The organism is Ferrimonas sp. YIN67, from assembly GCF_057219095.1.
Genome location: NZ_JBXVVJ010000002.1, coordinates 288,357 through 345,153, shown reverse-complemented (window position 1 = coordinate 345,153; position 56,797 = coordinate 288,357). Strand labels below are relative to the sequence as shown.

The window sequence follows — 56,797 nt, the reverse complement described above, 5'->3', positions numbered from 1 at the left end:
CGTTGCCGGTGAGCACGTCTGGGAGCACCCCTTCCTCTGGGGCTCTAAGCGGACCGGGCCAGATCTGGCACGGGTCGGTGGGCGTTACTCCGACGAGTGGCACCGGGTACACCTGATTGATCCCCGCGCCGTGGTGCCGGAGTCCAACATGCCCGGTTTTCCCTGGCTGGCAAAAAATGAGCTGACCGGCAAACACACCCTTAAGAAATTAAAGGTGTTCCGTGACCAGTTTGGTGTGCCGTACAGCAGTGACGACCAGGTGTTGATCAAGGACGTCGAGAGCATCAAGGGTAAGACAGAGATGGATGCCCTTATTGCTTATCTTCAGGTGCTGGGCACCGCCCTCAAATAAGGACAAGGATATGGATTACGGTACCTTTCACGGCATTTATACCTCGGTCCTGATGATCTGCATGATCGGGATCATTGCCTGGGCGTACTCAAAGAGACGAACCCAATCCTTTGATGAGGCAGCCAACCTGGTCTTCGCCGACGAAGAGCAGAGCCAAGGCACCGTAAAGGAGTAAACACGGATGAGTAATTTTCTAAGTATTGTCGTCATCTTCTGTGTGGTCGCGGTGTTGGTGGGCTCCTGGGCCTGCCTCATCTGGTGCCAGAAGGATAAGATGGGCAAAGAAGAGGGTGAGTCCATGGGGCACACCTTCGATGGGATTGAAGAGATCAATAACCCTCTGCCGAAGTGGTGGAGCTACATGTTCGTGATCACCATTCTCTTCGCTGTAGGCTATCTGGTGCTCTATCCTGGCATGGGTAATTTCCAGGGGATCCTCAACTGGAGCTCAGCCAACAAGCAGGTATTGAACCTGGAACAGTCCCGTGAGCAGGCAGAGCTGGCCCGCGCCGGCAAATCCGTGGTGCAGTACGATCGGGAAGTGGCCCATGCCGATGCTCGCTTTGGACCCATCTTCGAAGCCTATGCCGCTCGTACCATCGAAGATCTGGCCAGCGACGAAGATGCCCGCAAGATCGGACAGCGCCTGTTCCTGCAAAACTGTGCCCAGTGCCATGGCTCCGACGCACGCGGTAGCACAGGTTTTCCCAACCTGGCCGATGGATCCTGGCTCTATGGCGGTGAACCGGCGACCATCAAGCTGTCGATCCTAAACGGTCGAAATGGCTTTATGCCACCCAAAGGCGGGCTACCCATCGACGATGCCGAGATCCCGGATCTGACAGAGTATGTGATCAGCCTGTCTGGACGTGAGCACGACGTCGAGGCTGCAACCCGTGGCCAGGCCAGCTTTATGAAGGGATGCTTCGCCTGTCATGGCATGGCCGGTGAAGGTAACCCCATGCTGGGGGCTCCCAACCTGACGGATGACAATTGGCTTTACGGTGGCAGCCGTGGTGCCGTCAAGGACTCCATCAAGAACGGCCGTGCCGGCCAGATGCCTGCATGGAAAGAGGTATTGGGTGAGGATAAGGTTCACCTGATCAGCTCCTACGTTTACAGTCTCAACCTGTAAACGAGACAAACAAAACCCCGCCGAATTTGGCGGGGTTTTTTTATGGATCTCATTACCCTTACGGCCTCGACTGGATCTTGTACAAGCCTTGAGCAAAAAGACGCCGAGGCACGCGTTTTTCCTCGATCGGCTTCCCATGGCCAGTTAGGATGAGATCCTGCTCACAATGGAAGGTATAAGAATAATGTTGCAACAACCTTGGTATAAGCAGTTCTGGCCTTGGTTCCTGATCGTCTTGCCACTGTGCGCCGTCCTTGCCTCGGTGTATACCTTTTACGTGGCCGCCTCCTCCCCCTTTGCCATGGTGTCCGAGGACTATTATAAAAAAGGCAAAGGGATCAATCAGGATCTCTCCCGGATCCGCGCCGCTCAAAACCTGGGGATCAGCTTCTCCCTCGATGTGATCGACAAGGAGATCCTTATCACCCAACATGGTGGAGCGCCGATCCAGGGCGCCATCGAGCTGGAGTTCCATCACGCCACCCTGGCAGACCGTGACTTCGTTACCATGCTCACCCGGGATGGCAATGGGGTCTACCGATTGCGCCAAGAGACACCCCTAGATGGTACCTGGCTGGTGCAGATCGATGCCTTCGACCAAAGCTGGCGCCTGCAAACACGGCTCACCCTTCCTTCCGACACCACCAGCTGGTTGAAGTAAGCCGCCATGAGCGAACGCCTTTGCTACCACTGCGCCGAGCCGGTTGCGACCAGTGCGGCCTATGTCAGTGTGATCGATTCCGTCGAACAGATCATGTGCTGTCCAGGCTGTGCCGCCGTCGCCGACGCCATTGTTGCCGCTGGTCTGTCCGACTACTACCAGTACCGGACACAGACAGGTAAACAGCAGGATCTGCCTCCCCAGTTGGCCTCCCTGGTCGCCTACGATCTGGATGAAGTCCAACAGGAGTTCGTGGCCCAAAGTGGTGACTTGAAAGAGGTGCTGCTGTCGGTCGAAGGGATCAGTTGTGCCGCCTGTGCCTGGTTGATTGAGAAACACCTGGCCGGTCTCAAGGGCATTGCCCGGATCAACGTCAATACCACCACTCAGCGCGCCGTATTGATCTGGGATGGTCGCCAACAAAAGCTCTCAGATATCCTCGCCAGCATGGCCGCCATCGGCTACAACGCCGCGCCTTTTCAGGTGGATGCCCAAGAGGAGAAAAACGCGCGGGATAGTCAGAACTTTCTGCTGCGGGTTGGCCTGGCCGGACTGGCCACCATGCAGGTGATGATGCTGGCCGTCGCCCTCTACACAGGCTATTGGTACGAACTGGAAGCCGAGTACCGTGACTACTTTCGCTGGATCAGCATGATTTTCGCGACCCCTGTGGTGCTCTATTCGGCTCAGCCCTTCTACTTCAGTGCCCTGCGTGCCCTGTTTGCCCTGAGGGTGAATATGGATGTGCCGGTTTCCATCGCCATACTGCTGGCTTATATAGCCAGTTGTGTGGCGACGGTACAGGGCACAGGCACCGTCTATTTCGAATCCATCTCCATGTTCACCTTCTTCCTTCTGGTGGGCCGCCTGTTTGAACAGCGGGCTCGGCGTAAGGCCTCCGAAAGCGCCAGTAACCTGCAAAAGCTGGTTCCGGCCACTGCACTGTTACTGGAAGAGGGGCAGGAACGTCAGGTCGCGGCCCGCAGCTTAAAGCCCGGACAGCACTGTCGGGTCCTCCCCGGCGATCGTGTGCCCGTGGATGGCCTGCTGCTCAAGGGCAGCAGTCAATTCAACGAGGCCATGTTGACCGGAGAACAAGAACCGGTATTCAAGGACGCCGGAGACGAGCTGTTTGCCGGAACCATTAACCTGGATCAACCAATTGAGCTTGAGGTGCTGCGTACCGGCGCCGAGCAACGGCTCAATACCCTGATCAGGCTTCAGGAGGAGGCTGTGGCAAACAAACCCGCCATTGCCCAATTTGCCGACCGTGTTGCCAGCTATTTTGTACCAGCCATCCTGTTGATCGCAGCCGCGACCTACCTGGCCTGGACGCAGATCCAGCCAGAAGATGCGTTTTGGATCACCCTGTCGGTGCTTGTCGCCACCTGCCCCTGCGCCCTGGCCCTGGCAACCCCCGCGGCCCTGACCTGTGGCACCAACCGGATGATGCAGCAAGGGTTGCTGGTGAAAAGTGCTCGGGTGCTGGAAGCGCTTCCCAAGATCACCACTTTGCTGTTTGACAAAACCGGGACCCTGACCGAGGGGCGTTTTAGCCTGGAGTCCACCCAGGTGATGGCCGCACATTGGAGCGAGGCCCGGGCCCTGGCGACAGCAGCGGCCCTGGAGTCTCACTCATCCCATCCCTATGCCCGTGCCTTTCGGCCATTTCGTGATCGTCAAGTCCGGGTGGTCAAGGCGCACTATCACACGGGCCAGGGCATGGCGGGTGAGATCGAGGGGGAAACCTACCGTATCGGTAAACCCGAGTTTGTCGGTGTCCCCCAGTTACCCGCCGACCATCTCTACCTGGCCAACGGCACCCAGGTGATCGCCGCATTCCGCCTGCGGGATAGAGTCCGCCAGGATGCCCACTCCACCATAGCCAAACTCAGGCTAACCGGACTGAGATGTGAAATGCTCTCCGGCGATCCCAATCCTCAGGCACTGGCACTGGCCGAGAGTCTGCAGATGGACCGGGCCCATCATGATCACTCCCCGGAGCAGAAACTGGCCTACCAGGCCCAGTGCCAATCCCGTGGGGAAAAGGTGGCGATGTTCGGTGATGGGATCAATGACGGGCCGGTTTTAGCCGGCGCGGATGTTTCCGTAGCCATGGGCAGTGGGACGGATCTGGCCAAGTGTCATGCGGATCTGGTCTTGCTTGGCGATACCTTATCGCCAATTCTGGCCGGAATTGATACTGCGGTGCGCACCAATCGTATCATCCGCCAAAACCTGGCGATCTCCTTATGCTACAACCTGGCCATCCTGCCACTGGCTGTGACCGGGCACGTCCCCACCTACTTGGCGGCCGCCGGCATGTCGCTGAGCTCTCTGGTGGTGGTCGCCAACAGCCTACGACTATTGAGGTCCTCTGCATGAGCATTATCTACGTGCTGATCCCCATTGCCATCCTGTTTGTCTGCCTTGCCGTTGGCCTTTTCTTCTGGTCGGTTAAAAGCCGGCAATACGAGGACCTCGACCGTGAGGGCTATAATATCCTGTTCGACCACCAGACTCCGGATCACAAGGATAATGGGCAGCGAAAATGACGGAGTATGATTTTTACGCTGCCACGCTGGTGGGCCTGCTTGGCGGGGCCCACTGCCTGGGAATGTGCGGAGGCGTTGTCGGAGCCTTCAGTCGGGCACTACCGAGCCACGGCCAGATCAGCCTGAAACAGCGCCTGACGTTTGTTCTGGCCTATAATGGCGGCCGGATCAGCAGCTATGTGCTGGCCGGGATCGCCGTCGGTGCGACGACCGGTGCGATGGTCACACTCTTTCAACTCGATCCCCTGGTGGCGGGCCTGCAGATCCTCGCTGGCGGGATGTTGATCCTGATGGGGTTATATATCAGCCAGATCTGGCCTGCGCTCGCCCGGGTTGAGCAACTGGGGCGGCCTCTGTGGCGGCGACTCGCGCCGCTGGCCCAGGGCCTAATGCCGCTGCACACGCCCGGCAAGGCCTACCTGGCCGGGATCCTTTGGGGCTGGATCCCCTGTGGCCTGGTCTACTCTACCCTGACCTGGGCCTTGGCGGCGGCCGATCCCGTTCAAGGCGGTCTAATCATGGTGGGCTTTGGCCTGGGCACCCTTCCTGCCCTGCTGGTGATGGGGGCCGCAGCTGACCTGCTGGCCCGTTTGCTCAATAGTAAAAAATTCCGCTTAATGAGTGGTTTAGTGTTAATTGCTTATGGCACTCAAATGTCATATATTGCGCTAAATCAATTTTTGTAAAGACGGGACCGGGACGGTCCGCCATACACTGGTTTTATCCACCGGAGCGAACCAGTCACATTGACCAAGGATTACTGGGGAAATTGTTATGACTCAAGGCTGCGCCATCCACTGTCAGAATTGCAGTATGTCGGAGCTGTGCATCCCTTTTTCACTCAATAACAATGAGTTGGATAAGCTCGATGCCATCATAGAGCGTAAGAGGCCAATCCATAAGGGCGATCTCCTGTTCCAGTCGGGTCAACCGCTCAAGGCGCTATTTGCCATTCGCTCGGGCTCCATCAAATCTTATACCATCACCGAATCCGGCGAGGAGCAGATCACGGCATTTCATCTGGCCGGCGATGTCGTCGGGTTCGATGGCCTCCATGGCCACAAACATCAGAGTTTTGCTCAAGCCCTGGAAACCTCCATGGTCTGTGAGATCCCGTTTGATATGTTGGATAAGCTGTCCGCCTCCATGCCGGCACTGCGCCACCAAATCTTCCGGCTGATGAGCAACGAGATCATGACCGATCAGGAGATGATCCTGCTTCTGTCCAAGAAGACCGCTGAACAACGACTCGCCGCATTCCTCAGCAACCTGGCCATCCGCTTTGGTAATCGTGGCTTCTCCTCGAAAGAGTACCGCCTCACCATGACGCGAGGTGATATCGGTAACTACCTGGGTTTGACGGTGGAAACCATTAGCCGCCTGCTGGGTAGATTTCAGAAATCAGAGATGATAGATGTCAAAGGAAAATATATCACTATCAAAGATATAGACTCCTTAGTTGAACTCGCAGGCGTCGCCCGTATCGGACGCTGATCCCAAAAACGCCCGGCTTGCCCGGGCGCTTTTGCCTTTGCTGATCTGAAACAAGGAAATTTGGTGAAACCCTGCCACGATTAGAGTGGCAGACATGCCGATTAGGAGAAGAGTATGAGTGACTATAAGAGCATCCTCGTGGCGATCGATCCCAACCACGATGCACAACCGGCCATCGAGCGCGCCGCCCACCTGGCGAAGAAGTGCCACGGCGGCCTGACCATGACGCTCAGTATCTTCGATTTTTCTTACGAAATGACTTCCATGCTCTCCGCCGAAGACCGGGAAAGCCTACGCAACAGCCTGGTAAAACAGAGACAGGAGTGGCTCGAGCAACTGGCAGCCCCCATCCGCCAACAAGGCCTGACGGTGGACTGCAGCGTAAGCTGGCATAACCGCCCGTTTGAAAGCATTATCGAACAAGCCTTGAAGGTCGAAGCCGATCTCATCGTCAAAAGCACTCATCTACACGATAAGCTCAAGTCCGTGATCTTCACCCCGACGGATTGGCACCTGTTGCGTAAGTCCCCCATTCCGGTATTGCTGGTTAAAGAACACGACTGGCCACAGGATGGCACCATCCTGGTTGCCGTGAATGTTGCGGCCGAAGATGAAGCCCACCTTCAACTCAACCGGAAGATCATCGAGAAAGCCAAAGCTCTGGCAACTCTGATAGACGCCAAAGTCCACCTGGTCAATGGCTATCCTGGCACCCCGGTGAACATCGCCATCGAACTCCCCGATTTTGATGCCCACGCCTATAACCGCTCCCTGAAAGAACACCATGAAAAACGCTTGGTGGAACTGGCTGCTGAGTTCAATTTGCCAACGTCGCAATGTCATGTGCTCGAAGGTTTACCGGAAGATGTGATCCCGGAGCTGGCTAAAGAACTGGATGCTGAACTGGTGGTGATTGGCACTATCGGCCGTACCGGTCTGTCGGCGGCCTTGATCGGCAACACCGCCGAACACATCATCGATCAACTCCAATGCGATCTGCTGGCAGACAAACCGGACGAGTTCGAATCCCCCATCAAGGTATAGCCGTCCCTATCGACTGCTCAGGCCCGCCAAGTGCGGGCCTATTTCGTCGTCACCTCCTCAGCAATCCAAACCACCTGCGACGACACATAACCCGCATTTTTGGACCCTGGCCTTTACCCTAAGATAGCTTACTGGAATAATGCCGCCCCTGATCCAAATCTGTCGTTGAGGACCCCTTGGTGGAAGAGCTGAGCCAAAAGCAAAAAACACGCCTGAACAAACTGCAAAAACGCCTGCGCCGCGAAATGGGCAGTGCCATCGAAGACTATAAAATGATCGAAGATGGTGACGTAGTCATGGTGTGCCTGTCCGGCGGTAAAGACAGTTACACCATGCTGGATATCCTGATGAACCTGCAGCATCGTGCTCCGGTAGACTTCAAGCTGGTCGCGGTGAACCTGGATCAAAAACAACCAGGATTCCCCGAGGATATCCTCCCCGAGTACCTCAAGTCTCTCGGTGTGACCTACCATATTTTGGAGAAGGACACCTACTCCGTGGTCAAAGAGAAGATCCCGGAGGGCAAAACCACCTGCTCCCTATGCTCTCGCCTGCGCCGTGGCACCCTGTATGGTTTTGCCCAAAAGATTGGCGCCACCAAGATCGCTCTGGGCCACCATAGAGACGATATCATCGAAACGATGTTTTTGAACATGTTCTACGGTGGCAAGATGAAGGCGATGCCACCCAAGCTGCTCTCCGATGATGGCGCCAACCTGGTGATCCGCCCAATGGCTTACTCTCGGGAAAAGGACATCGCCGAGTACGCCGAGTTGAAAGCCTTTCCCATTATTCCCTGTAACCTGTGCGGCTCTCAGGAAAACCTTAAGCGTAAAGCGGTTAAGCAGATGCTGGTCGATTGGGATAAGCAACACCCAGGCCGGATCGAAACCATCTTTACCGCCATGCAGAACGTGGCGCCATCCCAGATGGTTGACCGGGAGCAATTCGACTTTGTCAGCCTTAAGCGCGACCCCAATGCCAAATTCGAAGGCTCGGTAGCTGAAGCGGACCTACCAGCGTTCGACTTCCTCGATGCCGGCAACTCCGGTCACCTGGACCTAGACAAAAAACTGGATAAAAAACCCGATAACGCCCTGGACGTTGTCAACATCTTCGAGCCCTAAAAACCAATTTGGGGTCAGAGTAAAAACTCCTAGAGAGTTTTTACTCTGACCCCAAACTCGGGGGCTCTAGCGTGCGATGTAGGGGCCAATCCAACGTGGGGGCCGATCGAACTCCAAGCTTTCCAGCTCATTGAGCACACCGTCATCCAGGGTAAGACGCAATTGTTGATCCGGTGAGAGGCTAATACCGGAGACCTTGGTGGCTTCATCCAGCTGGATCACGACGCCTGTGACATCGGGCTGAAGAAAACGGAAGGGGAAGCCGGCAAATCGCTTGATGACCCCATCGAACTGTTCAACCAGTTCGCTCAGTGTCTCTGGACTTAATTGGTGCTGCAGGGGATCAGAAAACCGTAACTGCATGGCAAAGTCACACTGACGTTCATCAACCACCCTCAGCTCTACCACGGCCTTATCACTCTTGAGAGCGGCGTCAAACGGCAACAGCAGTTCCTGCCTGGCATTCACTCCTACGGGCAACACCTGGTCCTTATGACGCAATGAAGCTTGCTCTATGACACAGGGCTCCGCTCGAGTTCGGTGATTAAGATAGAAGGCGATAGAAACCAGAGGAAAGTCGCTCTTGTTGACCACTTTCATGCGGTCATAGAAACCCGCGTAATCCAACATCAAGGCTTGCGCCGGCAAGGCCAGAAACAGTCCGGTAAGAAAGGCGACGACCAGAGGGCCCGGTCGCCGAAGAAGTCCTTTTCGCATGGTGATCCTTATCTGAGTATTTTCGCTATACGACTTGGTCAAAGGTAAGCTTGATTGTTATCCAGCATCATAAGCAGCTCGGCTACGTATTCCTCTTTGCGCTCTGAGTATCGGATCAGGCTTGGGATCAGATCTTCGGCAGTCACAGGCTGTTCTGCCTCCCTCAACCAACGCCGAACCGTTCGCAACTCCGCATAGGCCGCATTGGTGTTGAGATTCTTCAGGTAGGATGCCACAGAGCTGCGGGCGTTTTCGAACTTTGCAACCTCGTGGTTTAGGCCACTGCTTCGTGCATTGGGGATCAAGCCGCAGCCTTTGCTGAAACACCATTGACCGAAGTAATTGTTCCCCTCAATGGCAAATCTGGATACACCCCAACCGGACTCATTGGCAGCCTGAACAAGGACCATGGCTTCTGGGACCTCATCGATCCGCTCAAGCAGGTCGCTCAAGGTCTGGTTCGATACACTGCGAAGCTCCATCCGATACTCCTGGGCCAGGCTAGACAGATAATTGAGCTCGGTCTGGTCCAGGGGTTTCTCGAGATACAACAAGGTCAGCATCGCCTCGACCCACTCTCTCTGCTCTCGGATCTTATCGTTCTCCTCCTGCACCAGCGGACGCAAAAAATCAAAAAACGCTTGTTTCTTCTCCCCCACATCGAGGATCGCCGCAAAATCCGGTGCCTGGTGGATGAGTGGATTCTTCTGCAGCGGCAAGGGCTGAGCGTCGGGCTCGGGCGGCACCACTTGGGTCTGGATCAGGATCACCATGGTGGCAACCGTCGCTAAACCCAGAGTAAAACGTCCTACGCGTCCTGTCTTCATATCAGCTCAGGCCTCAAAACTGCCGGAACCGTTGCCCGGCTCTGTCTTGGCCGGCTCTGTCTTGGCCGGCTCATCTTTACTCCGAGTCGACTCGGTTATCGGACTCAGCTCCGGGAACAACACCCGAAACAGGACGCCCTTACCATAGAAGTAAAATGGCACGGTAAGCACCAGCCCAACAAACATCGCCATCGTGGAGATCAGCAGCAGAGTGCCCATGACGATATAGAAGGGAACGACCAGCAGCAGATTTTTATGCACCACCTTGGCGGAGGCTAGCATCGCCTTGATGGGGGATCCCCGATGAAACAGGTAATAGAGATTCGCCTGGCTGAGTACGGCCATCAGGTAAAGACCTGGCAAGACAAACATATAAGTCCCTAAGCTGGTCAGCACCTCGGTGAGCAAGGCGATCACGACCAGGGGAAACGCCAGAGACCAGGCGTTGAAAACCATGGCCATGGTGGCATGCTGTCCCGTCGCTCGGCGCCAGCCCAGATAAGCCAGCCCCGCTCCAAACGGAGCCCACACGGCGAGAGAGAGCATCTGTAGTGGCAAGGTCTGGTTCATCAAGTCGGCCAGTGCCTCTGCATCATCCATCTCCACAGGCATTGCCACACCCAGTAGATCCAGGCCAACAAAGACCAGAGTCATCATGATGACAAACACCAGTACGGCAGCGCCCAATACGGGCTGGAGTCCCTGTCGCGTCAGTTGCCAGGACTCTTTAAGAATGGATACCAGATCGGTGTTCTGCATGAACTTTGTACTACCTATCGAAAACTGTGCAAAGGCGCATTATAGCGTGACCGCAAGCAATGGAAAAACGCTGTGTCACAGCAAAGGGTTAGCAGTCGTAAACCGGTCAAAAAAGCCACCGTTTCGGTTCATCTATCGCTAAACTTGATTCACGAAAAGCCATCCGATTACCGGGGGCGCCAAAGACGTTAACCTTGAGCCAACTCAGAAGGACCTAAATCTCCTCGCCGACAGAAAGAAAACACTTTGTCCGGCAGCAGATTATCAGTACCATCCGCTTCCAATTTCAGTTGTTTTATATAGAGGCGGCCGCCAGGTCGCATGATAGGGCCAATGACAACAGATCCTAAGCCGGCGGTGATCCGCCTCGATGCCGTGGACAAGGCATTTGATAATAAGACCATTCTGTCTCAGTTCAATCTTACTATCTATGATGGTGAATTTGTGACTCTACTGGGCCCGTCAGGCTGCGGGAAAACCACTGTATTAAGGATCATTGCTGGCCTGGAGTCCCTGGATAACGGCAGCATCATACTGGGGCAGCAGGAGATCACTCGAGTCCCGGCAGAGCAGCGCAACATCAACACTGTGTTCCAAAGTTATGCCCTGTTCCCTCATATGACGGTGTACGACAACATCGCTTTCGGCTTGCGCACACAAAAGTTGCCAGAGTCCGAAATTGGAATAAGGATCAACGAGATCCTGGCTATGGTACAACTGGCCGGATATGAGCAGCGTAAACCTGCCGAGCTCTCTGGTGGCCAACAACAACGGGTGGCCATCGCCCGGGCCGTGGTGAACAAGCCCAAGGTTCTACTGCTGGATGAAAGCCTCAGTGCCCTGGATTACAAGCTGCGCAAGCAGATGCAGAACGAACTCAAACGGCTCCAGCGTCAGCTGGGGATCACCTTTATCTTCGTGACCCATGATCAGGAAGAGGCCCTCTCCATGTCCGATCGCATCGTGGTCATGAACGAAGGCAAGATCCAGCAGCAGGGGACGCCTCGGGAGATCTACGAAACCCCAGCTAACCTGTTTGTCGCCCGTTTCATCGGCGAGTCCAATATTTTCGAGGCCCGCATCGAGGCAAAAATCTCCGAACGTGCCTATCGAGCCCAGATCGAAGGAACCAGTTTCACCATCCATAGCGATTTAACCCTGATGGATGGAGATAGTGTTCATGTCCTGATGCGTCCGGAAGATCTGCGCCTGACCGAACTGGGCAACGGCAAAAATGGCGAACCGGAAGGACTCATTGGCACCGTACTGGAGCGTAACTACAAGGGGATGACCCTGGATTCCACCATCGAACTCGATAGTGGCAAACAGCTGCAGATCTCTGAGTTTTTCGATGAAGACGATCCCGATTTTGACCACAGCCTGGGCCAGCGTGTCGCCATCACCTGGGTCCCTAGCTGGGAAGTGGTTCTTCCCCACGAACCCACGTCCCATGAGTAACGCTCGATGAGAAGTTTTTCCCTTAGCAAAGATAGCTTTAAGTGGTTAAGCATCGGCCTGCTCACCACCTGGCTGGTGATCTTTGTCCTGTTTCCCAACCTGATGGTCGTTGCGGTTTCTTTGATGACCCCCGATCTGCGTGAGCTGATACGACCCGAGCTGAGCTTCGACGGGTACCTGCGCCTGCTCGATCCCCTGTATGCCGATGTGCTGCTGCACTCCCTCTACCTGGCCGGGATCGCCACGCTGCTGTGCCTGGTGTTTGGATATCCGGCGGCCTGGATCATCGCCCATACCAGCAAGCGGATGCAGGCCTTCCTGCTGTTTCTGATCATCGTCCCCTTCTGGACCAACTCCTTGATCCGGACCTATGCCATGAAGGTGATCCTGGGCAACCGGGGGATTGTGAACAAGTTTCTACTGGAACTGGGGGTGATCGACAGCCCCATTCGTATGCTCTATACGGAAACCGCCGTGATCCTGGCCCTGGTCTATATCCTCCTGCCCTTTATGATCCTGCCACTTTACTCAAGCATCGAGAAACTGCCTCACAGCTACCTGGAGGCGGCACGGGATCTGGGCAGCAGCAAGCTGCGTACCTTCCGCACCATTGTCTGGCCCCTCACCCTGCCGGGCGTGATCTCCGGCTGCCTGCTGGTGTTCCTGCCCGCCCTCGGCATGTTCTACATCGCCGATCTCCTTGGCGGTGCCGGCAACCTGTTGATCGGCAATATCATCCGGGACCAGATCCTGGTGGCACGAAACTGGCCGTTCGGTGCCGCCCTGTCGGTTACCCTGATCGCCATGATGGCGCTGTTGCTGTGGGCCTACCAGAGGGCCATTAAGGCGATGCAGGGAGGAAAAGCCTGATGAATCAACCCCTTTCCAAACCCCTGCTGCGCGTGGGCAAATGGGCCTTTATGGCCGGGCTGTTTTTCTACCTCTATTTGCCCATCGTTGTGCTGGTGGCCAACTCTTTTAACAGCACCAAAAGCGGGATCCGCTGGGGTGGCTTTACCACCAAATGGTATGACGCCATGTGGGCCAACTCCGGCCTGATGCAGGCGGCAATCCACTCCCTGACTATCGCCACCCTGGCGGCCACCATCGCGACCGTGATCGGCACCCTCGCCGCCGTCGCCCTCTACCGCTACCGCTTCCGTGGCAAGGTGGCGCTCAACGGCATGCTGTTTGTCGTGATGACCTCCCCGGACATCGTCATGGCCGTCTCGTTGCTCGCCCTCTTTGTGGCGGTGGGCGCCACCCTCGGCTTTTGGTCCCTACTCGCCGCCCACATCACGTTCTGCCTGCCCTTCGTGGTGGTCAGTGTGTACGCCCGCCTGTCCGGCTTTGACCGTGCCGTACTGGAAGCGGCCCGAGATCTGGGTGCCAGCGAGTTTCGTATCTTCCGCCAAATCATCCTGCCCATGGCGTTTCCAGCCGTCGCGGCAGGCTGGCTGCTCAGCTTCACCCTGAGCCTGGATGACGTGATCATCAGCTCCTTTGTCACAGGTCCGGGCTATGAGGTCCTGCCGATCAAGGTGTTCTCCATGGTCAAGGTGGGTGTTTCGCCAGCGGTAAACGCCCTGGCCACTCTGATGCTGCTACTCTCCTTGGTATTCGTGGCGATCTCTCAGTTCCTTTTGAAGCAAAAACACAGCGCCTGAGTCCCTGTCCGGCGTGATGAATCAACAAATAGGGTAATAAAATGAACAAGGTAAAACGTTTTCTTTTGGCTAGCATGTTGACCGCCGTCAGCACCGCGAGCCTGGCCAACAACGATGTGGTCTACTTCTACAACTGGTCCGAATACATTCCGGAAGGCCTGATGCAGGAGTTTGAGGAGGAGACGGGGATCAAGGTGATCTACACCACCTACGACTCCAACGAGGCCATGTACGCCAAGCTAAAGCTTACCGGCAGCGAAGGTTACGATATCGTCGTGCCCAGCACCTACTACATCGCCAAGATGGCCGAAGAGGGGATGCTGCGTCCGCTGGACAACACCCAGCTGAGCAACCTCAAACACCTGGATCCGGCCCTGATGGACAAGGAGTACGACCCAGGCAACCGCTATTCCCTGCCCTACATCTGGGGTGCCACCGGGATCGGGATCAATACCGATGAGGTCGACCCGACTGAGATCACCGGCTGGGCGGATCTCTGGGATGAGCAGTGGCGGGGCGAGCTGATGCTGATGAACGATCCCCGCGAAGTGTTCCATATGGCCCTTAAGATCCTGGGATACTCCACCAACAGCCGGGATCCTAACGAGATTGAAGAGGCCTACGAACTGCTGACCAAGCTGATGCCCAACGCCCTGACCTTCAACTCCGATAACCCGGGAGCGCCCTTCTCTGCCGGGGACACCGTATTGGGAATGATCTGGAACGGTTCGGCATTTGAAGCGCAAAAAGAAGATCCCGCCATCAGCATGATCTACCCCAAAGAGGGCGCCATCTTCTGGATGGACAACCTGGCGATCCCCGCCGGTGCCAAGAACATCGAAGCCGCCCATAAGCTGATCGACTTCCTGCTGCGTCCAGAGGTGGCTGCCAAGGTGTGTGAAGAGATCGGTTACCCTACGCCCAATAAAAGCGCCAAGGCGCTGCTGGACCCAGAGTTTGCCCTGAACCCCATGGTGTTCCCACCAGCAGAGGTGATCGAAGCTGGCGAGTTCCAATCCGACGTAGGCGAAGCCGTCGAGCTGTACGACCGCTACTGGCAACGACTGCGTACCGGACGCTAAACCAAGATCTTGCATTGAAAAGGGCTGTCCTCGGACAGCCCTTTTTGTTTGTCCAGGCCGTACCACCACAGGGGTTCAAGGCCCCCGTTCGGATCGCACGGGGAGCTTGTTCGATTTGCGCCACGGCAAAACACAAAAAGCCCGCACTGAGTGCGGGCTTTTTGTCAAGAATATGGAGGCGCGTCCCGGAGTCGAACCGAGGTCCACGGATTTGCAATCCGCTGCATAGCCACTCTGCCAACGCGCCAAACTGTCTGTCTTTCGATGGTCCCGAAGCCTTGTTGGCCTGCCCCGAAAGCGGGAGCAATTAAACCAGAAGAGAGCGAACTTGGCAAGCTCCCTTCGGCCCCCAATAGAGTAATAATTTGAACAACCTCAAAGATTTAATGCTATTTTACTTGGGTTCGATGAAACATTGCACATGGAGATACGATGGAGCTAAGCAATACCTCCTACAAGGCGGTGGTCTTTGGCGGTGGTCATGGCCTGTCACGCACACTACGCGCATTAGCGCCCATGGGGGATCGCCTGACCGCAGTCGTCGCGACCACGGACAACGGCGGCTCCACGGGGCGACTGAAACAGGAGTATGGGGGGATCGCCTGGGGCGATCTGCGCCACTGCCTGGAGCACCTGGCAGGGGACGACTCCGTTGGCCGCTTGCTGCTAAGCCATCGCTTCAGTGGCAGCGGTCCTCTGGCCGGCCACAGCCTGGGAAACCTGATGCTACTGGGGCTCAATGAACTGTGCGTGCAACCCGAAGACGCCATTGAGGTACTCTGCGGCCTATTGGGTGTGGAGACCTGTGTCTTACCCATGACCAGCCAGGAAACCGAACTGGGGGCAAGACTCGCCGATGGCAGTGAGGTGTTGGGAGAGGTACAGATCGATGCCCTGCCCCAGCCACCCAAAGAGCTGTTCCTCACGCCTCAGGTCTCCCCGCCCCCCGAGCTAACCCAAAAGATCCTGGATGCCGACTGGCTATTGCTGGGGCCGGGCAGCGTGATGACCAGCATCATGCCGCCCCTGCTGGTGCCCGAGATCCGCCAGGCGATCCGCGACAGTCCGGCGCATCTGGCCCTGATCAGCAACCTGCATGCCGAAGCTGGCGCCTTGAATCAGCAGCCCCACCAGGCGATCCATCGATGGCTGGCCCAGTCGCTGGGCAGGGAGCCCGATCTGATCTTATGCCATGGGGAGCGTCACCAAGAGGGGCGGCATCACTACCACCCCCTGTGCCAGGAGGGCCAGCGCACCCATGACAGCCAGTTGCTGCGCCAGGTGTTGCTGCACCTCTTTATGAATTGGCGCTGAACTCCCGGCGGTACGCAGCGACCGTCTGCTTGGCCAGATCAAGCACCTTCTGGCGAAATGGCTCCGGCGAGCCCGGGCTTTGCCCCCGGGCTCGCGCTTCCAGCTCGGCGCAGGCATCCCCCAGCGCCGCCGCGCCAAACGTTACGGCCGAGCCTTTGATCTTATGGGCCAGGTTGGCCAGTTCGCCAGAGCGCGCATCGGCCAGCTCTGCATGACTCAACTCAAGCTCCTCCAAAAACACCTGCACCAGCATAGGCACCAGATCGTCGCCCGCATCCCTGCTTAGCTGGCTGATCTTGTCAAAATCGATGATCCTCTCCATGCCCCTTCCCGTTTGGTCCCAAAATTGCACCTCTCAAGCCTAGCAACTTCATCGGCACAGGGCAGTAGAGTTTACTCCACTGCCCGTTTCACAACTTCCGTTGCATGGTTTGAAAGGAGCCCATATGCCAGACACTCCAGTTACTCTGCTGTTTGTGGACGCACGCAGTATCGGTGGGATCGAAAGCCATCTGATCCAACTCCATCGCCACCTGACACAGTTGGACCATGGTGTAGAGCTTTGGCTATGGCGTCACTACCCCAATTCGCCTTTCGTTGCGCAACTCAAACTGCAAGGGATCCCCTTCGTCTCTCTGGAGGGCAGCCTATTGCGCCTCTATCGGCGGCTCAAGAGCGGCCACGGCACCGTCCTTCACACTCATGGCTACAAGGCCGGGATCATCGGTCGCCTTATGGCCAAGGCCCTGAAGATCCCATGCTGCTCAACCCATCACGCTGGAGAATCCGGCAGCGGATCTCTGGCACTTTACCAGTGGCTCGATAGACTCACTGCCCCCTTGGGCACCAATTTTGCGGTCTCAAAAGCGATCGCCTCCCGCCTAGCCTGCCCGGCTCAAGTGTTGGATAACTTCGTAACCCTGCCTCCCAGGCCTGCCATCGAGGATCACGCCACGGCCTTGCGCATCGGGTTTGTCGGACGCTACTGCCAGGTAAAGGGATTTGATCGCTTCATCACCCTGGCAAGCCAGTTTGAACAGGCAACCCGCTTTGAGTGGCACAGCTTTGGCGAGGGTCCCGTGGCGGCCACTTCGCCGGTTAGGGATCATGGCCGTCAACTGGAAATGAGCCGCTTCTGGCCCGCGCTGGATCTGCTGCTGATCCCTTCAAGAGCAGAGGGCTTGCCCCTGGCGGCATTGGAAGCCATGGCCTGGGGGATCCCGGTGATGGCGTTTGAGGTTGGCGATCTCAACCGCCTGATCAAGCCCGGAACCGGCTACCTGCTGCCTGACGGCGATCTGTCGGCCATGGCGCAGGCTCTATGGGTCTTTGCCGCACTCAGGCCGTTACAGCGCCGGGCTATGGGCCTGGCAGCGCGCAGGGAGATCCAGCAAGGCTGGACCGCCGAACAGACCTGTGGCCCGCTGTTGTCATTCTACGCAGCGCCCTTCGGCTCACAATGATGCGCTCAGCTCGCGCAGATCGAACAGGGTCGAGATCACTGGAGTACAGTGATCGGCGCTGTTTAGATCCCCTGCGGACGCCGATGCCATCGCGCCCTCCATCAGGACACAGACGGCATTGAGCAAAGCGGAGTTGGTTTGATGGGGCCCGAGGTTAGCCTGGATCAACTCACGAACCTGTCGCTTATGAGCCTGGCAAAACTGCGCTGCGGCTCCTCCGGCGACCGCAGTCTGGAGAAAATAGCATCCGAAAAATGGTCCTAACGGCGTCACTGGCTGGCGAAACCAGGTGCTCAAGCCGTCGAACAAAGCAAGCATGGCGGGCTTACCCGCCTGAGCCGGTTGCAACAGCCCCTCAAGCCAGGTGAGCATCCGATGATGCTGGAGCGCCAGAGTTTCCATCACCAGATCCTCTTTGCCGGGGAAATGGTGATAGAGGGTTTTCTTGGCGATGCCGCTGACCTGCAGGACTTCATTGATCCCGACGGAAGCGGCGCCCCGCCGATAGAAGAGTGACAGCGCGGTTTCCGTCAGTTGCTTTTTTTTATCTCGCATTCCATGCCTCCCTGGTCCACCCCAAGCTTGCCACGAGTAGACAGACCTGTCTACCCCGAAAGAGACAAGGCTGTCTACCTGTTGGCAGACCGGCTCAGCCAAGGGGAAGGGGCAAGAGGCCGATGACAGGGTTCACCCCACAAATAGCCAAACGCGCACCGGGCACTCATTGCCAGGATTGCAACTTACGGTAGATGGTGGAAGGACTGACATCCAGCAAGCTGGCCGCCTTGGTAATGTTGCCGCCACAGCGCTCGATGGCACTCTCTATCCAGTTACGCTCCATCTGTGCCAGGGACATCGAATCCTGATCGGATGGTGCAACGTCCAGGGATTGTGGTGGTGCCTCATGGCTGTCGGACTGGCTGGCCATAACAGCTTTGGCTTCAAATTGGGGCTCTGGATCCATCGTGGGGCCGGGAGCCGGTCGGCGGGCCGGCAGCCTTGGCAGCTGCTCCTTGGCGATCTTACCCCCGGGATGCATCACGCTGATCTGTCGCACCACGTTCTGAAGCTGGCGAACATTGCCCGGCCAGGGGTATTGCTTTAACATCCGCTCCGCTTCCGCACTAAAACCGGAAAAGGCCTTGCCCTCTTCCCGACCAAACTGCTTGAGGAAGCGCCTGGCCAGCAGCAAGATGTCATCGCCACGATGACGCAGAGGGGGCAGACTCACGGGGATCACATGCAGCCGATAGTAGAGATCTTCGCGGAAATTCCCCATCTCCACTTCATCCCAGGGGTCCCGGTTGGTGGCACAGACAATGCGGACGTCCACCGCCTCCTCCTGATCACTGCCCACCGGACTGACTATCCCGGTTTGCAAGAATCTGAGCAGCTTGGTTTGCAGCTCCAGAGGCATCTCGCAGATCTCATCGAGAAACAGGGTGCCGGTATTGGCGCTGCGCACCGCGCCCAGCCGCTCCTTATTTGCCCCGGTAAAGGCGCCCTTTAAGTGACCAAAGAGCTCACTTTCAAACAGATCTTTTGGAATCGCAGCACAGTTGACCGCCACAAAGGGACCTTCTGCCCGATCCGACAGGGTATGCAGAGCCTCGGCAGCCAGCTCCTTACCCGTACCACTTTCCCCCACAACAAAGACCGACGCCTGACTGGAAGCGGCTTGCTCCAGGGTGTGATAGACCCCCTGCATGATTGGGCTGGAGCCGATAAAGCGCCCTATCCCCTCCTTGCCTTTACCACGCTGGAACGCCTTGAGCTCGCTACGCAAGGCATAAAAACTTTGGGCATTGCGCACCGTGGTCAACAGCCGCTCTCGATCCACCGGCTTGATCAGGAAGTCATAAGCGCCAAGGCGCATCGCCTCGACCGCCACTTCGACCGAACCGTCTCCGGTGATCACCACCACAGGCACCGTCAGTCCCTGATCGTGGATCTGCCTCAGCACCTGGCCACCGGAATCGTCGGGCAGGTTGAGATCCAGCAGGATCAAGGAGGGAATACTTTGGCTCAGACGATGCAGCGCTTCATCGACCCGAGTGACATGGATGAGTCTGACGTCCAGTGCCTGCAGATAGGTTTTAAACAAGGCGCCAACTGAGGCGCTGTCTTCCACTAATAGTATCTCTCTCACTGGGTGAATCACTCCATCCGATGGCGATACATTCACTCTAAACCAAAAATGGCTTTTCCGTTAGCCTAGAGTTGCTTAGCTCAACAAGGCGCCGTTCCAGAAACGGCTTGATGCCAAGCGCTTCGCCAACCATTTGGGCAGATAGGGGGCCAGCAGCGCGGCCATCGAGGGCACCGAACTGTCATCCACCACCAGGCCCGCCAACCGCGCCCCTGAGCTCGCTAACAAAGCACAGGCCTGTTGCAGCTGGCTCTGGGTATCCTTACCCGCCTGGATCACCAGGATGCACTGTTCGCAGCTGGCGGCGATCTGCTCGGGTCGTCCTTGAGTACTTGGGGAGAACATCGGCTCGGTGAGCACCAGGATCCGCTCATAGGCCTGTTGCCAACGCAGCAGCGCCTCTCCCAGCGCTGCGGCATCATGGCCCGCCTGCTCCAAGCAGGAGCCGGATAAAAGATCATAGTTGGACGCCGACTCGATGCACAGATGGCTGGAGATCTCACTGAGACACCAGTCGGCACCGCCGGGCTCTTGCCACAGCTCAACCAGCAGGGAGTCATCGCCCTGACGGGCCAACTGCATGCTTGTGCCCTGGCCCAGAGGCCTCAGATTGGCAAAATCCGTCAAGGGCACAATGGCCACCGAACGCCCCTGGCCAGCGGCCACGCTTCTTGCCAGAGGTTTAAGTGGCAAAGTCCGCTGCTGAGTCATAGTGCCGCTCCCAAAACCGCAAGGGTCAAGATACTCAATGTGTCCCGCACGCCATCCATAAACTGACTCCAGCTCGACTGGGATTGATCCGGGACATACACTGTGTCTCCTGGGCGCAGTACAGGGACCCGGTCATAACTGGGATCGGTGACAAAGGCCTGGAGATCAAACACCCGAGCCTTGGGCTCACAGCAGGAGTGCTGTACCACGATGATCTTCTCTATCAGGGCGCTCTCCTTGGGCCCGCCAGCCTCCGCCAGCAGATCCAGTACCGTCATACTGTCGTCGAACTCATAGCGGCCCGGCTTGTACACCGAGCCCATCAGTCGCACCACCTGTTGGGGCGAACGCTCAAGCCAGGCGCGATCCCGGGCCGGAATGTAGATACTGTCACCGGGCTGAACCTTGGGCAGCATCGACTCATCGCCACTTTCGAAGTAGAGCGCCAGGTTCACCGTCTGGCTCATCGCCTGGGGCTGGTTTCTGTGGTTGATACGGATCGCAGAGAGATCCGCATTGGCCGTTGGACCATCGGCGGCGGACAGAATGTCGAGGAACCCCAGGTGCTGGGTGAAGGCATAGCGTCCCGGTGCGCCGACCTGACCAAACACATAGATGGAGCTTTCGGGATCCTGACGCACCCAAGAGGATTTGTTGTCGCTCGGATCCCAGGGCAGCTCATTGATCACCACGGTGTCACCGGCTGATAGCCGGGGCAGTGCGCCAAACTCGCCGCCCTGCTCGATAAACTGGTCAAGATCAAACAGGCTCTTGCCGCCACGCTCATCTTCATGAAGGATCTCGATGCGGGAGAGATCCGCCTGCTGCTCCGGCCCACCGGCATGGGCAAGCAGATCGAGAAAGCTCATGGCATCATCCCATTCATACCGCCCCGGAGACTTGACGGAACCGATGATCTTTACGGCGCGGCTGGAGGGGATCTTGAGCCAGGATTTTTCGTTGAGATCCGTCTTCTCCGGTACCAGTACCACGTCCCCCGGCGCCATGGGCGGCAGACTTGCCCCCGAGGTTTCGGTGTAGGCCTGAAGATCAAACTGCTCCACCGCGCCATCGGCTCGGATCAAGCGGATTTGACGGGTTTCGGCAAACCGGGTGGGCCCGCCGGCATTGGCCAGGATATCGATAAAGGAGACGTTGTCACTGGCCTCGTAGGCGCCGGGTTTTTGCACTTCCCCCATGATGTACAGGGTGTTACTGCCCTTGGACACAACGTCAATCTGGATCGGCACATAGATCAGGGAGCCGGGACCGATCCCCGGCAGGGTCGACTCATCGCCCGAGTCCAGGTAGGCCTTGAGATCAAACATCACGGGCCGATCACCGGTGATCACCCGGATCCGGGTGACGTCGCCGTAACGGGTCACCCCTTCCGCCCGCATCAGGGCATCCACCAGGGTCATCCCGGGTTTGAAACTGAAGGTTCCCGGCTGGCGCACCTCGCCAAACAGGGTCAGGGCCTGGCTTCGATCGGCGGCATCACCGGCCTCACTCAGGGTCTGGGCATCGAAGTCGATCTGCACATTGCCCAGCAAGGGCGAGACAGGTACAAAGATCACATCGCCACTTTGCAGCGGGGGGATCAATCCTGGCTCACCCCGATCCAGGTAAGCCTTGTAATCAAACTCCTGGACCTGGCCATCGCGCCGAAGCTGCAAGCGATCCAGCTGGGCGCCGGCGACCAGTCCACCGGCCCGGTTGATGGCCGTCTGGACGTTGGCATCCTCAGGCAGGCGCTTCTCACCGGGATCTTTGACATAGCCCAGCACAGAGATCAGCAGTTGACGCTCCAGCAGACGAAGTTCGAAATCACTCAAGTCCCGATACACCATGGACAGCGCCAGGGTCAGCGCCTGACGGGCCTGGTCGAGGTTTTTGCCCGCCAGCAGCACAGGACCCACTTCCGGCAGGTAGATGCGTCCGGTCTGATCCAGCACAAAGGGCTTATCCAGCGCGGCTTCACCGGGTAACGACAGGGCCAGGGTGTCTCCAGGCTGCAACTGGATTTCCGGATCGTTGGCCCAGAGCGGGCAACTGATCAGGCATAAGAGCAGCAGCAGGGATCTCATGGCTGGCTCCGATGGCGATCAGGCCAGTGTTTCAGGACCAGGCTGGGTTGCCCGGAGCTTGTCATCGCCTGGCCACCCTGGCCCAGGCGGATCTCCACCCGACGGTTGCGCAGTTTGCCGGTGGCATTGTGCTCGGTTGCCAGCAACCCGCTCTCCCCCAGAGCGATGGGTCGAAGCTGATTGGCGGCGACGCCATAGGCAAGCAGTTGACGTTTGACGGCCTCGGCACGGCGGCCGGACAGGGCCAGGTTATCGTCATAACTGCCGTCGCTGTCGGTATGACCCAGGATATAGGCTACCAGGTTGGGATCCCGTTTAAGTTCCTCAGCCAAGAGTGCCAGTTGACGCTCAAATTCCGGCAGCAGCTGGGCTTCATTCACTGCAAACTGGTTGTTGCACAGCATGATCTCAAAGGCCTCTTGCCAAGCGCCCTGATCCGGCCCAGGCAACCCGGCGCCTTGCTGGACAGGGTCTATCGCCATACCGCCGGCTAAGGCCGCAGTGGCACACTGGGTCTGGCGGCGAAGCTGATCCAGCCGGACGGAGAGACGAAACAGTTCGTCCTCCAGCAACATCAGGGTCTCCTCCGCATCCGCATAGAGGGCGCCACTTAACTCGCGGCGCAGCCGTGACATGCGTAACTCCGCCTGAGTCAGCCGTCCCGGCGTACAGTGATAGGCCCCTCGCAGTTTCAACAGATCCAGTTGCAGCTGAGCGTGGGAGAGTCGCTCCTGCTGGCGGCGCTGCTCATAGAGGTGGGCCGGGCTGGCAACATAGGGATCCCAAAAGGATGCGGCATCTCCATAGCCCCCCCGGCCCTCATCCGGCCACTGGCTGCAACCGGCCAGAACACTCCACCCCAGGCTCAGCAGCACGGTTCGATGCCCTGAACGTTTGGGTGTCATAACAGGATCTCCTGATCGAAATCCGACTGGAACGGGATCGCCCGGTCCACCTTGAGCAACTGCAGAATGCGCCGGGGTTGACCATGGACACCATGCAGGCTCAGTCCCCGATCTTGTGCACGGAGCCGTTTAAACAGATGGATAATGGCACCAACCCCGGAGGAGTCGATAAAGTCGACGTCGGACAGATCCAGCTGGACATGGCCCTCTTCCGGTAACAGGATGGCGTCCAGATCCGGACGGATCCGGGACACACTGTCGATATCAAACTGATTGGGCAGATGGATGGTATGCACGGTCATTTTGATGCTCCTCCGATAAAGCGGTACAGGAGCGATGCATTCCTTGTGCCAAAAAATAAAGCCCAGTTTTTCAGGGCTTTATTTATCTCTACCAGGGTGATTTGCGTTCTGCCATGCTTAATGCCCCCGCGCCGTCAGCACCACGGCCACGGTCTTTAGCGCGATCCAGCACTCCATCTTCAGATAGCTGCGCAGATCGGCCAAACTCGCCCCATAGGCATGGTCATAATAGAGCTTGGTCTTCACATCCTCCAGGCTGGTATCGCCGGGGTTGTGGATCTGGGCCAAGCCGGTCAAACCTGGCTGGACTTCGAAGGTACGCTCCTGATAGTAAGGGAGTTGGCGCTCCAGTTCGGCACAGATCGATGGGCGTTCGGGCCGGGGGCCAATCATCGACATCTCCCCCTTGAGCACGTTAAACAACTGAGGCAGTTCATCCAGGCGACTGGCACGCAAGCAGCGCCCGACCCGAGTGATCCTGGGATCCTTAGGATCGGTCCAGCCCGGCCGCGAAGGCCCATCATGCATGGTACGAAACTTCATCAAATAGAACAGACGGGTAAAACACCGACTACTGCGTCCGACCCGCATCTGCCGATAGATCACCGGCCCCGGCGAGTCCAGTTTGATCGCGAAGGCGATCAGCGGCCAAATGGGCAGGGTCAACACCAGCAGGCTCATGGCCAACAGCAGATCAAAAAGGCGCTTTACCCCACGCACCCAGTGGGGTTGAAAATCCCTTAGACCGCCTAACCAAAGGGGCCGCCAGCCAAGCAGATAGGCCAGCTGGCCCTGCAGGCTGTATTGCAGTCCCAGGCTGAACACCCGCCAGATCCTGGGTACCGGCAAACAGTGGGGGATCAGATAAAATCCCGCTTGCAACAGGAGCAAAGCAAGTCCCGGGGTTGATCCCACCAGCGCAGCCACCGCACTGAGGATCCCCATAACCAGGCAAGCCAGGGGCAGCATGGCGCGCATCCCCTTGCCCGCCAGCGCCACCAGGCGTTGAGCCCGGCTCATTCCGTCCCAGGCCCGGGCCAGATCGATCAACTGGGCCAGGTTCCCTGCGGCTATCCGGCGACGCTGGGGGGCAAACTCCGCCTGATCGGCCTGTTTGAGATCCTTCACCACCACCTCTTTAGCCATGCGACTGAGGAAGCCCAGCCCCATGGCCTGTACCATCAGGACAAAATCATCGTTGATACACCCAGGGGGCAAGGGTGCCAGCGCCTCTTTACGCAGTGCCAGCAAGGCTCCGGTCCCGCCCATCGCTGCGCCCAGCCGGCTCTCCCCCTGGCGGATCCGGTTCATCAGTCGCCAGTAAGCACCTTGGTCCACCACCTTGCCATGCTGGTAACTGGCTGTCACCGCCCCCACCTTGGGATCATTAAAGTGCCCGGCGATTGCGCTCAGGGCGTGGGGTGGCAGCCAGGCACTGCAGTCCGAGATCACCAGTACCGCGCCCTGCTGACGCCGGATCTGCTGATTCAGTCGATACGCCTTCCCCCGATTGCGCTGATGGGCGTAGATCTGCAGCCGGATCCCCCTTTGGGCCAGACGCCGGCGATAACCCGCCACTGTGCTTTTCCCGCCCTCATCATCACCATCGAAACAGATCACCAGGGCCACCTCACCCCGGTAGTCCTGGGCCAACAAGGCTTCCAGTTTCGCCGGCAGGAACTGGGACTCCCGGTAGACAGGGACCCAAACCGTGATCGCCGGGGTGTCATGCTCCCCAACCGAAGGCAACGCCCTGCGGCTCAAGATCACCATCAGCCCGGGGTAGAGGATCAGATGAGCCATCACCAGCAATGCGAGCAGGGCAAAAAACGACCAGAGGATCATCATACCGCCTCCATCAGGGCCCGATACTGGTGTGCCATGCGCAGCGCATTGCCGCGCTGGAAAATATAATCGCGGGGATCCCCCTGGCCCAACCGGCTGATCCCCAATGCCAAGGCATCCGCCAGGGCGTCGGCACAGCCAGCGCGGATCAACTCTCCCGTCCCGGGACAGACCGCTTCCTCGGTCGCCCCGACCCGGGTGGCCACAACCGGCACCCCGCTGGACTGGGCCTCCAGCAAGGTCATGGGAAAGCCCTCTTTGAGGCTGGGAAGGCAGAAGAGATCCAACGCCTGATAAAACAGCTCGATCTGATCGATCCGTCCGCACAGCACCACACGCTGGCTCAAGCCAGCCTCCTCGATCTGTTGCTGCAGGGCTTGCTGGAGGGGGCCGGCACCGGCAATCACCAGACCTGCCCGTGTGGGCAGTCGTTTCATCGCTTCGATCAACAGGGGCAAGCCCTTCTCCTCAACCAGGCGGGCCGCGCAGCCTATCCAGAGCGAGGGCAACACCGGCAGGCCCAGTTGTCGGCGAGCCAACACCTGGCTTCCGGGACGAAAGCGGCCCATATCGACCCCGTTATGGATCACTGCCGCCTGACCTCGAAGCAACAGAGGTGTCAGACGGTTGGCAACCAGTTGGGCATCGGCGATGGCAATGCACCGAGAGGCTCGTAAGGCCCATTGCGTCAGAAAACGTTGGCGGGGATCGTTAAGGTGCCACTCGTCGTGCTCAGTATGCAGGTGGCGCACTGCCAGACCCACGTTGGCGGCGCTGGCGTACAACAGCGGTCCGATATGATGGCTGTGAAGGACTTTGGCTTTCGTTTCTCGTAACAAGCGGCGCAACTGCCGTACGGTCGACCAGTGGATCCCAGGCGGCTTTTCCAGGCCGTGTACCTGAAAACCGTTTCGACGTAACAAAGGCCAGGCGTTCAGCAGGGCCTCGGTGCTTTGCTCCAGCGAGACGATATGGATCTCATAGTCCTGCCTAAGCTGGCGGCTCAGCTCCAGCACCAGAGTTTCAAGGCCCCCGGGTGCCAGGCGCTGCACCAGCTCGATCAGGACAGGTTTAGGCTGTGCTCCTTGTCGTGCATTCTGCATTGTGTGTTCCCCGCTACCAATGTTTGGCCCGAACCAGGATCGGGCTTTGCGTCAGTTCCACCATGGGCTCCCCCAGCATCAATACGGGGTTGAGCCACTCCAGTAACAGCACCAGGGAGAGTCCCATCCCCAGCCCCGCCAGCAGTCCAGCCAGTGCCGCCAGGTAGGACGGCGCGTTGCTGGAGCGATAGGGGCGTTTGGGTTGGTCGATCACCTTGGTTTTGTCATCCGCTTCGAACAGTCCGAGATCGGCGGTCACCCGGGCTTTTTCAAATCTCAGTTGGAGCTCGTCTAGCAGGCTGCGTTTCACGTCCACCGAACGGGACAAGCGCTTAAGATCCCGCTCCACCTCGGTACTCTTCGCCAGCTTGGCCATCAGCTCTGCGCGTTGTTGCTCCAGCATGCTCAGCTGGCCATCCAGAGCCGATAATCGACTGCGGGCCTGCTGTACGCCCTGCAGCTGTGAGAGCAGCAGGGGGGGCGCCTCGGAGTCGGGATCCAGCTCGATGGCACTGGCCATCTGCCACAACCCCTCCAGATCGGCCAGCTCCAACGACTGGGCTTCGCCGAGCAAACGCCTTTTTTCCGCCTGTAACCTTTTGAGTTGGCCAACCAGCGCCTTGATCTTGGAGTGGGCATCCGTATAGCGGGCCCGCAGCAATACCAGCTCGGCCTGGATCGCCACGATCCGAGTCTCAAGCTCCCCCACCACGGGGTTAGCGCCGGCCAGATCCGAGCTGAGGGAGCCCAGCTGGCGCTCGACCGAGCCTTTTTCGATCGCCGCGTCCCGCATCGCCTGCTCGACCTCCTGCAGCGCCTGGTTGGTGGCACCAAACAGACTGGGCACCAGATCCGCATGGGATCTCTTGTATTGAGACAGTTCGGTTTCCGCCTCGGACAACTCCCGGACCTGCTGCGCCAGCTGACGTTTGAGAAACTGCTCGGAGCGACCGACGGCATCGGCACCCGGCGCCACCAGCCCAGCGACCAGTTGCTCGCTGATCAAGGCCAGCAAGGGGGCGACCTGCTCTTGATCCGGCCAGCTCAGGCTCAGTTTGATCAGGGTGTCACCCATCAGTTGCAGGCGGATCCCGGCGGCGATCTGGCGGTAAAGGCCGGCCTTTCTGGCCTCCTCCAGCTCCGGCCAGAAGCCACTGCGCGCCACCACGCTGGAGAGCATATGGCGACTGTGCAACAGGGTTTTGAGTCCCTCAATCCTGTCCTCAACCCGTACCGCCACCGACCAGTCATTGAGTGTCGGGTTATTCAGCGCAGGCTCCTGCACCAGCAAGGTGGTACTGGCCAGGTAGCGATCCGGCGCCGACACATTGAGCCCCCAGGCCAGCAGAGCAAACATTCCCCCTGGGATCAGCACCCACCACTTTCGCTGCCATAGCGCCAGCAGGGCAAAGTAGCTCAGGGTGAGCAAACGATCAGTCAACACGCTCAATCCCCGAGGCAAGATCACTGGGCAACAGCACAAAGGCGTTATTACCCAGGGATGGGGCGTATCGGCCTGGCAGCTGTGAAGCCGTGAGCATCAGCGCCTCGCGCAGGCTGGCCACCCGCTGCTGGCCTACGTGGGCCTGCTGCCAGGGAGCCAGATCCGCCACCGGCCCCATCAACACCGACACCTGGCCGTGCTCAGCGATGTACGCCTTGATCCGCACCAGTTGAGACGGCTGCAACCCTTGGGTAGACCACTGCATCATCAAGGGGGCGTTGCCACCGGAGGAGGTGCTGGCGCACCCTCCGAGCAGCAAAAGCCCGAGCACGGCGGCACAGAGAAGTGGACCAGGTTTGAAGCAGCAAGATGACGACATATTGACCCCCGGTGTGCCTTCAGCGGGCCGGTTTGCCCGCCTTTCTGTTGGCCTCGACGGCTTATCACGCCGAGACTCAATGGGGGTTTGCAGGATCCAGGCCAAAGATTTAGCCATTGTTTATTAAGGGTTTATTCTTCTTTGCATGGGAGCGTTGCGATCTGCAATGCAAACGTTACAAGGCTGGCTAGCGTCCTGCGAGGCAGCCGTCAAAGCGGCCAAATGGGTGGCGACCTGCTCCGCCCGAGCCTGCCAGCTGCTGCCCGCCACCGCCGCCTGGCGCGCTCGAGCAGCGAAGTCGCTATCCCCCTGTCCGCACAGTTTTTGCCGTGCCTGCTCGAGAAACTGAGTCCCGTCTCGGGCCAGGGTGACGTGGGGCAACCAACTTCGCGCGGCTGCGAAGTCCGTACTCAATACCTGGGCACCAGCCGCCAGGTATTCCCTAAGCTTGAGCGGATCGCAGGCCTGGATCTGCTCATTGAGTCGAAACGGCAACAGGGCCAGATCAAAGTGCGCGGCATAGGCGGGTAACTCATGGTGCGGCTTACGGCCCAGGCGAACCACATTGGGCAATCGCCACAGGCGCGGATCGATCCCCTCCCCCTCGCCGATCATCACCAGGCTGGCCTCGGGACAGGCCTGCGCCAATGCGATCAGCAGCTCACTGTCCAGCCAGGCGGCAAAGCTGCCGTAAAAGCCCATCACCGGCCCCGCCGGAAGATCATCCGGTCGAAGATGGTCGCCGCCAAACAGCTCGAGATCCACACCATGGGGCAGGTGCAGGAGCCGCCCCGGCTCCCCGCCCTGAGGCCCTGAGCGAAATTTGCGGATCAGCGCCTCGCTGGCCGCCAGCACCAGATCGGCCCGGGCCAGCAAACGCAACTCCGCTTCGGCCACCCTGGCATGATCCACCCCCTCCAGGGCAGAAAAGTCGTCCCCGCAGTAGTAGATCACAGGACAATGGGGAAACTGAGGAAGCAACACCTCGGCACTGGGCAGGCTGGTCCAGATCTGATCCGGTCGAGGGCAGTCGGCCATCTGGCGGGCGAACCAAATGCGGTTGAGTCGCCTTAGCAGCCGAAGGCGCGCCAGGGGTAACAGCCGAACATTGCGAACCCGGATCCCCTGAGGAACCGATAGCGTCGACTCTCGAGGCGCCATGAGTTTTCTCCACAGCCGGGCCAGATCACGCCAACCCGGACGCCTCAGGCCGATGGAGTTGATCCAGACGATCTCGAAACGTTCCCGCAACCTGACGATCAGGTGTTGGGTACTCGATGGGTGGGCCCCCCAATCTTCACCGAACACCCACAAAACCGGTTTGGCCATGCTCCCTCTCCTCGTTGCCGATGACGATCATCCGGGTCTGTCCCCAGATCAACGCGGTATAGATATACAGGGGCCAGGTAAACCCCTGGGTCAGGAAAGTCCCGCCGATCCCAAAGCCGATCAGCCCCGCCAGCAAGGCCGCGCTCCAGTGGCCCATGCCGGGATCCGAGGCCAGTGCCTTGAGATTGGCCCAGCTTTGTTTAAGCAAGCTGACATAGAGACCAACAAACAGGAAAAATCCAACGAACCCCGCCTGGGCCAGCACATCAAACCAGGTGGAGTGCACCGCATGGTTTTTGCCGTCCCAGTGGGGGGAGTGGAAATAGTAATTAACGTAAAAATTATCCAGCCCCACACCGGTCACCGGGTTTGACAGCGCCATGCTCCATGCCGCCTGCCAGGCGTAAAGACGCCCCATGGCCGATGCATCGATCCCCGTTTCGCTGGAACCGCCGGATGTCCGGCCGCTGATCCCCGCCGCCGCCACCAGCAACATCATGGCCAGGCCACCGGCGGCGATCACCTTGACGTTGAGGCCAAATCGGCGGATCCCGTAAAAAGCCGTCACCGACAGGATCCCCAGCAGGCCGCCTCGGCTCTGGGTCGCCAGGATCGCCGCGATCACCAGGACCACCAGCAACCAGGCCAGGTATCTGGGCCGGCCCGGGACCAGGCTTCGTCCCAGGGCAAAACTCAATGGAAACAGCAGGACCAGAGCCAGATCATTGGGATCGCCCAGCATGGAGCCATAGCGACGACCTATGGTGACTCGGGTCCCCTCCACCAGCCCAATCCCATTGGCCTGGTTGTACAGGGCCACCACGGCCACCAGAGCGCCACTGAGCATCACCAGCCAGGCCACGACATTGAGCTTCCTTGGGGTATCCACCAGCCAGGCGATCACAAAGGTCATCAGGACGATCTTGACCCAGGTCGCGGTGAGGTAACCCATGGCCAACCCTCGATTGGTGGCCATCAGGACACCCAGCAGGGTCACCAGGAAAAAAACCAGCAACCACTTGCCCTGGGGCGGCAGGTAGAGCCACCCCGCCCCCCGGACCAGGATCCCCATCCCCAAGACCCCCAGGGCTGCCAGGGCACACAGTTGGGGCAGGTGCAATGCCATCAGGGGGGGATACAACTCATGCAGGCGGAAATAGGAGAGGAGTACGAACCCCAGCGCCGGCAGATAGGGGTGGTGACGCAGGACCAGCAACACCAGAGGTGCCAGAGCCAACACGGCCAGGGGCTGCTGCTGGACCAACAAGGCAAATGCCATCAGCAGCAGACCCATTACCAGGAGCAGGAGCGATGCCAGCCCACTGTGTCCAACCCGCCGCAGGCGCCGACTTAACATGGGCACTCCTTGCTTGCCGGCGTGATATGCCGAGAAAGATGCAGCACTCCCCACAGCGCGGCCGCCAGGGGCAGGAGATGGAGCCAGAGGGGCAGGTTCGGATGGAGAAGCATCGCCAGCTGGACCAAACAAGCCAACAGCCAGGGAAGCAGGGCCCACAACGGATAGGGTAGCGACAGGCGACGTTGGGATCCCCAGGCGAAATGCGCCGTCCGCCCGGCACAGACAGTGGCCAACAGGGCAAAGATCCCGTGGGCACTGTTGATCTCCCCCTGCAACAGCATCCAGGGTAAGGCGATCAGGGCGGTACCGGCCCACAGCAGGTTGATCAGTAAGATCTCACTCCCCTGGCGCTGCAGATAGAGGCCCACATTGAGCAGCGCCCCGCATTGACGCAACAACACCAGGAGCAGCAACCAGGGCAGATGGTCCAGGGCTGCGTGCAGCTGAGGGGGGAACAACCAGATCACGCCCACAGGCGCCAGCAGAGCCACCGCCGAGACCGAGGCCGTCAACCACAACAGACCCACCATGGTCGCCTCGCCATGGGCCAGCCAGCGGCCCTGCTCCAGCCACTGGAAACGGCGGGCAAACCACCACAGATTAAAGGGCTCACAGGCCAGGGCAGCCAGCAGGGCACACTGTCCGGCCAGGGCAACCTCAGCGAGCAGCTCCGGGTGGGTTAAGCCCTGATCCTGTAACCAGGCCAGCCATTGACGTTCATAGCCGTTCAGGGCCCATAGCAAGGCCGCCCCCAAGGCCAAGGGCACACTGTAGCGCAGGAAGCGGACACTGGCTTGCCACTCGAGCCGCAGCGGCTGCTCTCGACAAAATCGGTGCAGCCCGATGGCGGCCATCAGACTGGAGGCCAGCGCCCCGGCCAGCAGCACGCCGGTGATCCCCAACCCCATAGGCACCAGCATCAGGATAAGTCCGGCCTGCCCCAAGCTCTGTCCGGCGCAGAGGTAGAGGTATTGGCTCGGGCGCTCCTGCTGGCGTAAGCGGCACTGGATCAGGTTGAGGATCCCGCCACAGGCCAGGCTGAGCAGCAGCAGAGCCAACCAGTGGCCGGCCAACTCACCGGGGATCATGACTTCCAACCAGGGGATCAGTACCAGACCCAGGGCCAGCAACCCCAGGCTCAGGCACAGGGTCAGCCCCATCAGGGCACCGGCGTCGGCCCGGCTGCGAACAAAACGCAGGCAGGCCTCACTCATCCCCATGCCAAACACCATGGAGCCCAGCCCAGCCAGGGCCGTCAGCAGGCTCAGCTGGCCATAGCTTCGGGTGGTCAGCAGGTGCGCCAGCCAGGGCAAAAGCAACACACTGACGCCCCGCCCCAGCAAAATCGCCAGAGCATATTGGCATTGCGCCCGAACCGCGGCCTGCCGTCCCCAGTGCCAGGGAAGCCAGGATCTCATGCGCATTGCTCAATCAGGCCGGACAGACGACGGGCCTGCAGCGCCACATCAAAGTGCCGACAGGCACGATAACGGCCACGAAGCCCCATGGCCTTAAGGCGCTCCTCGGGGATCTGCAGCAGCTTTGAGATCTGCCGTCGCCACTGGGCGGGATCGTCACTGGACAGTTGCCAGCCACACTCCCGGTTGACGATCTCCTTGAGCCCCATGATGTTACTCACCATTACAGGCAGACCCAGCGACATCGCCTCCTTGATCACCAGGGGGCCCGTGTCCCGATCGCCATCACCGGCGATGCAAAACGGTGCCAGCAACGCCTTGTAGCGCCCCCGGTTGGCGATCACAAAGTGACGGGGTTGGGCGCCGAGAAAGTTGACCCAGGCCGAGATCCCCAGGGAGACACTCAATGCCTGCAGCCTATCGAGCAAGGGCCCCTCCCCCACCACATCCAGCACAGGCCGCTGCGATGAGGTGATCCCGGCAATGGCTTGCAGAACCGTCTCCAATCCCTTTTTCTCCACCAGGCGGCCGACAAACAGCAATCGCTGGCCAACGGCAGTCGGCGTGTCGGTTTGGTAACTGGAGGTCGGGATCCCGCAGGGCACCAGCGCGACCCGACGTCCCCCCATGGCCATAAAGTCCGAGACCATCTCCCGGCAGACGCCGACAGCCAGATCACAGCTTCGCAGTTTTAGGGGGAGATCCGCCGGTGCGGCATACACATCGGCGCCATGACCGACAAAGGAAGCGGTGATCCCCACCATCCGGGCGGCCAGGATCCCGGTGGCCGCAGTATGTTGAGCAAAATGCGCATGCACATGATCACAGCCATGGCGGCGCAACAGCACCGCAAGCTGACCGGCGGCCAGGGCCAAAGAGCGTTTGGGTAAACCGGTTTGCTGATTGAGAAAAGCCCTTGCCGGGGCCTGCCACGCCAGCGCGCACAACTGGGTTAAGGCAGCGCGGTGAGAAACGTCGCCCAACCGGTAGGCGACGTGTTCACCGGCGATCGGCTCTCCCAGATCGAAACAGATGGGCACGATGCGATGACCCCGCCGGGCCATCGCCGTCATTTCGTTACTGACAAAGGTTTCGCTCAGCACCGGGTATTTCGGTATCAGGTAGGCCAGCGTTTTCATAGTCACCCCCACAGAGCTGTTTCGTGTGGGAGTCACCATTCATATTTCACGCCAAGTTTATTCCATTGAATTAAATGGATTTTATATTAGGTCTTTGGGACTCTCGCGTTTTGCATCGGTAAAACGCAAACGCGCCCGCCGACGCAAAGCGTGGGCGGGCGCGTTTTTTGGGGTGCGATCAGCTGACCGTTGCAATCGCCTTTACCACACCGCCGATATTGTCCGGCGTCAGGCCGGCCACATTGATCCGGCCAGAGCCGACAATGTAGATCCCAAACTCTTCCTTGAGACGGGCAACCTGCTCAGGGTTGAGACCGGAGAAACTGAACATGCCATTTTGTGACTGGATAAAACTGAAGTCACCGGGCACACCCTCAGCCTTGAGGCCTTCAACCAGAGCGTCGCGCATCTGGTGGATCCGCTTTGACATCTGAGCCAACTCCTCCAGCCACAACGCCTTGAGTTCGGCATCGGCCAGGATGGTCGCCACCACCTCAGCACCGTGAGACGGCGGATTGGAGTAGTTGGAGCGAACAATGCGCTTGACCTGAGACAGGGCACGATCGGCCTCATCTGCCGTACGGGCGATCAGGGTCATGGCACCGATCCGCTCATTGTAGAGGCCAAAGTTCTTGGAGAAGGAGTTGGCGATCAGCAGTTCGTCCAGCTCACCGGCAAAGTGACGCAAACCGGCGGCATCACTCTCCACGTCGGTGGCAAACCCTTGATAAGCGAAATCAAACAGCGGTAACCAGCCTTTGGCCTTGGCACTGGCCGCCAGCGCCTGCCACTGCTCCAGGGTCGGATCGATCCCGGTCGGGTTGTGGCAGCAACCGTGCAGCACCACCACGTCGTCGCTGCCCAGCGCATCCAGATCGGCCAACATGCCGTCAAAATCCAATGCGTTGTTCTGTGCATCGAAGTAACGATACTGTTCGACCTTCAAGCCTGCGCTTTCGAAGATCTGGCGATGGTTGGCCCAGCTGGGGTTGGAGATCCAAATCCGCTTGCCGCCCAGGTTACCCGCCACAAAATCACCGGCGATCCGCAGGGCACCGGTTCCGCCTGGGGCCTGTACGGCACGGGCACGGTTGGCGTTAAGTACCGGGTGATCCTCACCCAGCAGCAGCGGCAGCACCAGGGCGCGGTAAGCGGCATGCCCATCGATCCCCAAATAGCTCTTGCTGGCCTGATCCGCCAGGATCCGTGCTTCGGCCTGCTTGACGCAATTGAGCACAGGGGTACGGCCCGCTTCGTCTTTATATACGCCGACGCCCAAGTTCACCTTGGAATCGCGAGGGTCGGCACGGAAGGCCTCATTAAGGCCGAGGATAGGATCAGCTGGAGCAAGTTCTATGTTTTCAAACATCGGGTTAGGCCAAAGTTGAGTGGATTAGTGAAGGACAGGTCACTCTACCATTACGGGAAAAGAGTGTCAGTCTGCCCGGGTCGATTTATCGGTGGCCAGGCCAGCAGAAATTACTATGACTTGATTCGCATCAACTATCTCACCGGCGACTGCACCAGGCTATCCAGCCACCAGGGCCAACTCAGGAGGTACGAAACGCCCGTATCATCAGGTTACGGGGCGTGATATGGCGTTGAGTGAACTCCCCCAATTCAACCCGGTAACCCTGCTCATGGAGATAGATGGCCCGATCGAGCACCAGGTAGAGTTCCAGCGGCCGTCGATAGAGCTGCCGCACCAGCTCCAGCCGGCGGATCCTATCCCAGGCTTTTACCCCCCGCTGCTCGAACCGATCCCAGTCAAGATCCGAGGGCAAACTCAACCCTTTGCACTCCGCCGCCCAGCCACAAAAAGACGCAAACCCTGCGGACAACAGCGCCTTACCACAGGATGGGATCTTGGGTAACGGACAATCAGGCCAAAGTGAGCGATGCAGGAAAGCAAACCCTTGGCGAAAGCTGATCTCCTTGGCCCTCAGCTTGCGAACCCGCAAAGGCGCCGTGGCGGTCTCCTGAACCGCCAGGCGGATCTCCCCACGGGTCAGTGGCAGAGCGTGTCCTTGGGCATGCTGAGACAGTGGCTGGTAGTGGCTATCTTGGGTCAGGTGATAACAGCAGGGGCTGAGGATCACGCCATCCAGCCGCGCCGCCGTCACCTGGTGAAGCAGTTGGCGATGCAGATCACCACAGGCATGAAGGGCCAGGGCATGTTGCCCCGGGCGCCAGTGACGGGCCACGTCGTTAGCCAGGACATCCTGGCACACCAGAGTCTGCGCCAGCCCAGCGCGCTTGGCCAGTTGCTCTCCCTGTTCGCACAGTGCGGGATCATATTCCAGGCTCACCACGCTTTTTTCTTCTTTCGCGGCCACCAAACGGCCCAGGTGCCCCTTGCCGGAGCACCATTCCAGATAGGCATCCGCACCGCTGCCGAGATTGGCGCAAAACGCCTGGATCTGCTCCCACTTACGGCCGGGAATGTGGGCAAACTGCCTCGGATTGGGACGGTAATCGAGGGGACGATCGAATTTGGGCAGGTTCAACAAAGGACTCAGTGCCAACACGTCGGGCCAGAAGGGTGCCAAAGCAGCAAACAGAGCCGAGTCGTCCTGTTCAAGGGCAGTGACGGCCTCATCGTCCAGGGCCAGGAGAAATGCTGCCAATTCTGGCTTTGTATTCAGCCAGTGGGGGTGACTGCAAATGAAGGGCTCGCTGCGCCACAAGGGTTCCCCCCGATGCAGCAGGGACAGGAGTTGATCAAAGCGCCGGTACAGATCCATGGTTCATCCCCCGAAAAAGGCGGGATTATCCCACGGACAACTGGTTTCGACCATCCTCTTTCGCCCGGTAAAGGGCTTTATCGGCTCGAGAGATCACACTGCTCATCTCCTCATGCTGACCATGTCGCCGGGCCAACCCAATGCTGATGGTGATCTTGGTTTTCTCTAACTGGCTACGATGGGCATTTCGCATCACCAACAACTCCCGCTTTTCTACCAAGCGGTGGTCGGCCATTAGCAGGGGCAGCCTCTCAATGTCACGCCGCAGGTTCTCCAGGGCCTTTTCCACCGCCTTTTCCTCCATGCGAGCAAACAGCAGAGTAAACTCCTCACCGCCATAACGATAGGCGCGGGCCCCCTTCACTTTGCGCAACTTGGTGGCCACGGTTCTCAGGACATCATCGCCGGTATCATGGCCATGACGATCATTGAACTCTTTAAAGTGGTCCACATCGATCATCGCCAGATGAACACGGGCCCCGCAGAAGATCAGATCGCCATCCAGAGTACGTCGAGCCGGCAACCCTGTGAGTGCATCTCGAAAAGCCAGGCGATAGGCACCGTCGAATACCGCCAGTAACAGAATGATGCTCATTCCCAGATACATCAACATATGTCCGGGCCAGGGCATTGGCCAAGTGTTGACCAGCCACATCATGGCGCCGAGTAGCATAGGCAACAGGTAGGTGCCCTGCCCTTTGAGCAAAGGCTTTGCAAACCGTGCCATGGGCAACAGCAGCAGGTACGCGTAGGGCACCCATTGGGAGATTGGCTGCCCCCCAAAATCGAGCCAGTTCCAGTTCAACTGAGCCGACAACAGAAGTTGACCCAACAAAAAGCCGGTCCAAACCGCCAGGTGCATGACGGTTGCGGGAAGTGATGGCAGCCAAAGGAGGTTTAACGCGATAAACAGGTACAGGGTCTCGCCACTGAGTACAAGCTGGTTCTCAATGCCCAGAGTGCCTACATGGAAAGGGTAGACCACAATGATCAGCAAACTGAGGTAGCTATAGAAAGGCTGTCTAAATCGTGTAGCCATCAGAGTACACAGGGCCAACACCGCTACGGGGATCAGATCCACAGCTAGGGTGTGAGGGCTCAAGTGCAGTTGCCACCAAGGCAGGCCAACGACGACCATGACAATGACCGCTAAGCCCCAGGCAACAGGACTGAGCTCGCGAAACGTGTTCATTTTCAGCTTAAAACGATCTCGTTTGGGAACGGATTCATGAATTTGATTAGGCGACCGATTACACTATCCAATGTAACCTTGGGAGATAAAAAGGCGGCTGACGCCGCCTTTTCACTAGAGAACTCGCTTCAGGAGGAGGTCCGCACGAACTCTCTTCAACCTTTTCAATAATTTAGTGACTTGGGCTGGGTACTGATCTAAGGTTTCAATCACTTTGTAGCCCGACAATGAACGGGTGTTTTCCAGAATACAGGCTCGCTCGGCATCGAATTTACCTTTCAGCGCTTGCTTGGGATCCAGCAGCAACAGGCCATTTTCCAGATCCAGGGCCCATGCCCTAGGGTTCAAGTTATTCCCGGTAAGCAGGTATGCATGGTCATCGACCTGGATCCCCTTAAGGTGATAACTGTTGTTCTCATGGAGCCACAATCGCAAATCCAGCAGCCCCTTGTCGATGCTGCTTTGGTGCCGCTTGGCAAAACGCTTGAGATTTTGCTCATAGAGATAGGGCAAGGCACCGATAGGCGAAAACGGCTGGTCCGGCGGTGTATAAAAGTCATTGGCGGTCTTGTCACCAACAACGATCTGAACCTTTACTCCGCGTCGTAACAGTCGGCCGATCACGGCCGTCAACTGGCTGGGCAGATTAAAATAGGGCGTGCAGATCACGACACTATGCTGAGCGCTGCGAAGCAACTTAACAATGGTGCGATTAAGCTGATTCCCCTGGCGCCCCAGCCCTAACAAGGGATATATGGTCACATTGCCCTCACCCTGATCAACCGGCAGTTGATAGCGGGCTCGACTCAAGCGCAGCTTTAACTGTTTAATGCTACGGCGCAAGGATTTGGCCGTAGGGACCGGGGGGTGCAGCAAAGACACAACGGCCTCACTGGCGATCAGATCCTCAAGCATGAAACGAGACAGGCTATCAGCCAGCGTCTTATCGTGGATCAAGTGGTAGCGGTCGTATCGAAACCTATCCTTCCAACCCAGATAGACATCATTGATGCTTGCACCGCTATACACGACGCTGTCATCCACGACGAAACCCTTGAGGTGCAAGACTCCCGCCCACTCCCGGCTCTTCACCGGGACGCCGAATACTCCAATCTCGACCGGTGCATATTCTTGGGCCAGTTCACGATAGAACTGATCATTACCGATCTGAGGACCTTTACCAATCAACCCCCGCTGAGCGCGATGGAAATCCACCAGGATCTGAACATCGAGCTCAGGGCAACGCTGCTTGGCTTGGTAGAGGGCATGCAGCACCGCACGCCCGGCTTCGTCATCCTGCAGGTAGAGGGCCGCAATGTAGATCCGCTTTTGTGCCGATTCAATCATCGCCAGCAAACGCTGGCCATACTCAGAGGTGTCAGTGATAACCTCGACGTTATCCGAGTGCACAGTACACCCGGCCAAGCCGTCGTACCAATTTTTGGGAGATAGGGTCGCCAATTGCATATTCTTTTTTACGCCGGTCGCAGCATCGCTGAAACCGGACAACATCATCCACTCAATATAAGCTTTGCCAGTTTGCCATTCGTAACAGGTGACTGTAGGAAAAGGCAAATTGAGGATTTGGGATCTGCTCGCTAGTAAAACAGACCCCTCGTAGTTGAGCAAGCCTCGTCAGAGCTATTGTACCGAGTGTGTGGAGCAGGCAGCGGCCACTATCCGGGTTCTGTGCACCAGATCACCCAGGATGATACCGCCTTGTTTCATAAACTTGGCGGCATTATGGAGAGCATTCAGGCAAAGTGAATTGCCGTAACACCCAGTGCGAGAATACCAGACAGGATCAATACAGTTGCTACCAGAGCGTAACGCAGATCTTGATTCATGATTCCTTTTCCTCATCAAGCTAAGGTAAGTTCATTATGGTGTTTTTTCCTTGCGGCGAACAAGTTAGGCAAAAGTAGAAGAGACAATGCGATTCTTTCTGTTCCTTATGACACTTGTGGTGGCACCAGCCAGCCAGGCAGGTTTCTCCGAATTTTCGGCCTTGCTGCCACCAGGCAGTCAGTCGGCCCTGGTGATCCTTGGGCCCAATGGAACTCCCTTATACCAGCATGCCGAAGACCGTCAGTTAGCCCCGGCATCGACCCTGAAGTTGGTCACCGCCACAGCCGCCTGGCTTAAGCTCGGCAAGGATTTTCGTTTCCTGACGGAGTTTCGTGGAACGGATCCGGTGCAAGGTCGTATTCGAGGCGATTTGATCCTGTCCATGTCCGGAGACCCCACCCTCAGCAGGACTGATCTCTACGCTCTGGTGATGAAACTCAAGCGGCAAGGCATAAGGGAGATCGAGGGGGACCTACTCCTCGATGGACACCGTTTTTCCGGATACGATCGTGCCCCGGGCTGGCCCTGGGATGATCTGGGGATCTGTTATGCCGCCCCGGCCTCAGCCATCATGCTTGATGGCAACTGTGCCAGGATACGGCTTGAGCTCAATGGGGAACGGGTACGGATCGTTAAACCCGCCTATCTTCCCATCGAAGTGGAAACCCAACTGCAGATCCGCCCACCCTCCAGAGATTGCCCGCTGGAGATGCAGCGTTTCGATGGAAATCGCTATCGTCTCGAGGGCTGCATCGACCGAGCTATCCCCCTGGCCATCGCCATCAACAATCCGATCCACTACATGACGTCGGTGTTGAAGCAACTCCTGATTGAAGCAGGGATCCACTTGGAAGGAACGGTGCGTGTTGGCAGGGCAACAGATGGGCTAACCGTTCTGGCATCCCATCAATCCAAACCCCTTGGCCCATTGCTACAGCGTGTCCTGGAAGACTCTGACAATCAACTGGCTGATGCGCTGCAACGCACCCTCGCGTATCAGCTCTACGGACGCAGTGCCGGTTTTTCTGCCGGCAGCGATGCCGTGCATAGTATCCTTCAGCATGAATTGGGACTGTACCTTAAGCCCAGCGCCCTGTACGACGGTTCTGGCTTGTCCCGTTATAACCTGCTCAGTGCCGGACAGTTGAGCCAACTACTGCTGCACTGGCAAAAGGATCCCAGACTCAAGCCTCTTATCTCCCTGCTTCCGGTTGCAGGATACAGCGGTACCCTCAAGCACCGTGCTGGACTGGCCGATATTGCGGGAAAGGTGCGGGCTAAGACAGGGAGCTTTAATCAGGTCAGCAACCTCGCTGGCTTTGTTGAAACGGCTGACGGACAGCGACTGATCGTCGTCCAACTGATCAACGGCTTGGTTGGCGATCCCGATGTCGTTCGTTCCGCACTGACTCAGTATGAGCAAGCCCTTTATCAGTGCCTGCATCACCAATGCTTGAAACCAGACACAAGCAAACGGGTTCAACACCCTGGTCCCAACTAGGAGCAGCCATTATGCCCCAAGATCCCTGGCGAAAATTGGCACAAAATGATTCAGGTGCAGAACTGATCCACCGCGTTGCCGAAGCGATGTACCTGGCCGATCACTGGCCTCGAGTAGCGCTAGCGCAACGTCAGGATGATCAGATCCGACTGCTCGTCCTCAGTGAACAGGGGCGCAACTGTCCCTTGAGCACCTACCCGCTCTACCAGGCCCCCTGCCAACAACTCTACCGTGAAAGTCATGCGCCGGACTTGCAGGTCTATTACCAAAACCTGCTCCATTTTCCGCACTGGTCCCTACGCCAACAGTCGTCCCTGAACTGCTACTATGGTGCGCGGATCCCGGTCGAACCGCAGATCGGTCAATTTCACCTACTGATGCTTGACCATCAGGCACACAACGAATCCACACTTCCTCGAAGCCTGCTGAGCACCGCGGTTGACCGGATCGCCATGGATCTGCGCCAAGGACACTATCAGAAGGAGCGTCTTGTCCTGCAACAGTGTCTACAGCGCTCCACCCACGCCCAAGCCAGGATCGATCCCACAGGTTGTCTACGCCAAGTAAGCCTCGGCTTTGCCCAAGCCTTTCATCAGTCCATTGAAGCTCTGGAGGGGATCTCCCTCATCGAGCTCGCGGCAGAATGCCCAACCCTGGTGAAGCAAATCGCTCTAAGCGATACCCCAAACCACTCGATACACTGGTGTGAGTTGCCAGGGGGCGGCCGTCTGCTCGGGATCCATACCGAGCCCCTCGATCCTTGCAGTGGTCACCTATTGCTGTTGTTCGATACAAACCCGTCGCCCAGCCCGCTCGCCGCACCCCTGCTCCATGGCGGTGAAGCCTTTCAACACAGGTTGCAACAGGAGTTGGCCAGGCTCAATCGCAACCAGCATGTCACGGCCCTGCTGTTTATCGAACCTGCCGATCCGAGCGAATGTCCGGATTGGACGACCCTGGCCAGTCAACTCCGTTCCTGCTTGCGTGGCGAAGACCTGCTGGCCCAGGTACAGCCAAACACCCTGGTAGTATTGACTGCCAGTTTCGATCATCACGGACAGCCACCGCGCCCTCAACTCGAAGCTATCGCCGGTAAGATCTGGACCCTGCTGCAGAGTCATCCAATCAACAGCCCCTGGCAGCTAAGAGTTCGGGTGCTGACACAGTGGGATCGCAGCATCGATCAGGTCCTCTCTCCCGAGCACGCAACCCCTTGGCAGTCTACGCTGGCAATGGAGGATCACGACTAAAGCAACAAGATCTCAAGCGTTGCCCGAAACGAACTTTACCTTTGTATTCCCCGGATCTCGTCTATAACTAATTCATTGGTGGGCAAAAGCCGACCACGTTATCGGGGGGACATTTTATGTCAATGAAGAGTGCAAAAGAGTTCGCCGCCTGGATGATTGAGCGTTTCGGAAACTATGAGGAAGGTGTTTTTCTGGAGCGGGATGATCTGAAAAAGTTATCAGGCCGGCACACCCTCAGGCAGGATTTTATCGCCGATGTACATTTTGAATTGACCCGCCATGGTATGGGGTTTGTCACGGATACCATGAGGGATAAATACTACCTGTTTTACTTGCCAGAGATGTACTGGAAAGAGGTGGCAGACCGTTACCGGGCTACCACCAATGTTCATGAACTGGAAACGCGAAAACTCAAACGACACCGCTCCTGACTGATCAGAACAGGGCGGCTGGCATCGCCATGGTCGTGTCCGTATCCGCCATGGCAGACGCCAAGTTTGCATCAAACCGGGGAAACAGCCGGGTAAAATAGAAATGTGCCAGGTGACGCTTTCTTTCCGCTAACGGCGCCTCAGTCCTATCCAGCGCATTGAGCATCTTAAGCCACATCACACCATAGATGGCATATCCCAGTGCATGGAGAAAGTCCACGGCGCCAGCATTGATAGCATCTGCGAGCTTGTCTGCACCATTCAACTCAGTAACGGCCGCCTGCAGTTCCTCAAAGGCCCGTTTCACCTGCACGCCATAACCTCGATCATCCAGCGCCAGACCAGAGATCGCCTCGTCGGCCAGGCAGGCCAACAAGTTTAATGCCAGGCCCTGCCTTGGAAGCACTTTGCGACCCAACAGATCCAAAGCCTGGATCCCGTTGGTTCCCTCATAGATCTGGGCGATCCTGACATCCCGTACCAACTGTTCAATGCCGGTTTCCCGAATATATCCGTGTCCGCCAAAGACCTGTTGATTCAGTACACAGGTTTCCAAGCCAAGATCGGTAAAAAACGCCTTGCACAGTGGCACCAGCAACCCCGCCAAGGCAGACGCCTCTTCCTGTTTCCCTTCGCCGTATTTCACCCGATCCAGTTGCATCCCGGCAAATACCGCCAGGGCACGTCCGGCTTCGGTCAAGGCCGCCGTGGTCATCAGCATACGTCGTACATCGCCATGAACCAGGATCGGACTGCTCGCACCGTTTAGGGAGCCACCCTCGCCTTGCCCCTGCTCACGCTCTTTGGCATAGGCCACCGCCATCTGATAGCCCGCCTCGGCACAGCCTAATCCCTGGATCCCAATTGAGAGGCGCTCGTAGTTCATCATGGTAAACATGGCCAAGAGACCCCGATTGGCTTTACCAACCAGTTCGCCCCGGGCATGGTCGAAATGCATGGCACAGGTGGCAGAACCCTTGATCCCCATCTTTTGCTCAACCGCACCACAACTCACACCATTGGCCTGACCAAGACTGCCATCACTGTTGACCTGAAATTTTGGCACCAAGAAAAGCGACAATCCGCGACTGCCAGCGGGTGCATCGGGCAAACGCGCCAGCACCAGATGAATCACATTGTCCGTCAGATCATGATCGCCGCCGGTAATGAAGATCTTGCTCCCGGAGATCCGGTATCCTCCCTGATCATCGGGTACCGCCTTAGTGCGAATGTGTCGAAGATCAGAGCCCGCCTGTGGTTCGGTCATATCCATTGCCCCTGCCCACTCGCCACTGTACAACTTGGGTAAGTAAAGGGATTTTTGCTCCTCACTGCCGTGGCTGGCCAGGCACAGCGCCGCACCTGCCGTCAATGAACTGTAGAGAGTAAAGGCGTTGGACGCGCTGTAGCACATCTCATCAAACAGCACGCCCAACATCTTCGGGATCCCCATACCACCGTATTGAGGATCGCCCCCCAAGCCAACCCAACCGGACTCGGCATAGAGCCGATAAGCCTCCTTATAGCCATCTGGGGTAGTCACCCTCCCCTCCAGGATCCGCACCCCTTGTTCATCACCCTGTCGGTTGATCGGTGCGATCAGCTCAGCCGTGATCCTGGCGCCCTCCTCCAGGATCGCCTGGGCCGTCTCCATATCCAGTACCTGGGCCAGCGCCGGACTCTGTGCCCACTCTCCATCGGCCTGAAAAACATCCTTAAGCAGGAAGTGCATATCCTTGAGTGGCGCTTGGTAGGTCATTGGGAACCCTCAGTTATGACGAACGAACAATTAAAACGGTCGTTTAATATTAAGCCGATAGCACTCGAAATCAAGTGCCGGCAGGGATCTTGACGCCACTGACCCTGCAGGGCAAGGAAGTGGATCAAAAAAGCCGCCCGAAGGCGGCTTGCTGAGGAAGAACCGTTACGCCAAGGAAGCGTTGATCGCCTCCAAAGCTTTAACCGGATCGTCGGCTCGAGTGATGGGTCGACCAATCACCAGGTAGTCACTGCCTGCCGCAACCGCCTCTTTCGGGGTCATCACCCGTTTCTGATCGCCCAGATCGGCACCGGCAGGACGGATCCCGGGGGTAACCAGCTCAAACTCAGCACCCAGTTCGGCTTTTAGCAGGCTCGCTTCCTGAGCCGAGCAGACAACACCGTCGAGCCCGCTCTCTTTCGTCAGTTTAGCCAAGCGTCGAACCTGTGCCTGACCATCGGCGGCCAAGCCCAATTCAGGCAACTCATCTTCCCCCATGCTGGTCAGCATGGTTACCGCGATGAGTTTGGGCGCCTTGTCACCGTAGGGTTTAAGGGCCTCAGCGGCGGCGCGCATCATTCGGCTACCGCCACTGGCATGAACATTGACCATCCAGACACCCAGATCAGCGGCCGCGGCAACGGCGCGGGCAACGGTATTCGGGATATCATGAAACTTGAGATCCAAAAAGACGTCGAAACCACGCTGAGTCAGGGCACGCACAAACTGAGGCCCGTACAGGGTAAACATCTCTTTGCCGACTTTCAGCCGACATGCGGCCGGGTCCAATCGCTCAACAAAGGACATTGCATCGGTTTCACTGGCAAAATCCAGGGCCACCAGGACCTTAGGTCCGTTGTTCATCAATATTCTCCAATCATATTATTCGCCGTCGAGGCCTCGGATCCGTTGGATCTGGCCCCACGACTTACAAGAAGGGCACTGCCAATACAGGGTATGGCCGGGAAAACCACACTGCAGGCAACGGTATTTTGGCCTTAGCTTAATCTGCTTTTCGACCAGATCACTGAGTAGCAACAGGCTGTCCCTGGCTGACTCATCGGTAAGCGCATCGGTGCGCATCGCCATCAGGCGATGGAATCCCTTCATGGTGGGGTGTCGCTTCAACTGAGAGAGGATCAGCTGCTCTGCTGACGCACTCCCCCCGCTATCAATCACACAGTCGGCCAGGGCCAGTACGGCGCTGATCCCAACCTCCCCTTTACAGGCCACCTCCAACAGCTGTTGGTACTCCTTCAATTTACCCTGGGCTTCGTAGGCCTGCCTTGCCCTGGGCAAGGTTTCGGCCAGCCAGTGGGGACTGTGTGTCAAAAGGCGTTCAAACGCCGAGGTTGCCTCTTGGTGATTCTCCGACGCAACAGCCAGATCGAACAGGGCTATATTGGCTCTGCCGCAACCCGGATCCACCTTAAGGGCTTTGAACCACAATTTGATCCGTTCCGCCGGGTCTTCACATTGCACCGCCAACTCACAATAAAAATGTGCCACTTGCGGCACCATCCGCTTTCGGTCCATACGTTTGAAACGTTTGACTAGGCGGATCGCCTTCCACCACTCCTTATTGGCCTGATAGATAGAGAGCAATTGCAGTTCGGCTTCTTCGCTGTGATCCGGATCTTTAACCAGCTGCTGCAAGATCTCTTCGGCCCGATCGTACAATCCGGCGGCAAGATAGTCCTTTGCCAGTTCCATCATGGCCAGGTCTTTTTGCTGTAGCGACAAATGGGGACGGGCAATCAAGTTCTGATGGATACGGATGGAGCGATCCACCTCGCCCCGCTTACGAAACAGGTTACCCAAGGATAGATGGGTATCGAAGGTTTCCGAGTCAACCTGAAGCAGCTCGATAAAACGGTCCACCGCTTTATCGGGTTGGTCGGACAACAGAAAGTTGAGCCCTTCAACGTAGTTACGGGAAAGGTTTTGCTGATTATGCTGCTGATGGATCCGCACACTCCGCCGCCCCATATACCAGCCATACGCCGCTGCGATGGGCAGAAGCAAAAACAGCAATTCAAGCATCAGTATTGGTCAGCTTTATCAACGCCGGCTTGTTGCTTCTGGCAACGCTGCTTCCACTGACGGATGACCAACTTTTGCTTGATCACCACAGTCAACGCCAGCACCCAGCTGATCAAAAATCCGAACAGAAAGGTCACGGCCAAGACCCAGGGCAACGGAAACTCCCCCTGGGCAACAAAATAATTGATGGCTACCGGATACTCATTGCGAGCCCCGAATGCCAACGCGAGCACAAACAGTGCCGCCACCAAAGCTGTGACAATAAATGCTTTCACACCAACCCTTTTGTCCATAGCGAGTAATCCGAATTATCCACCAAAAAACAAAAGCATGCTACCCAATATAAAAAAACCCCGCCGAAGGGGCGGGGTTTTATACAGTGGTATTAACCATTGTTAACGCGTTCGCGCAGTTCCTTTCCAGGCTTAAAGTGCGGCACATATTTGCCATTAAGCTCGACGGACTGCCCGGTTTTCGGGTTGCGTCCAACTCGTGGTGCGCGGTAGTGCAAAGAGAAGCTGCCGAAGCCGCGGATCTCGATACGGTCACCATGTTCCAGAGTTGATGCCATCTGTTCGAGCATCTCTTTAATGGCACCTTCCACATCTTTACTGGAAAGGTGCGACTGCTTGCTGGCAAGTCGTTCAATAAGTTCGGACTTCGTCATCCTCGCTCTCCTGATAGCCAATACAGTCGCCTATGAAGGGAGGCATGCCTCCCTCCAACTGCAGGCGATTAGTCGTTACGGGCCGCTTTGAAGGCTTCGGCCATGGCGCTGGAGAAGACGGTTTCGTCTTTCTGGTTCAGCGCGTCGATGGCTTCTTTCTCTTCCGCTTCGTCCTTCGCACGGATGGACAGGGAGATGGTGCGGTTCTTACGGTCTACGCCCATAATCTTCGCTTCAACCTGCTCACCAGCGCTCAGCACGGTGCTCGCATCTTCGATGCGGTCACGGGAGATGTCAGCTACACGGATGTAGCCTTCAGCGTTCTCGCCCAGCTCTACGGTAGCGCCTTTGGCGTCTACTGCAGTGATGGTACCAATAACGATAGCACCTTTCTTGTTATCAGACAGGTACTTGTTAAACGGATCTTCTTCGATCTGCTTAACACCCAGGGAGATGCGCTCACGCTCTGGATCTACGGACAGTACAACAGCGTCGATTTCGTCGCCCTTCTTGAAGTCACGAACGGCGTCATCACCGTTGGCGTTCCAAGAGATGTCGGACAGGTGAACCAGACCATCGATGCCACCGTCCAGGCCGATAAAGATACCGAAGTCAGTGATAGACTTGATCTTACCGGAAACCTTGTCGCCCTTGGCGAAGTTCTGAGAGAAGTCTTCCCATGGGTTGGACTTACACTGCTTCAGACCCAGGGAGATACGACGACGCTCTTCGTCGATGTCCAGAACCATCACTTCCACGGAATCACCCAGGTTAACAACCTTGGATGGGTGGATGTTCTTGTTGGTCCAGTCCATTTCGGAAACGTGTACCAGGCCTTCAACGCCTTCTTCGATCTCAACGAAGCAGCCGTAGTCGGTCAGGTTGGTCACGCGACCAGTCAGGCGAGCACCTTCTGGGTAGCGGTTAGCGATGGATACCCATGGATCTTCGCCCAGTTGCTTCAGACCCAGAGAAACACGGGTACGCTCACGGTCGAATTTCAGAACCTTAACGTTGATCTCGTCGCCAACGTTAACGATTTCGCTTGGGTGCTTAACGCGCTTCCAAGCCATGTCAGTGATGTGCAGCAGACCGTCAACACCGCCCAGATCTACGAACGCGCCGTAGTCGGTCAGGTTCTTAACGATACCCTTCACTTCTTGACCTTCGGCCAGGTTCTCCAGCAGCTGCTCACGCTCTACGCTGTTCTCGGATTCGATAACCGCACGACGGGAAACAACAACGTTGTTGCGCTTCTGGTCCAGCTTGATCACCTTGAATTCAAGGTCTTTGCCTTCCAGGTGAGCAGTATCGCGTACCGGACGCACGTCAACCAGAGAGCCTGGCAGGAACGCACGGATGCCGTCCAGCTCAACGGTGAAACCGCCTTTAACCTTGCCGTTGATAACACCAACAACAGTTTCCTGGTCTTCGTAGGCTTTTTCCAGACGAACCCAAGCTTCGTGACGCTTGGCTTTTTCGCGGGACAGTTGAGTCTCACCGAAACCATCTTCGATGGCATCCAGAGCAACGTCTACCTGAGCACCAACTTCGATTTCCAGCTCGCCTTTGGCGTTTTTGAACTGGTCAGCCGGGATGGCGGACTCAGATTTCAGGCCGGCGTCAACCAGAACGATGCCGTTCTCGATGGCGATTACGGTACCCTTAACAATGGAACCCGGACGGGTTTCCAGTTCTTGCAAGGATTCTTCAAACAGCTGAGCAAATGATTCAGTCATGTAATTACTAATTTAAATAGGTCATCCACGGCCATCCTGGACGCGGGGTTATTGTCCTTTGCCTGCGCCATCCTTAGTGCAGACTCCCATGGATCAAACCGAATCGGCTTGATCCAAACTTTTCACCACGTGGCTAAGCACCGCATCCAGTACCTGGTCGATGGTCAGCCCCGTCGTATCAATTTCTAGCGCATCCTCGGCCGGCTTCAGTGGCGCCACCTTACGGTTGGCATCACGGTCGTCCCGCTCCTGGATCTCTGTCAAAAGGCGGTCAATGCTAACATCATAGCCTTTTTCCTTCAACTGGGCGAAGCGGCGCTCGGCACGCTCCTGCGCGCTGGCAGTCAGGAAGATCTTGGATTGTGCCTGAGGGAACACCACGGTGCCCATATCCCGACCGTCGGCGATCAAGCCAGGGGCCTGCTTAAAGGCTCGTTGGCGGCGCAACAGGGCTTCGCGCACGCGCGGCAGCGCAGCCACTTTGGATGCGGCATCGGCACACTGCTGACTGCGGATCTCCGTCGAGACATCCTCACCTTCCAGCACAACTCGGACCCCGTCGTCCGACGGGTTGAACTGCACATCCAGATGTGCGGCCAGCAGCGCCAGCGCATCTTCATTACCCAGCTCAACATTGTGATGCAGGGCAGCGAGGGCCAACACTCGATAGATCGCACCGGAGTCAAGCAGATGCCACCCCAGACGGCTGGCCAACAACTGACAGATGGTGCCCTTACCCGCGCCGCTAGGGCCGTCAATGGTAATAACCTGTGCCTGTTCAGGCATAGTTATCCTCCAACAAGTCAATCTCAGTCCGGGACAAATCCGTCCGAACCGACCAAAAAGGCGGGGGCATTATACACAAATGCCCCCGCCTTCGCAGAATTTTACCTTAAAAAAAGAAGTTAACTGCTGATTTCTTGTAACTTTTCAAAGTAATCCGGGAAGGTTTTGGCAGTACAGTCAGGATCATTGATGGTCACAGTCTGTCCCCCGACGGCCAACAAGGAGAAACACATCGCCATCCGGTGATCGTTATAGGTATCGATCTCGGCGTGTTTCAACGTCGTCACCGGGGTGATCACGATGTAATCTTCGCCCTCCTCCACCTCGGCACCCACTTTACGCAACTCGGTGGCCATGGCCGCCAGACGATCCGTCTCCTTCACGCGCCAGTTATAGACGTTACGGATCCGGGTCGGTCCCTGGGCAAACAGTGCCGTGGTGGCGATGGTCATGGCTGCATCCGGGATATGGTTCATGTCCATATCAATCCCCTTCAACACACCACCTCGAGCCACGATCTTGTCGTCATGCCACTCGATCTCGGCCCCCATGGCAGCCAGGGCATCGGCGAAGTACTTGTCGCCCTGCAGGCTCAGGCGTCCCACCCCATGCACGGTCACCGGACCTTTCCCCAGGGCACCGGCCGCGAGGAAGTAGGATGCGGAGGAAGCATCGCCTTCCACCAGGAAGGTACCCGGACTGACATATTGCTGGCCCGCCTTGACCACGAAACGTCGATAATCCTGGTTTTCCACTTCAACGCCAAAACGCTGCATCAATGCCAGGGTGATATCGATGTAGGGCTTGGAGACCAGATCGCCCATCACCTCGATGGTCAGATCCTCGGCACACAGGGGGGCCACCATCAGCACCGCGGTCAAAAACTGGGAGGAGATGCTGCCATCGATCTTCACCTCGCCGCCGGCCAGGATCCCGGCTTCGATCGCCAATGGCGGATACCCCTCGGCTTCCAAGTATTCAATCTTGGCCCCCAAAGGACGCAGGGCATCGACCAGATGGCCGATGGGCCGTTCCTTCATTCGAGGCTCACCGGTCAGGAGATAACGCCCCTGACCCAAGGTCAGTGCCGCAGCCAAGGGACGCATGGCGGTACCGGCATTGCCCAGATAGAGCTCCAGCAACTGCTCCGAATCCTGTTGCGCCAGGGCTTCGCCCCGCCCCTCGACCGTGATGGTACGTGCGGTGGGGTTCCAGTCGTAGGTCACGCCCAGAGACTTGAGCGCATTGAGCATATGGCGGATATCGTCCGAGTCCAACAGGTTGGTCAAGGTCGTGGTGCCTTGCGCCAGGGCGGCCAGCAGCAGCGCCCGGTTAGAGATGCTCTTTGAGCCGGGCAGGAAGATCTCGCCTTCCACCCGGCTAATGGGGTCCAGAGTTAACTGCTTCATACTATTCCAACTTATTCTTATTGATTCTCTGCCAATACCCGATCAAGCGCCGCCATCAGACGATCATTCTCCTCGGGCAGGCCAATGCTGATCCGTAAATGCTCCGGCATGCCATAGCCGGCAATAGGCCGTACGATCACCCCTTGCTCTAGCAACGCCTGATAGATGGTCTCTGCGGGGATCAGCTTGACCGTCAGAAAATTGCCCTGGCTGGGAATGTATTCCAGCTCCCGAGCCTCGCAGTAGGCCACCAAACGCGCCATCTCGGCATCGTTGAGGGCCACACTCCGGCTCACGTACTCCTCATCCCCCAAGGCAGCCGTGGCTGCAGCCAGCGCCAGGCTGTTGCAGTTAAAGGGCTCCCGCACCCGGTTCAGCAGATCGGCAATGGCCAGACTGCTGATCAGGTAGCCGACCCTGAGTCCCGCCAAACCATAGGCCTTGGAGAAGGTCCGGCTGATACACAGGTTGGGGAAACGACTGAGCCATTCGACACTGGGTGCCCGTTGCGGCTGGGCCACGTACTCGTAATAGGCTTCATCCAGCACCACCAGCACCCGCTCGGGCACTCGCATCAGAAAGGCTTCCAGCGCCTCGGTCTCAAGGAAGGTACCGGTCGGGTTATTGGGGTTGGCGATGCAGATCATTCGAGTCTGATCAGTGATGGCGGCCAGCATGGCCTCCAGATCATGACCCCAGTTTTGCGACGGCACCGCAACAGCGGTCGCACCGCAAGACTGGGTCAGCAGCCGATAAACGATGAATCCATGGGCATCGAAGATCACCTCATCGGTCGGGGCCACAAAGGTGCGAAACAGGATCTCCAGCACCTCGTTCGACCCGTTACCCAGGGTGATCTGCTCAGGCTGGGCCGACAGATGTTGCGCCAGGGCCTGCTTGAGGTAAAACCCATTGGCGTCCGGGTAGCGAGTGAGATCGGCGATGGCGGCGGTGATCGCCTGCTCGGCCTTGGGGCTCAGTCCCAGGGGGTTCTCATTGGAAGCCAGCTTCACAATGTTGCGGATCCCAAGCTCCCGCTCCAACTCTTCGATCGGTTTACCCGGTTGATAGGGGTGCAACCCGGTCACACCGGGATTGGCAATAGCCTTAACGTCAATGGCCAAATCCTTGTCCTCTTAGATTCCAAATGGGGCTCAGCGATGGGCTTGCTCGAAGCGCTGCATAAAGGCGATCAGGGCCTCAATCCCTTCCAGTGGCATGGCGTTATAGATGCTGGCACGCATTCCACCAACCATGCGATGCCCCTCCAGGGCCTTGAGTCCGGCCGCTTCGGCTTCCCGCAGGAAACGCTCATTCAGTTCATCATCCTGAAGCTTAAAGGTGACGTTCATCTCGGAGCGGAACTGAGGTGCGGTATCGTTGCTGTAGAAATCGCTGTTATCGATATAGCGGTACAGCAGATCGGCCTTGGCTCGATTACGCTGCTCCATGGCCTGGACGCCGCCCTGGGCCTTAAGCCACTTGAACACTTCACCGGCCAGGTACCAGGGATAGGTTGGCGGTGTGTTGTACATGGAATCGGTTTTCTGCGCCAGGGTGTAATCCAGGATCGAAGGGGTCTTAGGATCAGCATTACCCAGCAGATCCCGTCGTATGATCACCAGGGTCAACCCGGCCGGGCCGACATTCTTCTGTGCCCCGCCGTAGATGACGCCAAACTTGGTCACATCCAGCTCACGTCCCAGGAAACAGGAAGACATGTCCGCCACCAGGGGACTGTCGGTTTCCGGCACCTCGAAGATCGCCGTGCCATTGACGGTTTCATTCGGGCAGTAGTGGACATAGCTGAAGCCAGAGGTGTCGCCGATCTTGGCGAGATCGAAGGTCCCCTGATCACAGCGCAGATCCCGCGCTTCGACCTCACCGTACTTCTGGGCTTCTTTCGTGGCAGCATCGGACCACTGGCCACTATTGAGGTAGAGCGCCTTGCCCTGCCCCAGCAGATTCAGGGGCACGGCGGAAAACTGGCCGCGGGCACCACCATGCATAAATAGTACGGCGTAGTTATCGGGAATGTTCATCAGATCCCGCAGGTTCTGCTCAGCCTCCTCCGCCAGCGCCATAAATTCGCTGCCACGGTGGGAGATCTCCATCACCGATACACCCAGATCCTGGTAGTTGATGAATTCCTTTTGTGCCTTAGCCATCACGTCGACCGGCAACATGGCCGGTCCCGCGCAGAAGTTGTATACGGTCATTGTCCTTTCCTAGAAAACAATACGGGCGCCTCTATGGGCGCCCGTACACATCGACGATTATTGCTGTTCGTCTTGATTACCTTGGGGTTCTTGCTCAGATTCGGCCCCAGCAGTGTTGCTGTCTTGCGCCGCTTCGTCAAGCCCCTCTTGCTCTTCGACCTCCTCGATCCGCTGGAGTCCGACCACTTGCTCGTCGTCGGCGGTGCGGATCAAGATGACGCCTTGGGTGTTACGACCCACTTCAGAGACTTCGGAGACCCGGGTACGCACCAGGGTTCCGGCGTTACTGATCATCATGATCTCGTCATTCTCATTGATCTGAACCGCTCCGACCACAGGGCCGTTACGCTCAGAGACCTTGATGGAGATCACGCCCTTGGTGGCCCGGCTCTTGGTCGGGTACTCAGCCTCAGAGGTGCGCTTACCGTAACCGTTTTCGGTGACCGTCAGGATGGCGCCATCGCCCCGTGGCACAATCAGGGAAACCACCCGATCACTGCCTTCGAGGTTGATGCCGCGCACACCGGTGGCGGTACGACCCATGGAGCGGACCTGATCCTCGTTAAAGCGCACCACTTTACCGGCATCGGAGAACAGCATCACTTCGTCATCACCCAGGGTGATGTCGACACCGATCAGTTCATCGTCGTCGGCCAGGTTGATCGCCCGGATCCCGGAGGAGAGCGGACGGCTGTAGGCATCCAGCGCCGTCTTCTTCACCGTGCCCTTGGCCGTGGCAAACAGGATATGCTTGTCCGCCGAGTACTCGGAAACCGGCAAAATCGCGGTGATCCGCTCGCCCTCGGTCAGCGGCAGCAGGTTGACGATCGGGCGGCCCCGGGCCGCACGGCTGGCCAGCGGCAGCTGGAAGACGCGCATCCAGTACACCTTACCTATGCTGGAGAAGCAGAGAATGGTGTCATGGGTATTGGCCACCAGCAGGCGCTCAATGAAGTCTTCCTCCTTCATCTTGGTGGCCGACTTACCTTTACCGCCCCGTCGCTGCGCCTCGTAATCAGACAGCGGTTGGTACTTGACGTACCCTTCGTGGGACAGGGTCACCACCACATCTTCCTGGGTGATCAGATCCTCCATGGAGATGTCGGCGGAGGAGGCGGAGATCTCCGTCTTACGCTCGTCACCGTAAGCGGCTTTCACCTCTTCCAGCTCTTCCCGGATCACCTCCATCAGGCGCTCGGTGGACGCCAGGATGTGCAGCAGCTCGGCGATCTGCTCCAGCAGTCCCCGGTACTCGTCCAGGATGGACTCGTGCTCCATACCGGTCAGCTTGTGCAGACGCAGATCCAGGATCGCCTTGGCCTGTTCTTCGGTCAGGTAGTAGTGGCCGTCACGAATGCCATACTCGGGCTCGAGCCACTCGGGACGGGCCGCATCATCACCGGCGCGTTCCAGCATGGCCGCAACGTTACCCAGCGCCCAACCTTTGGCCAGCAAGCCTTCACGGGCCTCGGCAGGGGTGGCGGCATTGCGGATCAGCTCAATCACAGGATCGATGTTGGCCAGAGCAATGGCCAAACCTTCCAGGATATGGGCACGGTCACGGGCCTTGCGCAGTTCAAAGACGGTACGACGGGTCACCACTTCGCGGCGATGGCGAATGAAGGCTTCCAGGGTCTCTTTGAGATTGAAGATCTTCGGCTGACCGTTCGCCAGGGCCACCATATTGATGCCGAACACGGTCTGCATCTGGGTCTGGGCGTACAGGTTGTTCAGTACCACTTCCGGCACTTCACCACGCTTGAGCTCAATGACGATGCGCATGCCGTCCTTATCGGACTCATCACGCAGGCCGCTGATCCCTTCAATCTTCTTGTCTTTAACCAGCTCGGCGATCTTCTCGATCAGACGCGCCTTGTTAACCTGATAAGGCAGTTCATCAACGATGATCGCCTCACGGCCTTTGGCATCCGTCTCGATTTGGGTCAAGGCACGGACGTAGATCTTGCCGCGACCGGTATGGTACGCATCGAAGATCCCCTTGCGGCCATTGATGATGGCGCCGGTGGGAAAGTCAGGACCTGGGATGATCTCAATCAGCTCATCGATGGTCGCGTCTTCGTTCTCGATCAGGTGCAGACAGCCATCCACCACCTCATTGAGGTTATGGGGCGGAATATTGGTGGCCATGCCCACGGCAATACCGGACGCGCCGTTCACCAGCAGGTTCGGGACGCGGGTTGGCAGTACCGCCGGGATCTGCTCAGTGCCGTCATAGTTGGGCACATAATCCACGGTATCCTTGTCCAAGTCCGCCAACAACTGGTGGGCGATCTTGTCCATCCGCACTTCGGTGTATCGCATCGCCGCAGCGGAATCGCCGTCGACGGAGCCGAAGTTGCCCTGGCCATCAACCAGGGTGTAACGCAGTGAGAAGGGCTGCGCCATACGGACAATGGTGTCGTAAACGGCGCTATCACCATGGGGGTGATACTTACCGATCACGTCACCGACCACACGGGCCGATTTCTTGTAGGGCTTGTTCCAGTCATTGCCCAGTTCATTCATTGCAAACAGTACGCGACGGTGCACTGGTTTCAGGCCGTCTCGTACATCAGGCAAAGCACGTCCAACGATAACGCTCATGGCGTAATCGAGGTAGGAGCTTTTAAGCTCCTCCTCGATGTTGATTGGCGTGATCTCTTTGGCCAGATCAGTCATAAAATGCTCGATCCCCTCACAGCGGGTCCCACTACGGTCTCCGCCCCGGTCCTACCGGTAAAAACAGTGGTTTGGGATTCTAACACAAGCACCGAGCAAAAGAAGGCTTACGGCGGTTTCGGTGGTCGACCGCTGTCGATATAATCGTCCAGAAACCCGTTATCAAGGCAGAACCGACAAAAATGACTCAAACAGTGAACGTGGATGCCCAGGAAGTGGCAAAATTTGAGCAACTGGCAGCGACCTGGTGGGACCCCAAGGGCCACTCCGGTCCGCTGCACCGGATGAACCCGCTTCGCCTGGCCTACATCGAACGCCACAGCGAAGGGCTGTTTGGCAAACAGATCCTGGATGTGGGCTGCGGTGGCGGCCTGCTCAGTGAGGCGATGGCCAAAAGCGGTGCCAAGGTGACCGGCCTGGATATGGGCGAGGAGCCGCTGGAGGTGGCACGCCTGCATGCCCTGGAGAGCGGTATCGAGATCGACTACCTCAACGGCACCGCCGAGCAGCACGCCGACGGGTTCGCTCGGCGCTACGACGTGGTGACCTGCATGGAGATGCTGGAACATGTGCCGGATCCCGCCTCCGTGGTCAAAGCCTGTGCCGCCCTGGTTAAACCCGGTGGCCAACTGTTCCTCTCCACCATCAACAAAACCCCCCAGGCCTACCTCTTTACCATCCTCGGGGCGGAGCGGATCGCCAAG

At 57.8% G+C, this 56,797-nt stretch carries 54 protein-coding genes and 1 tRNA gene (2 of these 55 only partly in view); 20 read left to right on the top strand and 35 right to left on the bottom strand.

What is annotated here, in order from left to right; all coding sequences use genetic code 11:
* The 10 genes from ccoO to ttcA form a co-directional block, all read left to right on the top strand.
* Positions 1-352 carry the 3' portion of a cytochrome-c oxidase, cbb3-type subunit II gene (ccoO, locus tag AC2D8U_RS05225; RefSeq protein ID WP_484617997.1) on the top strand. 263 nt of this gene lie to the left of the window's left edge, so the window shows 352 of its 615 coding nt (coding positions 264-615); its start codon lies off the left edge, out of view; it ends in the stop codon at positions 350-352.
* A gap of 10 nt (positions 353-362) precedes the next feature.
* Complete coding sequence (locus tag AC2D8U_RS05220) at positions 363-527, top strand: cbb3-type cytochrome oxidase subunit 3 (protein ID WP_484617996.1); 165 nt, start codon at positions 363-365, stop codon at positions 525-527.
* A 6-nt stretch (positions 528-533) separates the two neighbouring features.
* Entirely contained in the window at positions 534-1,487 is a 954-nt protein-coding gene (ccoP, locus tag AC2D8U_RS05215; protein WP_484617995.1) for a cytochrome-c oxidase, cbb3-type subunit III, read from the top strand.
* Positions 1,488-1,671: 184 nt separating this feature from the next.
* Positions 1,672-2,148, top strand: coding sequence for a FixH family protein (locus AC2D8U_RS05210; RefSeq protein ID WP_484617994.1), 477 nt, complete (start codon positions 1,672-1,674; stop codon positions 2,146-2,148).
* Positions 2,149-2,154: 6 nt separating this feature from the next.
* A complete protein-coding gene (locus tag AC2D8U_RS05205; RefSeq protein WP_484617993.1) occupies positions 2,155-4,533 on the top strand; it encodes a heavy metal translocating P-type ATPase in 2,379 nt (792 codons plus the stop codon).
* The gene (gene ccoS, locus AC2D8U_RS05200) at positions 4,530-4,703 is read left to right on the top strand and encodes a cbb3-type cytochrome oxidase assembly protein CcoS (RefSeq protein ID WP_484617992.1); all 174 of its coding nucleotides are present in this window, start codon (positions 4,530-4,532) and stop codon (positions 4,701-4,703) included. Before AC2D8U_RS05205 ends, ccoS begins: the two co-directional genes overlap by 4 nt.
* Positions 4,700-5,389: a sulfite exporter TauE/SafE family protein gene (locus tag AC2D8U_RS05195; RefSeq protein WP_484617991.1), complete on the top strand. Its 690-nt coding sequence runs from the start codon at positions 4,700-4,702 to the stop codon at positions 5,387-5,389. The genes ccoS and AC2D8U_RS05195 overlap by 4 nt, the downstream gene beginning before the upstream one ends.
* A gap of 88 nt (positions 5,390-5,477) precedes the next feature.
* A complete protein-coding gene (locus tag AC2D8U_RS05190; protein ID WP_484617990.1) occupies positions 5,478-6,197 on the top strand; it encodes an FNR family transcription factor in 720 nt (239 codons plus the stop codon).
* Between the two features lie 114 nt (positions 6,198-6,311).
* A complete protein-coding gene (uspE, locus tag AC2D8U_RS05185; RefSeq protein ID WP_484617989.1) occupies positions 6,312-7,241 on the top strand; it encodes a universal stress protein UspE in 930 nt (309 codons plus the stop codon).
* Between the two features lie 176 nt (positions 7,242-7,417).
* Positions 7,418-8,368 (top strand): tRNA 2-thiocytidine(32) synthetase TtcA, encoded by a 951-nt coding sequence (gene ttcA, locus AC2D8U_RS05180; RefSeq protein ID WP_484617988.1) that lies wholly within the window; start codon positions 7,418-7,420, stop codon positions 8,366-8,368.
* A gap of 66 nt (positions 8,369-8,434) precedes the next feature.
* Here ttcA and AC2D8U_RS05175 read toward each other — a convergent pair whose 3' ends face one another.
* From AC2D8U_RS05175 to AC2D8U_RS05165, 3 genes are read right to left on the bottom strand one after another with little or no spacing between them, the layout of a single operon-like run.
* Complete coding sequence (locus tag AC2D8U_RS05175; protein WP_484617987.1) at positions 8,435-9,085, bottom strand: DUF2987 domain-containing protein; 651 nt, start codon at positions 9,083-9,085, stop codon at positions 8,435-8,437.
* A 38-nt stretch (positions 9,086-9,123) separates the two neighbouring features.
* Positions 9,124-9,912 carry a glucosaminidase domain-containing protein gene (locus AC2D8U_RS05170; protein WP_484617986.1) on the bottom strand — a complete coding sequence of 263 codons (789 nt, stop codon included), beginning with the start codon at positions 9,910-9,912 and terminating at the stop codon, positions 9,124-9,126.
* Between the two features lie 6 nt (positions 9,913-9,918).
* On the bottom strand, positions 9,919-10,671 hold the full coding sequence (locus AC2D8U_RS05165; protein ID WP_484617985.1) for a DUF2189 domain-containing protein: 753 nt from the start codon (positions 10,669-10,671) through the stop codon (positions 9,919-9,921).
* Positions 10,672-11,004: 333 nt separating this feature from the next.
* Between AC2D8U_RS05165 and potA the strand changes: the two genes are divergently transcribed.
* The 4 genes from potA to AC2D8U_RS05145 are packed head-to-tail and all read left to right on the top strand — an operon-like array spanning position 11,005 to position 14,878.
* Entirely contained in the window at positions 11,005-12,129 is a 1,125-nt protein-coding gene (gene potA, locus AC2D8U_RS05160; RefSeq protein ID WP_484617984.1) for a spermidine/putrescine ABC transporter ATP-binding protein PotA, read from the top strand.
* Positions 12,130-12,135: 6 nt separating this feature from the next.
* Positions 12,136-12,999 (top strand): spermidine/putrescine ABC transporter permease PotB, encoded by an 864-nt coding sequence (gene potB / locus AC2D8U_RS05155; protein ID WP_484617983.1) that lies wholly within the window; start codon positions 12,136-12,138, stop codon positions 12,997-12,999.
* Positions 12,999-13,796: a spermidine/putrescine ABC transporter permease PotC gene (gene potC, locus AC2D8U_RS05150; RefSeq protein WP_484617982.1), complete on the top strand. Its 798-nt coding sequence runs from the start codon at positions 12,999-13,001 to the stop codon at positions 13,794-13,796. Before potB ends, potC begins: the two co-directional genes overlap by 1 nt.
* 41 nt (positions 13,797-13,837) lie before the next feature.
* Positions 13,838-14,878, top strand: coding sequence for an extracellular solute-binding protein (locus AC2D8U_RS05145; protein WP_484617981.1), 1,041 nt, complete (start codon positions 13,838-13,840; stop codon positions 14,876-14,878).
* A gap of 173 nt (positions 14,879-15,051) precedes the next feature.
* Here AC2D8U_RS05145 and AC2D8U_RS05140 read toward each other — a convergent pair.
* Positions 15,052-15,125 (bottom strand) — tRNA-Cys (locus tag AC2D8U_RS05140).
* Positions 15,126-15,310: 185 nt separating this feature from the next.
* Here AC2D8U_RS05140 and AC2D8U_RS05135 point away from each other — a divergent pair.
* On the top strand, positions 15,311-16,192 hold the full coding sequence (locus tag AC2D8U_RS05135; RefSeq protein ID WP_484617980.1) for a gluconeogenesis factor YvcK family protein: 882 nt from the start codon (positions 15,311-15,313) through the stop codon (positions 16,190-16,192).
* Here the strand turns inward: AC2D8U_RS05135 and AC2D8U_RS05130 are convergent.
* On the bottom strand, positions 16,176-16,514 hold the full coding sequence (locus AC2D8U_RS05130; protein ID WP_484617979.1) for an Hpt domain-containing protein: 339 nt from the start codon (positions 16,512-16,514) through the stop codon (positions 16,176-16,178). The genes AC2D8U_RS05135 and AC2D8U_RS05130 overlap by 17 nt on opposite strands.
* Before the next feature lie 124 nt (positions 16,515-16,638).
* Between AC2D8U_RS05130 and AC2D8U_RS05125 the strand changes: the two genes are divergently transcribed.
* Positions 16,639-17,655, top strand: a complete 1,017-nt coding sequence (locus tag AC2D8U_RS05125) for a glycosyltransferase family 4 protein (protein ID WP_484617978.1) — start codon at positions 16,639-16,641, stop codon at positions 17,653-17,655.
* Here the strand turns inward: AC2D8U_RS05125 and AC2D8U_RS05120 are convergent.
* From AC2D8U_RS05120 to cydH, 19 genes are all read right to left on the bottom strand, one after another.
* Complete coding sequence (locus AC2D8U_RS05120) at positions 17,647-18,210, bottom strand: TetR/AcrR family transcriptional regulator (RefSeq protein WP_484617977.1); 564 nt, start codon at positions 18,208-18,210, stop codon at positions 17,647-17,649. The two genes, AC2D8U_RS05125 and AC2D8U_RS05120, sit on opposite strands and share 9 nt — an antisense overlap.
* A 166-nt stretch (positions 18,211-18,376) precedes the next feature.
* Positions 18,377-19,804 carry a sigma-54-dependent transcriptional regulator gene (locus AC2D8U_RS05115; RefSeq protein WP_484617976.1) on the bottom strand — a complete coding sequence of 476 codons (1,428 nt, stop codon included), beginning with the start codon at positions 19,802-19,804 and terminating at the stop codon, positions 18,377-18,379.
* 75 nt (positions 19,805-19,879) lie between these two features.
* On the bottom strand, positions 19,880-20,515 hold the full coding sequence (locus AC2D8U_RS05110) for a hypothetical protein (protein ID WP_484617975.1): 636 nt from the start codon (positions 20,513-20,515) through the stop codon (positions 19,880-19,882).
* A complete protein-coding gene (locus tag AC2D8U_RS05105) occupies positions 20,512-22,602 on the bottom strand; it encodes an SLBB domain-containing protein (protein WP_484617974.1) in 2,091 nt (696 codons plus the stop codon). The genes AC2D8U_RS05110 and AC2D8U_RS05105 overlap by 4 nt, the downstream gene beginning before the upstream one ends.
* Positions 22,599-23,507 (bottom strand): OmpA family protein, encoded by a 909-nt coding sequence (locus AC2D8U_RS05100; protein WP_484617973.1) that lies wholly within the window; start codon positions 23,505-23,507, stop codon positions 22,599-22,601. Before AC2D8U_RS05100 ends, AC2D8U_RS05105 begins: the two co-directional genes overlap by 4 nt.
* Positions 23,504-23,809 carry an STAS domain-containing protein gene (locus AC2D8U_RS05095; protein WP_484617972.1) on the bottom strand — a complete coding sequence of 102 codons (306 nt, stop codon included), beginning with the start codon at positions 23,807-23,809 and terminating at the stop codon, positions 23,504-23,506. Before AC2D8U_RS05095 ends, AC2D8U_RS05100 begins: the two co-directional genes overlap by 4 nt.
* Positions 23,810-23,926: 117 nt before the next feature.
* Entirely contained in the window at positions 23,927-25,657 is a 1,731-nt protein-coding gene (locus tag AC2D8U_RS05090; protein ID WP_484617971.1) for a sugar transferase, read from the bottom strand.
* Positions 25,654-26,757 (bottom strand): glycosyltransferase, encoded by a 1,104-nt coding sequence (locus tag AC2D8U_RS05085; protein WP_484617970.1) that lies wholly within the window; start codon positions 26,755-26,757, stop codon positions 25,654-25,656. Before AC2D8U_RS05085 ends, AC2D8U_RS05090 begins: the two co-directional genes overlap by 4 nt.
* Before the next feature lie 13 nt (positions 26,758-26,770).
* The gene (locus AC2D8U_RS05080; protein ID WP_484617969.1) at positions 26,771-28,201 is read right to left on the bottom strand and encodes a GumC family protein; all 1,431 of its coding nucleotides are present in this window, start codon (positions 28,199-28,201) and stop codon (positions 26,771-26,773) included.
* On the bottom strand, positions 28,191-28,580 hold the full coding sequence (locus AC2D8U_RS05075; protein ID WP_484617968.1) for a hypothetical protein: 390 nt from the start codon (positions 28,578-28,580) through the stop codon (positions 28,191-28,193). Before AC2D8U_RS05075 ends, AC2D8U_RS05080 begins: the two co-directional genes overlap by 11 nt.
* 123 nt (positions 28,581-28,703) lie before the next feature.
* Positions 28,704-29,909, bottom strand: a complete 1,206-nt coding sequence (locus AC2D8U_RS05070; protein ID WP_484617967.1) for a glycosyltransferase family protein — start codon at positions 29,907-29,909, stop codon at positions 28,704-28,706.
* Complete coding sequence (locus AC2D8U_RS05065; protein ID WP_484617966.1) at positions 29,878-31,266, bottom strand: O-antigen ligase family protein; 1,389 nt, start codon at positions 31,264-31,266, stop codon at positions 29,878-29,880. Before AC2D8U_RS05065 ends, AC2D8U_RS05070 begins: the two co-directional genes overlap by 32 nt.
* The gene (locus AC2D8U_RS05060; RefSeq protein WP_484617965.1) at positions 31,260-32,687 is read right to left on the bottom strand and encodes an oligosaccharide flippase family protein; all 1,428 of its coding nucleotides are present in this window, start codon (positions 32,685-32,687) and stop codon (positions 31,260-31,262) included. The genes AC2D8U_RS05065 and AC2D8U_RS05060 overlap by 7 nt, the downstream gene beginning before the upstream one ends.
* Positions 32,684-33,826, bottom strand: a complete 1,143-nt coding sequence (locus AC2D8U_RS05055; protein WP_484617964.1) for a glycosyltransferase family 4 protein — start codon at positions 33,824-33,826, stop codon at positions 32,684-32,686. The genes AC2D8U_RS05060 and AC2D8U_RS05055 overlap by 4 nt, the downstream gene beginning before the upstream one ends.
* Positions 33,827-34,004: 178 nt before the next feature.
* On the bottom strand, positions 34,005-35,195 hold the full coding sequence (locus AC2D8U_RS05050) for an amino acid aminotransferase (RefSeq protein WP_484617963.1): 1,191 nt from the start codon (positions 35,193-35,195) through the stop codon (positions 34,005-34,007).
* Positions 35,196-35,376: 181 nt separating this feature from the next.
* The gene (locus tag AC2D8U_RS05045; protein ID WP_484617962.1) at positions 35,377-36,570 is read right to left on the bottom strand and encodes a methyltransferase; all 1,194 of its coding nucleotides are present in this window, start codon (positions 36,568-36,570) and stop codon (positions 35,377-35,379) included.
* A gap of 25 nt (positions 36,571-36,595) precedes the next feature.
* Positions 36,596-37,762 (bottom strand): GGDEF domain-containing protein, encoded by a 1,167-nt coding sequence (locus tag AC2D8U_RS05040; protein ID WP_484617961.1) that lies wholly within the window; start codon positions 37,760-37,762, stop codon positions 36,596-36,598.
* Between the two features lie 114 nt (positions 37,763-37,876).
* A complete protein-coding gene (gene pssA / locus AC2D8U_RS05035) occupies positions 37,877-39,229 on the bottom strand; it encodes a CDP-diacylglycerol--serine O-phosphatidyltransferase (protein WP_484618385.1) in 1,353 nt (450 codons plus the stop codon).
* A 287-nt stretch (positions 39,230-39,516) separates the two neighbouring features.
* Positions 39,517-39,609: a cytochrome bd-I oxidase subunit CydH gene (gene cydH, locus AC2D8U_RS05030; protein ID WP_484617960.1), complete on the bottom strand. Its 93-nt coding sequence runs from the start codon at positions 39,607-39,609 to the stop codon at positions 39,517-39,519.
* Between the two features lie 86 nt (positions 39,610-39,695).
* Here cydH and dacB point away from each other — a divergent pair, with 86 nt between their 5' ends.
* From dacB to AC2D8U_RS05015, 3 genes are all read left to right on the top strand, one after another.
* On the top strand, positions 39,696-41,111 hold the full coding sequence (gene dacB / locus AC2D8U_RS05025; protein ID WP_484617959.1) for a D-alanyl-D-alanine carboxypeptidase/D-alanyl-D-alanine endopeptidase: 1,416 nt from the start codon (positions 39,696-39,698) through the stop codon (positions 41,109-41,111).
* A gap of 11 nt (positions 41,112-41,122) precedes the next feature.
* A complete protein-coding gene (locus AC2D8U_RS05020) occupies positions 41,123-42,361 on the top strand; it encodes a nucleotidyl cyclase domain-containing protein (RefSeq protein WP_484617958.1) in 1,239 nt (412 codons plus the stop codon).
* A 122-nt stretch (positions 42,362-42,483) separates the two neighbouring features.
* Positions 42,484-42,792, top strand: coding sequence for a hypothetical protein (locus AC2D8U_RS05015; protein ID WP_484617957.1), 309 nt, complete (start codon positions 42,484-42,486; stop codon positions 42,790-42,792).
* Positions 42,793-42,796: 4 nt separating this feature from the next.
* Here the strand turns inward: AC2D8U_RS05015 and AC2D8U_RS05010 are convergent, their stop codons facing one another.
* The 11 genes from AC2D8U_RS05010 to gyrA form a co-directional block, all read right to left on the bottom strand.
* Positions 42,797-44,551: an acyl-CoA dehydrogenase family protein gene (locus AC2D8U_RS05010; RefSeq protein WP_484617956.1), complete on the bottom strand. Its 1,755-nt coding sequence runs from the start codon at positions 44,549-44,551 to the stop codon at positions 42,797-42,799.
* 165 nt (positions 44,552-44,716) lie between these two features.
* A complete protein-coding gene (pyrF, locus tag AC2D8U_RS05005; protein WP_484617955.1) occupies positions 44,717-45,415 on the bottom strand; it encodes an orotidine-5'-phosphate decarboxylase in 699 nt (232 codons plus the stop codon).
* Between the two features lie 18 nt (positions 45,416-45,433).
* Positions 45,434-46,594, bottom strand: a complete 1,161-nt coding sequence (gene lapB, locus AC2D8U_RS05000) for a lipopolysaccharide assembly protein LapB (protein WP_484617954.1) — start codon at positions 46,592-46,594, stop codon at positions 45,434-45,436.
* Complete coding sequence (locus tag AC2D8U_RS04995) at positions 46,594-46,869, bottom strand: LapA family protein (protein WP_484617953.1); 276 nt, start codon at positions 46,867-46,869, stop codon at positions 46,594-46,596. Before AC2D8U_RS04995 ends, lapB begins: the two co-directional genes overlap by 1 nt.
* 110 nt (positions 46,870-46,979) lie before the next feature.
* Positions 46,980-47,261 (bottom strand): integration host factor subunit beta, encoded by a 282-nt coding sequence (gene ihfB / locus AC2D8U_RS04990; protein WP_484617952.1) that lies wholly within the window; start codon positions 47,259-47,261, stop codon positions 46,980-46,982.
* A gap of 68 nt (positions 47,262-47,329) precedes the next feature.
* Entirely contained in the window at positions 47,330-49,000 is a 1,671-nt protein-coding gene (gene rpsA, locus AC2D8U_RS04985) for a 30S ribosomal protein S1 (protein WP_484617951.1), read from the bottom strand.
* A gap of 93 nt (positions 49,001-49,093) precedes the next feature.
* Positions 49,094-49,786, bottom strand: coding sequence for a (d)CMP kinase (gene cmk / locus AC2D8U_RS04980; protein ID WP_484617950.1), 693 nt, complete (start codon positions 49,784-49,786; stop codon positions 49,094-49,096).
* A 119-nt stretch (positions 49,787-49,905) separates the two neighbouring features.
* Positions 49,906-51,195, bottom strand: coding sequence for a 3-phosphoshikimate 1-carboxyvinyltransferase (gene aroA, locus AC2D8U_RS04975; RefSeq protein ID WP_484617949.1), 1,290 nt, complete (start codon positions 51,193-51,195; stop codon positions 49,906-49,908).
* Between the two features lie 17 nt (positions 51,196-51,212).
* On the bottom strand, positions 51,213-52,319 hold the full coding sequence (gene hisC, locus AC2D8U_RS04970; protein WP_484617948.1) for a histidinol-phosphate transaminase: 1,107 nt from the start codon (positions 52,317-52,319) through the stop codon (positions 51,213-51,215).
* 30 nt (positions 52,320-52,349) lie between these two features.
* On the bottom strand, positions 52,350-53,414 hold the full coding sequence (serC, locus tag AC2D8U_RS04965) for a 3-phosphoserine/phosphohydroxythreonine transaminase (RefSeq protein WP_484617947.1): 1,065 nt from the start codon (positions 53,412-53,414) through the stop codon (positions 52,350-52,352).
* Positions 53,415-53,471: 57 nt separating this feature from the next.
* Positions 53,472-56,093 (bottom strand): DNA topoisomerase (ATP-hydrolyzing) subunit A, encoded by a 2,622-nt coding sequence (gene gyrA / locus AC2D8U_RS04960; protein ID WP_484617946.1) that lies wholly within the window; start codon positions 56,091-56,093, stop codon positions 53,472-53,474.
* A gap of 182 nt (positions 56,094-56,275) precedes the next feature.
* Here gyrA and ubiG point away from each other — a divergent pair, with 182 nt between their 5' ends.
* Positions 56,276-56,797, top strand: partial view of a bifunctional 2-polyprenyl-6-hydroxyphenol methylase/3-demethylubiquinol 3-O-methyltransferase UbiG gene (ubiG, locus tag AC2D8U_RS04955; protein ID WP_484617945.1) — the 5' portion only. 192 nt of this gene lie beyond the right edge of the window; the window shows 522 of its 714 coding nt (coding positions 1-522); its start codon is at positions 56,276-56,278; its stop codon lies off the right edge, out of view.

What these genes read in the sequence shown, in the direction of transcription:
- ihfB (WP_484617952.1), bottom strand. Translation starts at nt 47,261, where the DNA reads ATGACGAAGTCCGAACTTATTGAACGACTTGCCAGCAAGCAGTCGCAC.
- AC2D8U_RS05070 (WP_484617967.1), bottom strand. Translation starts at nt 29,909, where the DNA reads ATGGCCAAACCGGTTTTGTGGGTGTTCGGTGAAGATTGGGGGGCCCAC.
- AC2D8U_RS05010 (WP_484617956.1), bottom strand. Translation starts at nt 44,551, where the DNA reads ATGACCTACCAAGCGCCACTCAAGGATATGCACTTCCTGCTTAAGGAT.
- lapB (WP_484617954.1), bottom strand. Translation starts at nt 46,594, where the DNA reads ATGCTTGAATTGCTGTTTTTGCTTCTGCCCATCGCAGCGGCGTATGGC.
- AC2D8U_RS05045 (WP_484617962.1), bottom strand. Translation starts at nt 36,570, where the DNA reads ATGGATCTGTACCGGCGCTTTGATCAACTCCTGTCCCTGCTGCATCGG.
- AC2D8U_RS05195 (WP_484617991.1), top strand. Translation starts at nt 4,700, where the DNA reads ATGACGGAGTATGATTTTTACGCTGCCACGCTGGTGGGCCTGCTTGGC.
- AC2D8U_RS05040 (WP_484617961.1), bottom strand. Translation starts at nt 37,762, where the DNA reads ATGAACACGTTTCGCGAGCTCAGTCCTGTTGCCTGGGGCTTAGCGGTC.
- AC2D8U_RS05050 (WP_484617963.1), bottom strand. Translation starts at nt 35,195, where the DNA reads ATGTTTGAAAACATAGAACTTGCTCCAGCTGATCCTATCCTCGGCCTT.
- AC2D8U_RS05135 (WP_484617980.1), top strand. Translation starts at nt 15,311, where the DNA reads ATGGAGCTAAGCAATACCTCCTACAAGGCGGTGGTCTTTGGCGGTGGT.
- AC2D8U_RS05075 (WP_484617968.1), bottom strand. Translation starts at nt 28,580, where the DNA reads ATGTCGTCATCTTGCTGCTTCAAACCTGGTCCACTTCTCTGTGCCGCC.
- AC2D8U_RS05125 (WP_484617978.1), top strand. Translation starts at nt 16,639, where the DNA reads ATGCCAGACACTCCAGTTACTCTGCTGTTTGTGGACGCACGCAGTATC.
- AC2D8U_RS05015 (WP_484617957.1), top strand. Translation starts at nt 42,484, where the DNA reads ATGAAGAGTGCAAAAGAGTTCGCCGCCTGGATGATTGAGCGTTTCGGA.
- potA (WP_484617984.1), top strand. Translation starts at nt 11,005, where the DNA reads ATGACAACAGATCCTAAGCCGGCGGTGATCCGCCTCGATGCCGTGGAC.
- AC2D8U_RS05065 (WP_484617966.1), bottom strand. Translation starts at nt 31,266, where the DNA reads ATGTTAAGTCGGCGCCTGCGGCGGGTTGGACACAGTGGGCTGGCATCG.
- AC2D8U_RS05100 (WP_484617973.1), bottom strand. Translation starts at nt 23,507, where the DNA reads ATGACACCCAAACGTTCAGGGCATCGAACCGTGCTGCTGAGCCTGGGG.
- rpsA (WP_484617951.1), bottom strand. Translation starts at nt 49,000, where the DNA reads ATGACTGAATCATTTGCTCAGCTGTTTGAAGAATCCTTGCAAGAACTG.
- AC2D8U_RS05090 (WP_484617971.1), bottom strand. Translation starts at nt 25,657, where the DNA reads ATGATGATCCTCTGGTCGTTTTTTGCCCTGCTCGCATTGCTGGTGATG.
- AC2D8U_RS05220 (WP_484617996.1), top strand. Translation starts at nt 363, where the DNA reads ATGGATTACGGTACCTTTCACGGCATTTATACCTCGGTCCTGATGATC.
- AC2D8U_RS05165 (WP_484617985.1), bottom strand. Translation starts at nt 10,671, where the DNA reads ATGCAGAACACCGATCTGGTATCCATTCTTAAAGAGTCCTGGCAACTG.
- AC2D8U_RS05130 (WP_484617979.1), bottom strand. Translation starts at nt 16,514, where the DNA reads ATGGAGAGGATCATCGATTTTGACAAGATCAGCCAGCTAAGCAGGGAT.
- ccoP (WP_484617995.1), top strand. Translation starts at nt 534, where the DNA reads ATGAGTAATTTTCTAAGTATTGTCGTCATCTTCTGTGTGGTCGCGGTG.
- cmk (WP_484617950.1), bottom strand. Translation starts at nt 49,786, where the DNA reads ATGCCTGAACAGGCACAGGTTATTACCATTGACGGCCCTAGCGGCGCG.
- AC2D8U_RS05170 (WP_484617986.1), bottom strand. Translation starts at nt 9,912, where the DNA reads ATGAAGACAGGACGCGTAGGACGTTTTACTCTGGGTTTAGCGACGGTT.
- potC (WP_484617982.1), top strand. Translation starts at nt 12,999, where the DNA reads ATGAATCAACCCCTTTCCAAACCCCTGCTGCGCGTGGGCAAATGGGCC.
- uspE (WP_484617989.1), top strand. Translation starts at nt 6,312, where the DNA reads ATGAGTGACTATAAGAGCATCCTCGTGGCGATCGATCCCAACCACGAT.
- serC (WP_484617947.1), bottom strand. Translation starts at nt 53,414, where the DNA reads ATGACCGTATACAACTTCTGCGCGGGACCGGCCATGTTGCCGGTCGAC.
- AC2D8U_RS05085 (WP_484617970.1), bottom strand. Translation starts at nt 26,757, where the DNA reads ATGCAGAATGCACGACAAGGAGCACAGCCTAAACCTGTCCTGATCGAG.
- AC2D8U_RS05120 (WP_484617977.1), bottom strand. Translation starts at nt 18,210, where the DNA reads ATGCGAGATAAAAAAAAGCAACTGACGGAAACCGCGCTGTCACTCTTC.
- AC2D8U_RS05205 (WP_484617993.1), top strand. Translation starts at nt 2,155, where the DNA reads ATGAGCGAACGCCTTTGCTACCACTGCGCCGAGCCGGTTGCGACCAGT.
- cydH (WP_484617960.1), bottom strand. Translation starts at nt 39,609, where the DNA reads ATGAATCAAGATCTGCGTTACGCTCTGGTAGCAACTGTATTGATCCTG.
- AC2D8U_RS05175 (WP_484617987.1), bottom strand. Translation starts at nt 9,085, where the DNA reads ATGCGAAAAGGACTTCTTCGGCGACCGGGCCCTCTGGTCGTCGCCTTT.
- AC2D8U_RS05110 (WP_484617975.1), bottom strand. Translation starts at nt 20,515, where the DNA reads ATGACTCAGCAGCGGACTTTGCCACTTAAACCTCTGGCAAGAAGCGTG.
- dacB (WP_484617959.1), top strand. Translation starts at nt 39,696, where the DNA reads ATGCGATTCTTTCTGTTCCTTATGACACTTGTGGTGGCACCAGCCAGC.
- AC2D8U_RS05190 (WP_484617990.1), top strand. Translation starts at nt 5,478, where the DNA reads ATGACTCAAGGCTGCGCCATCCACTGTCAGAATTGCAGTATGTCGGAG.
- ccoS (WP_484617992.1), top strand. Translation starts at nt 4,530, where the DNA reads ATGAGCATTATCTACGTGCTGATCCCCATTGCCATCCTGTTTGTCTGC.
- AC2D8U_RS05105 (WP_484617974.1), bottom strand. Translation starts at nt 22,602, where the DNA reads ATGAGATCCCTGCTGCTGCTCTTATGCCTGATCAGTTGCCCGCTCTGG.
- pssA (WP_484618385.1), bottom strand. Translation starts at nt 39,229, where the DNA reads ATGCAATTGGCGACCCTATCTCCCAAAAATTGGTACGACGGCTTGGCC.
- pyrF (WP_484617955.1), bottom strand. Translation starts at nt 45,415, where the DNA reads ATGAACAACGGACCTAAGGTCCTGGTGGCCCTGGATTTTGCCAGTGAA.
- AC2D8U_RS05060 (WP_484617965.1), bottom strand. Translation starts at nt 32,687, where the DNA reads ATGAGATCCTGGCTTCCCTGGCACTGGGGACGGCAGGCCGCGGTTCGG.
- AC2D8U_RS05145 (WP_484617981.1), top strand. Translation starts at nt 13,838, where the DNA reads ATGAACAAGGTAAAACGTTTTCTTTTGGCTAGCATGTTGACCGCCGTC.
- AC2D8U_RS05055 (WP_484617964.1), bottom strand. Translation starts at nt 33,826, where the DNA reads ATGAAAACGCTGGCCTACCTGATACCGAAATACCCGGTGCTGAGCGAA.
- AC2D8U_RS05095 (WP_484617972.1), bottom strand. Translation starts at nt 23,809, where the DNA reads ATGACCGTGCATACCATCCATCTGCCCAATCAGTTTGATATCGACAGT.
- aroA (WP_484617949.1), bottom strand. Translation starts at nt 51,195, where the DNA reads ATGAAGCAGTTAACTCTGGACCCCATTAGCCGGGTGGAAGGCGAGATC.
- AC2D8U_RS05210 (WP_484617994.1), top strand. Translation starts at nt 1,672, where the DNA reads ATGTTGCAACAACCTTGGTATAAGCAGTTCTGGCCTTGGTTCCTGATC.
- gyrA (WP_484617946.1), bottom strand. Translation starts at nt 56,093, where the DNA reads ATGACTGATCTGGCCAAAGAGATCACGCCAATCAACATCGAGGAGGAG.
- AC2D8U_RS05020 (WP_484617958.1), top strand. Translation starts at nt 41,123, where the DNA reads ATGCCCCAAGATCCCTGGCGAAAATTGGCACAAAATGATTCAGGTGCA.
- potB (WP_484617983.1), top strand. Translation starts at nt 12,136, where the DNA reads ATGAGAAGTTTTTCCCTTAGCAAAGATAGCTTTAAGTGGTTAAGCATC.